Here is a 53,668-nt window from a genome sequence, read left to right as displayed (position 1 = left end):
AGCGAACCAGGACGTCGACGCCTTCGGGCGGCGATGCACGGCAGGGCGAACGCCTCATGTGGCTCACGCCGCAGCGCGTCTTCTATGCCGGCCTGCTCGGCGCCGCGGCCGAGCGCGCGATGGGCGGGCACGGCGTGTACGTGTCGCCCGCCGGTGCGCCGCCCAACCGCATCCGCATCGGCGGTGGTGCCTGGCAGAGCGGCGAGTTCATCGTGGTGCCGCCGCACGTGCCGCACCAGGTCGAGAGCGCGTGTCCGCTGATCTTCAACCTGCTGATCGAATCGGAGTCGGTCGATCCCGCGCGCATGCCGGCCTTCCTGCAGCACTGCGGCCCGGTCGATGCGCCGGCCTTCGTGCAGCGCATGCGCGAGGCCCATGCCCACTTGCTGGCGGCCTCGGCGCGCGGCATCGACTTCGACGGTTTCGATTTCGACGCGCTGTTCTTCGACGGCCCGCTCACGCCGCGTCCGCTCGACGCGCGCATCCGCAAGGTGGTCGACATGCTTGTGGCCGATCCGGCCGCGCCTGCTTCGGCGGAAGACTGCGCGGCCTCGGTGCACCTGTCGTTCTCGCGCTTCCTGCATCTGTTCAAGCAGGAGACGGGCATGGCCTTTCGCGGCTTTCGCGCGTGGAAGCGTGCGCGCAGCCTGCTGCGCTACGTGCACCAGAGCGGCACGCTCACCGACATCGCGCTGGACACCGGCTATCCCGACTCCACGCATTTCAGCCATTCGATCCGCCAGGTCTACGGGCTCAAGCCCAGCGACATCGTGGCGGGCTCGCGCCGCCTCGCGCTGCACGACGCGGCCGGCGGGTTCCGGCAGTAACGGCACGCGGGACGGCAACGCATGCAGATCCTCCAACTCCTGCTGTCGGGCATTGCGCAAGGCTGCATCTACGGCCTGATCGCGCTCGGCTTCGTGCTGATCTACAAGGCCACCGAAACGGTGAGCTTCGCGCAGGGCGACCTGATGATGCTCGGCGCGTTCGGTGCCTTCGCGGGCATGTCGCTGTTCGGCATGCCGTTCTGGCTCGCGGCGCTGCTGGCCGTGGTGGCCATGGCGGCCTTCGGCGTGCTGCTCGAGCTGGTGGTGATCCGCCCGATCCTCGGGCAGCCGCAGTTCTCCATCGTGATGCTGACCATCGGCATCGCGTATGTGGCGCGCGGCCTCATCACCATGGTGCCGGGCATCGGCACCGACACCCACACGCTGGCCGTGCCCTACAAGGACCAGATCTGGAAGCTCGGCGAGCTGGTGGTGAACCTCGAGCAGCTCGTGATCATCATTGCCACCGCCATCCTGTGCGGGCTGCTGTTCGCGATGTTCCGCTACAGCAAGCTCGGCATCGCGATGCAGGCCTCGTCGCAGAACCAGCTCGCGGCCTACTACATGGGCATTCCGGTGAAGCGGCTCAACGGGCTGGTGTGGGGGCTCGCCGCAGCCGTGGCGGCCATTGCCGGCATGCTGCTCGCGCCCATCACCTTCGTGCACGCCAACATGGGCTTCATCGGGCTCAAGGCCTTTCCGGCGGCGGTGGTGGGCGGCTTCGGCAGCCTGCCGGGCGCGATCGTCGGCGGGCTGGTGATCGGCATCGTCGAGTCGTTCGCGGGCTTCTACCTGCCCGACGGTTTCAAGGACACGGCGCCGTACATCGTGGTGCTGCTGATGCTCACGATCAAGCCCAACGGATTGTTCGGCGAGAAGCTGCGCAAGAAGGTGTAAGTCTCATATGCGCTTCATCTTCAAAACCACCTACGACCAGGACATCCGCCTTGCGCGGCACGGCGGCCATGTGCTCTGGTACAGCCTGCTCGTGGCCTTCCTGCTCGTCGCGCCGTGGGTCATCGACGAGTACTGGCTTGCGCAGCTGACCTTCGTTCTCATCTACGGCATCGTCGGCCTGGGGCTGATGCTGCTGGCGGGTTTCACGGGGCAGTTCTCCATCGGGCATGCGGCCTTCTTGGGAACGGGCGCGTACACGCAGGGCGTGCTGACCAACATGGGCGTGCCGTTCCCGCTCGCGCTGCTCGCGTCGGCCGCGTTGTCGGCGGCGGTGGGCGTGGTGGTAGCGCTGCCGGCGCTGCGCGTGAAGGGCATCTACCTGGGCATCGCGACGCTGTCGTTCGGCTTCATCGTCGAGGAAGTGTTCGCGCGCTGGGAAAGCGTGACGGGCGGCAACGCGGGCCTGCACGTGAAGTCGCCGCAGCTGTTCGGCTGGTCGCTGGGCTCGGGCGAAGGCTTCTACTTTCTGTGTCTGGTGGTCGCGGTGATCTCCACGCTGGGCATCCTGAACCTGCTGCGTTCGCCGACCGGGCGTGCCTTCGTAGCGATCCGCGATTCGGAGATTTCGGCGCAGAGCATGGGCATCCACCTGGCGCGCTACAAGACGATGTCGTTCGCGATCTCGGCCGCGCTCGCGGGGCTGGGTGGCGCGCTGTATGCGCACAAGCTGAGCTTCATCTCGCCGGACCAGTTCAACATCCTGCAGTCGATCGACCTGCTGCTGATGGTGGTGATCGGCGGCCTGGGCTCGGTGCACGGCGCGTTCCTCGGCGCGATTTTTCTCATCGCGATGCCGCAGCTGATCTCGATGGGCAAGGACTGGCTGCCGGCGGTGGTCGGCCAGGCGCCTGGCCTGCAGGGGCTGGTGTACGGCCTGGTGCTGATCGCCTTCGTGCTGTTCGAGCCGCTGGGGCTGTACGGGCGCTGGCTGAAGATCCGCACCTGGCTGCAGCTCTTTCCGTTCTACCGCAAGGGCCTGTTCAAGCGGCAGAAGTCGTTCACCAAATCGGACCGACTGAGATGAGCAACGACATTCTTTTGTCGGCCAAGGACCTGAGCGTGCGCTTCGGCGGCGTGCTCGCGGTCAACAAGGTGAGCTTCGACGTGCGGCGCGGCGAGGTGTTCACGCTCATCGGCCCGAACGGCGCCGGCAAGACGACGGTGTTCAACCTCATCAGCCGCATCTACACGCCGACCACGGGCGAGATCACCTGGCATGGCGAGGCGGGCGGGCCGCTGGCGCTCACGCAGCAGGCGCCGCATGCGATTGCCGCGCTGGGCATTGCGCGCACCTTTCAGAACATCGAGCTGTTCGAGCATGCAACCGTGCTGCACAACCTGCTGATCGGGCGCCACACGCACCGGCAGACGGGCTTCTGGAGCGAGGTGTTCTTCACGCCGGCCACGCGCCGCGCCGAGATCGCGGCGCGCGAGAAGGCGGAGCAGGTGATCGACCTGCTCGACCTGCAGCACTACCGCGACTCGATGGTGGCGGGCCTGCCGTATGGCGTGCGCAAGGTGGTGGAACTGGCGCGTGCTCTCTGCACTGAGCCGAAGCTGCTGCTGCTCGACGAGCCTTCCTCGGGGCTCAATGTCGAGGAGACGGCGGACATGGCGTTCTGGATTCAGGACATCCAGCATGAGCTGGGCGTGTCGGTGCTGATGGTCGAGCACGACATGTCGCTTGTTTCCAAGGTGTCGGATCGCGTGCTGGCGATGAATCAGGGCGAGGTGCTGGCTACCGGGTCTCCACGCGAGGTGCAGGCGGATGCGCGGGTGATCGAGGCTTATCTTGGGACTGTGGATGACGTGAGCAGCTTGCGGAGGGTGGCGTGATGTTCTTGTTCGCTGCCTCTTTGAAAGCGCCCGGTGCGCGGCACGGCGCGGTCGCCCCCACTATGCCGGCCGCTGCGCGGCTCCCCTGCGGTGCTCGCGTTTCGCGGGGTCTCGCAGAACTCGCTGCGCTCAAACAGCTGCGAGCCCTGATCCGCGAAACGCTGCGCTCCTCGGCGGCACAGAGGGGGCGCCCACGCCGCACCGCACACCGGGCTTCGTGGTGGCGTGATGGCTCTGCATGTTCCGCCTTGAATCAGGGAGCAGTGGCATGAGCGACGTCGTACTCCAACTGCTCAACGTCGAAAGCGCCTACGGCCCGATCAAGGCCATCCGGGGCGTGAGCCTGAAGGTGCGCAAGGGAGAGATCGCGACGGTGCTCGGCTCCAACGGCGCGGGCAAGACGACGATCCTCAAGACCATCTCCGGGATCATCGATCCGCGCAAGGGCAGCATCGAGTTCCAGGGCCACGACATCACGGCGAAAGACCCGGCCTTCATCGTGCAGCAGGGCCTGAGCCACGTGCCCGAAGGGCGCGAGGTGTTCCCGCTGCTGTCGGTGAAGGACAACCTGCTGATGGGCGCCTACACGCGCAAGGACCGCGACGGCGTGGCGCGGGACATCGAGACCGTCTTCACCTACTTCCCGATCCTGCGCGAGCGCGCCACGCAGGACGCCGGCCTGCTCTCGGGCGGGCAGCAGCAGATGCTGGCCATTTCGCGCGCCATCATGGCGGCGCCGCACCTCATCCTGCTCGACGAACCCAGCCTCGGACTGAGCCCCAAGCTCACGAAGGAAATCTTCGAGATCGTGGTGCGCATCAACCGCGAGCGCGGCACCACCATCCTGCTGGTGGAGCAGAACGCGAACATGGCGCTCAATGCCGCCGACCACGGCTACGTGCTGGAGAACGGGCGCATCGTGATGGAAGACTCGTGCGAGCGCCTGCGCGAGAAGGACGACATCAAGGAGTTCTACCTCGGTGTCAAGGACGACGGCGTGCGCGGCGAGCGGCGCTGGAAAAAGAAGAAGACCTGGAGGTAGCCGTCGCCATGCAAGGACTCTGGGATCTTCGAACCATCGAACCCGGCCACGACATCCTCGTGCCGGGCGACACGCTCTCGGCCATGTTCTGGAACGCCGTGCGCCAGCGCGGCGACAACATCTGGATGCGGCAGAAGGAGCTGGGCATCTGGCGCGCCTGGAGCTGGCGCCAGACCGCCGAGGCCGTGCGCGAGATCGCAGCCGGCCTGCAGGCGATCGGCTTCACGCGCGGCGAGTGCGCGTCCATTCTTTCCAACACCGTCATCGAGTGGGTGCTGGCCGACCTGGCCGTGCTGAGCTGCGGCGGTGTCTCCAACGGCATCTACCCGACCGACGCCGCCTCGCAGGTCGAGTACCTGTGCGAAGACTCGCGCACGACGGTGCTCTTCGTGGAAGACGACGAGCAGCTCGACAAGGCGCTCGAGGTGCGCGCCCGCCTGCCCGGCCTGCGCCGCGTGGTCGTGTTCGACATGGAAGGCTTGCGTGAGCTCGACGACCCGGCCGTGATGAGTTTGGATGCGCTGCGCGCCCTCGGTCGCACGCACCTGGCGGGTGACCCGCAGGCAGTGGAGCGCAGCGTGGCCGCCTGCCGGCCCGAAGACCTCGCCATTCTTGTCTACACCTCGGGCACCACCGGCAAGCCCAAGGGCGCCATGCACAGCCACGCGGGGCTGGTGTACACGGCGCGCGGCTACAACACGCTCATCGCGCAGGACGAGAAAGACGAGCGCATGTGCTTCCTGCCGCTGTGCCACATCGCCGAGCGCATGGGTGGCGAGTACTTCGCGATGTACACCGGCTCGATCCTCAACTTCGTCGAGAACCCCGAGACGGTGCCCGAGAACGTGCGCGAGATCGCGCCCACGGTGTTCACCGGCGTGCCGCGCGTGTGGGAGAAGTTCTATTCGGGCGTGATGATCGCGCTGAAAGAAGCCAGCCCGCTGCAGCAGGCCGCCTACAAGTGGAGCATCGGCGTGGGCGAGACCATCGCCAACAAGGTGCTGGCCGGCCAGGAGATCGGCACGGGGCTGCGCCTGAAGTTCCGGCTGGCGCGGCTGCTGGCGCTGGACAACGCGCGCAAGCTCATCGGCATCCACCGCGCGCGCTTTCTCGTGACCGGTGCGGCGCCCATTTCGCCCGAGCTGGTCAAGTGGTACCTCGCGCTGGGCGTGCCCATGCTCGAGGTGTGGGGCATGACGGAGTCGTGCGGCGCCTCCACGGCCGTGCCCGTCACGCGCATCAAGCCCGGCTCCATCGGCCCGGCCACGGGCTACAACGAGGTGCGCATCGATCCGGCCACCAGCGAAATTCTCGTGCGCGGCCCCAATGTTTTCATGGGCTATTTGAATCTGCCGGAGAAGACCGCCGAGACCATCGACGCCGACGGCTGGCTGCACACGGGCGACGTGGGCGTGATGGACGAGGACGGGTATTTCCGCATCACCGACCGGATGAAAGACATCATCATCACGGCAGGCGGCAAGAACGTGACCCCGAGCGAGCTGGAGAACGAGCTCAAGTTCAGCCTCTACATCACCGATGCCGTGGTGATCGGCGACAAGAGGCCCTACCTCACGGTGATCGTCATGATCGACCAGGAGAACGTCGAAAAGTTTGCGCAGGACCACGACGTGCCGTTCAGCAACTACGAGAGCCTGACACGCACGCAGGAAGTGCAGGACCTGATCCAGGGCGAGATCGATCGCGTCAACGCCAAGTTCGCGCGCGTCGAGCAGATCAAGAAGTTCTTCTTGCTCGAGACGCAACTGAGCGCCGAGGACGAGGAGCTCACGCCGACGATGAAGCTCAAGCGCAAGCTGGTGCAGACCAAATACGCGGCGCGCATTGACGCCATGTACAGATAGGGCTCGCCCCCAGGCTTCGCGCACTTCGTGTCGCTACGCCAACCCCCTACCGGGGGCAACACCAGCGGCCCGGCAAAGCCGGTTCCGCGGTGTTTCTGGAAGAGGCCAGGCAGTGTGTTTTTTCAACAGGCAAGGAGACAAGGCAATGACGAAGCTCAAGACATTGACGACGCTGGCCGTGCTGGGCCTGATCGCGACGCTCGCGTCGGCGCAGCAGGGCGTCAGCAAGGACGAGATCCGCATCGGCACCATCCAGGACCTGTCGGGTCCGCTCGCGGGCTTCGGCAAGCAGGCGCGCAACGGCATGCAGCTGCGCGTGGACGAACTCAACGAGCAGGGCACGCTCAACGGACGCAAGCTCAAGCTCTTCGTCGAAGACTCGGGCTACGACCCGAAGAAGGCGGTGCTGGCGGCGCAGAAGCTGGTCAACCAGGAAAAGATCTTCATCATGGCCGGCCACATCGGCACGGCGCAGAACATGGCGGCGATGCCGGTGCAGTTCGACAAGAACGTCGTCAACTTCATGCCCATTACCGCGGCGCGCGAAATGTACGAGCCGCTGAACCGGCTGAAGTACTCGTTCGCGGCCACCTACTACGACCAGATCCGGCTGGCGCTGCCCAAGATGATCAAGGACAAGGGTGCCAAGAAGGTCTGCACGATCTACCAGGACGACGAGTTCGGCCTCGAGGTGCAGCGCGGCGCCGAGGCCGGCCTGAAGGCCGCGGGCATGGAGCTGGCCGAAAAGACCTCGTTCAAGCGCGGCGCCACCGACTTCAGCTCGCAGGTCGCGAAAATGAAGGCCGCCAACTGCGACCTCGTGGTGCTCGGCACCATCATCCGCGAGACCATCGGCACCGTGGGCGAGTCGCGCAAGACGGGCTTCAACCCGACCTTCCTGGGTTCGAGCGCGGCCTACACCGACCTGATCCACAAGCTCGGCGGCAAGGCCATGGACGGCGTGTACGCCACCATGACGGTGCAGAACCCCTATACCGACGAGCAGTCGCAGCCGCTGCGCTTCTGGGCCAACAAGTACAAGACCAAGTTCAACGAAGACCCGACCGTGTTCTCGGTGTACGGCTACGTGATCATCGACTCGTTCATCAAGGCCGCGACCAAGGCCGGCCCGAACCTGACGACCGACAGCTTCATCAAGGCGATGGACAGCATCACCTTCGAGCCCGACATGTTCGGCAGCCCGAAGAGCACCTACACCGCCACCAAGCGCCTGGGCAACGACCAGTCGCGGCTGTCGCAGATCAAGGACGGCAAGTGGGTCGTCGTCTCCGACTACGTGACACCGTAAGCGAGGGTCGCCCCCGTACCGTACGGGGGCGAGCGGCTATATTCCGCGAAATCCCCTTCGCGAGACTGCCGCCATGCCCCAGTACTGGTTGATGAAATCCGAGCCCGACGAGGTCTCGATCGACGATGCCCTCGCCGCGCCCGGTGCCACCGTGGCGTGGACCGGGGTGCGCAACTACCAGGCACGCAACTTCATGCGCGACGGCATGAAGGTCGGTGACGGCGTGCTGTTCTATCACTCGAGCTGCCCCGAGCCCGGCATTGCCGGCATCGCGCGCGTGGCCTCGGGCATCAAGCCCGATCCGACGCAGTTCGATGCGAAGTCGCCGTACTACGACGCGGCCTCGAAGAAGGACGATCCGCGCTGGCTGCTGGTCGACGTGCAGGCGCTGCGCAAGACGCGGCTGCTGTCGCTGCCCGAGCTGCGCGCCAAGCCCGAGCTGGCCGATCTGGTCGTGCTGCGCAAGGGCAACCGGCTGTCGATCACGCCGGTGGAGCCGGCGCACTGGAAGGTCATCGAGAAGATGCTGGCCTGAATGAAGCTGTTCAGGCGACTTTCGACAGGATCGGGAACAGCTTGCCAAGCCCGTCGGCCATCACCTCGACCGCGAGCGCCGCGAGGATCAGGCCCATCAGCCGCGTCATGATGTTGATGCCGGTCTTGCCGAGCACCCGCGCGATCGGCTGCGCGAGCGAAAACGCCAGCGCGGTCGCCAGCGCCACCACCACGCCGTAGCCGACCAGCAGCCCCAGCTCCCACAGGTGCTGTGTCTTGTCGGCGTAGATCACCACGGTGGAGATCGCGGCCGGGCCGGTGAGCAGCGGGATGGTGAGCGGCACCACCGCGATGGAGGCGCCCATCGACGCCTTCACTTCGGTGGCGCGCAACTCATCGACGTTGGTCTTGCTCTCGGCCGGTTGCGCGTTGAGCATCGAGATCGAGCTCATGAGCAGCAGCAGCCCGCCGCCGACCTGGAAGCTCGCGATCGAGATGCCGAAGAAGGACAGCAGCTGCAGCCCGATGAGCGCGCTGACGGCAATTACCACGAAGGCGCTGAAGGCCGACATGCGCACCGTGCGCTTGCGCTGGGCGTCGGAGTAGTCCTGCGTGTAGTGGATGAAGAAGGGCACGATGGCCAGCGGGTTGACGATGGCCACCAGCGTGACCAGCGGCTTGATGAGGTCCATGGAAGTGCTCATCGCTTACCTTCCGCCGGTCACGTCGAGCAGAGCCATGGTGGTGTAGCTGGCCTCGGCCGACAGCAGCCACAGGATGGCGCCCGCGATTTCTTCGGGGCTGCCGGTGCGCTGCATCGGCACGGTCGGCGCGAGTTCGGTGGCGCGGTCGGGCATGCCGCCCGACGCGTGGATCTCGGTGTCGATGAGGCCGGGGCGCACCGCGTTGACGCGGATGCCTTCCATGGCCACTTCCTTGGCCAGCCCGATGGTCAGGGTGTCGATGGCGGCCTTGCTGGCCGCGTAGTCGACGTACTGGCCCGGCGAGCCCAGGCGCGCGGCGCCGCTGGAGATATTGACGATGGCGCCGCCCGCGCCGCCGTACGTCGTGCTCATGCGCTTCACGGCCTCGCGCGCGCAGACGAAGCTGCCGATCACGTTGATGCGGAACATGCGCTCCATGCGCGCCACGCTCATCTCGTCGACGCGCGCCTGCACGTCGACCACGCCGGCGTTGTTCACGAGTGCCGTGAGCCGACCGAGCTTGGCGTCGATCTTCGCGAACATCGCGAGCACCTGGGCTTCGTCGCCCACGTCGGCCTGCACCGCCATGGCGGTGCCGCCGCCCGCGCGGATGGTGCGCACCACCTCGTCGGCGGCCAGCGAGTTGCTGGCGTAGTTCACGGCCACGGCGTAGCCGCGCGTCGCGGCGAGCAAGGCCGTGGCGGCACCGATGCCGCGCCCACCGCCGGTGATCAAGAGCACCTGGTCCAAATCCCACCTCCTGCAGAGAAACTGTGTGTCAGTTAAAACCGTTCGTCCGGATTACATCATCGAGGGCCAGCGCATGAGCGTGAGCGCCGCGCCGGACCGCCCCAACCAAGCTCGCACCGCAGTGCGAAGCACGGAGGTTATTGAATGCACAAGACCATCGACTATTACTTTGCGCCACAGAGCCCGTGGACCTATCTGGGGCATACCCGCTTTGCCGCCCTCGCAGCGGCCGCCGGCGCCACGGTGCGCGTGCGGCCCATCGACATGGGCAGCGTGTTCCCGGTGTCGGGCGGGCTGCCATTGGGCAAGCGCGCGCCCCAGCGCCAGGCCTACCGGCTGCTCGAGCTGGCGCGCTTCTCCCGGCACCTGGGCCTGCCGCTGAACCCGAAGCCGAAGTTCTTCCCGGTGGCCGGCGACGACGCGGCGCGGCTGATCATCGCGGTCGACATGCACGACGGCACCGAGGCCGCGATGCGCATCAGCGCCGCGGTGTTCGCGGCCGTGTGGGTGCAAGAGCGGAACATCGGCGACCCGAACCTGCTCGAAGCCCTGGTCGCGGAATGCGGCCTGCCGGCCAAGCGCGCCGAGCAATCGCAGAGCCAGGCGGTGCAGGAGCGTTACGAGGCTTACACGCAGGAAGCGATCGACATCCAGGTGTTCGGCGCGCCGAGCTACGTGATCGACGGCGAAATCTTCTGGGGCCAGGACCGCCTCGATTTCGTCGAACGCGCATTGCGCGCGTAACGAACGGCGCGCGCGCAAGCCAAACCACTTTCTTTCCATTCCATCGTTTCAGGAGAACCCCATGGGCCAATTCATCGATCTCACCGCCAAGGATGGCTTCACCTTTCCCGCCTACGTGGCCGAGCCCGCAGGTACGCCGCGCGGCGCCGTGGTGGTGGTGCCGGAAATCTTCGGCGTGAACTCGCACATCCGCTCGGTGGCCGACGGCTATGCGGCCGACGGCTACCTGGCCGTGGCGCCGTCGACCTTCCACCGCGTCAAGCCCGACGTCGAGCTGGGCTACAGCGACGACGACATGAAGATCGGCTTCGGCTACAAGACGGCGGTCGAGGCGCTGCCCGCGCCCGGCGTGCTGCAGGACCTCGAAGCCGCGATTGCCTACGCCTCGAAGGCGGGCAAGGTCGGCATCGTCGGCTACTGCTGGGGCGGCCTGCTGGTCTGGCGCGCCGCGGCCCTGCTGCCGGGCCTGGCCGCTGCCGCGCCTTATTACGGTGGCGGCATGACGACGCCCGAAGAAAGCGCGCGCCAGCCGAAGGTGCCGGTGCTCGCGCAGTTCGGCAACCGCGACCACTGGATTCCGCTGGACACCATCGAGGCCTTCAAGAAGGCGCACCCCGAGGTGGAAGTACATGTGTACGAGGCCGACCACGGCTTCAACTGCGACCAGCGCGGTTCGTACAACGCCGAAGCGGCAAAGCCGGCGCGTGAACGCGTGCTGGCGTTCTTTGCCAAGCACGTCGGCTGATCCGACCGCCACGCTCCAGGCAAAAGCCCGGCAGTGCCGGGCTTTTTCATTGCTTCTATTTCTTGGCGCCGACCCGGGTCTGCAGGAAGTCGAGCAGCGCGCGCAGCGCCGCGCTGTTGTGGCGCCGCTGCAGGTAGGCGGCCGACAGCCACATGTCCTTGCGCGCATAGCCTTCGAGCACGGGCACCAGCTCGCCGCTGTCGATGTGGGACTGCACGAGCAGCGAGGGCAGGTAGATCACGCCGAAGCCGCGCATCGCGACGCGGATCAGCGGCGCGCCTTCGGTGCAGTCCATGCGGCTCTTGACCTGCACGTCCAGCGGCTGGCCGTTGTCATCGAAACGCCACACGGGCTGCGTGCCCAGCAATGAATGGGTCAGCGCGTCGTGGTTGGCGAGGTCTTGCGGGTGCGCGGGCTTGCCGTGCTTCTTCCAGTAGACCGGCGAGGCACAGACCACCATGGGAATGAGCCGCAGCTTGCGCACGATGAGGTTGGCGTCTTCCACCGGGCCGCTGCGGATGTCGACGTCGATGCCTTCTTCGGCGAGGTCGACGGTGCGGTTGGTCAGCTGCAGGCTGATGCTCACGTCGGGGTAGTGGCGCATGAAGTCGGCCAGCAGGTCGGGGAATTCGCCGTTGCCCATGCCGTGCGGCGCCGAGATGCGCAGCCGGCCGCCGGGCTGGCTGGCGCGCTCCTGCAGTTCGGCCTGGGTGAGCTCGACCATTTCGAGCATCGGCGTGCTGCGTTCGAGCAGCAGCTGGCCGGCGTCGGTGAGGCTCACGGAACGCGTGGAGCGGTTGAGCAGGCGCACGCCGAAACGGGTTTCGAGTTCGGCGACGTATTTGCTGACCGTGGCCTTCGACATGTCGAGCCGCTTGGCGGCCTGGGAGAAGCTGCCGTGCGAGGCGACTTCCCGGAAGGTTTTGATCAGATCGAGACTGTCCATGTCAGTGAGCCCGTTGTTTTTCGCGAGGGAGCGCGGTGCGCCGATTTTCAGGGGGTTTTGCCGAACAGCTCCGGCGCGCGCTCCTGGTGTACGCCGGAAGCAGTCAAGCGGTGAATACCCGGCTTTTTGCGTGCACAACTTTGTTGACTGATTGTTTCGCTACAGGAAACACCGTGTCTCTGAACCGAGTGTTTTCCCGAAGGAATTCCGGCTGACACTCGCCGCACAGGCGAGCCAACGTGCAAGCCTGGTGGACATCCCATCTAGCCGAACACAAGGAACAGACATGAAGACCTCGCACATTTTCGCAGCCGCCGCCCTGACCCTCCTGGCCGCCACCGGCGTCCAAGCCGAGACGTACCAAGGCGTGACCCAAGTGATCTCGTCCAAGAGCCGCGACGAAGTCAACGCCGAAGCCCAGCGCACCGCCGCAGCCCCGAACCAGAACGTCGTGCGCGGTTCGCGCGGCGCGGAAACCGTGGCCGTGTCGAAGGACCGTTCGATCGTCGAAGCCGAAGCCATCCGCACCGCCTACGCTCCGGACCAGAACGTGACCTCGGGCTCGCGCGTCAACAGCAAGGTCGTCTCGACCATGGTGAACCCGATGGACGCACGCGTTCAAGCCCAGCAAGGTTCGGGCGCCGTCGCCAAGTAATTGGCCGCAAAGCCAGCCGCCTTCCGGGGCGGCCCGGGCTGACACAAGAAAGCCACGCATCCGCGTGGCTTTTTTCATGGGCGCTCGAAATGGAGGAGGGGGTCAGCGCGTGCGCGCCAGGTAGCGCTTGCGCCAGAAGACCACGACCAGCACCACCGCGATGACCAGCATGGCCGACATCGCGATCCAGAAGCCGTCGGCCTTGTGCACGAGCGGAATGAACTCGAAGTTCATGCCGAAGATGCCCGCGATGAGGTTCAGCGGCAGGAAGATGGCGGTGAGCGCGGTCAGCACCCGCATGATGTCGTTGGCCCGGTGGCCCTGGACGCTGAAGTGCATCTGCACGGCGGTCTCGGCGTTCTGCTCGAGCCGGTGCACGTGGTGCACCACGCGCTGGATGTGCTCCAGCACGTCGCGGCTGCGCACCATGATCAGTTCGCGCTCGCGCTGCGCCACCTCACCTTGCGGGGTGGGCAGTGTTTCGAGCGAATCGATCCAGTCCTGCATGGCGGCGCGCTGGTCTTCGCAGATCTCGTCGAGGCGGTGCAGCGACTGGCGTGCCTCCATGAGCGCGCTCCAGTTGGTGAAGCGGCTGCGCGGGTCGATGAGTTCGGTCTGCCAGTGGTCGAGCTGCTTCGTGAGTTCGCGGCGCATGTCGAGGTAGCCGTCGACGATCAGGTTGACGATGCGCAGCATCAGGTCGGCCGGGCTGGTCGGCAGGCGGGCCGAGGTGGCGCGCACGTCGAGCGCGGGCGTACCGCGGTCGTCAGGCGAAGCGGCCGCCAGCAGCCGGGCGGCGAAAGCGTCGCGCACGGTGCCGTCTTCGGGGTGCACCGAGAGCAGCACGCGGTCGAACACCGCGAAGCCGACCGGGCGGGTGTCGATGCGGCGCAGCACTGGCGGGCCGCCGCGCGACGGGCGCTGCGGCACCGACGGCTCGCTGGTGTTTGGGGTTTCAGCGCCGTTGCCCGTGGCCAGGCGGCGGAACACCAGCACGTCGTACTGCGAGGTGTAGTCGTAGTGCGAGGGCAGCTGGTCATTGAGCAGGTCGGCCACGTGCAGGTCGACGAGCTGGGTCTGGCACAGCGTCTGCAGGATCTGCTGCACCTCGGGCTGGGCGGCGCGGAATTCGTCGCGCGTCAGCGAAATCCAGAGGTAGCTGGCGGCGCTGCAGGCGCCCGGCACGGCCAGCGGCGCCAGCGAGGCGTGCTCGCTGACCTGCGAGCGGCTGATTTCGAAGATGCGCATGGACACTCGCCCCTGGTGGTTCTTCTTCCATGCCGAAAATGCAGTGGAAGCGCGACGGATATGTCGCGACAGCTATTATTTTTGTAGCAGTCGGGCGGCGTCAAGCGCGAAGTAGGTCAGCACGCCATCGGCGCCCGCGCGCTTGAAGGCCAGCAGGCTTTCGAGCACCACGGCGTCGTGGTCGAGCCAGCCGTTCTGGGCGGCGGCCTTGAGCATGGCGTACTCGCCGCTCACCTGGTAGGCGAAAGTGGGCACGTGGAACTCGTCCTTCACGCGGCGCACGATGTCCAGGTAGGGCATGCCGGGCTTCACCATGACCATGTCGGCGCCTTCGGCGATGTCGATGGCAACCTCGCGCAGGGCCTCGTCGCTGTTGCCAGGGTCCATCTGGTAGACCTTCTTGTTGCTCTTGCCGAGCGTGGCGGACGAGCCAACGGCATCGCGGAAGGGGCCGTAGAAGGCGCTGGCGTACTTGGCGCTGTAGGCCATGATGCGCGTGTGCACGTCGCCGCGGGCTTCGAGCGCAGTGCGGATCGCGCCGATGCGGCCGTCCATCATGTCGCTCGGGGCCACAATATCGACGCCGGCTTGCGATTGTGTGAGTGCCTGCTTCACCAGCACTTCCACGGTGGCGTCGTTGAGGATGTAGCCGGTGTCGTCGAGCAGGCCGTCCTGGCCGTGGCTGGTGTAGGGGTCGAGCGCAACGTCGGTCATGATGCCCAGCTCGGGGAAGCGCGCCTTGAGCGCAGCCACCACGCGGGGAATCAGTCCGGCGGGGTTGAAGGCCTCGTCGCCGGCGGGCGTCTTGAGGCTGGCGTCGATCACCGGGAACAGCGCCATCACCGGAATGCCGGCCTGCACGCACTGCTCGGCCACGGGCAGCAGCAGATCGAGGCTCAGGCGCTCCACGCCGGGCATCGAGGCCACGGCGTCGCGGCGCTTTTCGCCTTCCTGCACGAACACCGGGTAGATCAGGTCGTTCGTCGTCAGCGCATGCTCGCGCACCAGGTTGCGGGTGAAGGCGTCGCGGCGCAGCCGTCGCGGGCGGCCGGCGGGGAACATGGCGAGCGGGGAAAATGATGACGTCATATATCTAAAATTGTGCCTGAAGCCTCGGACGGCGCCTCAGGAGGGTTAGAAGCAAGTTGTCTGACAACTACGGAAATTAATAGAACTTAAGTTCTAGATTTTTGTTGTAAAAGTCAAAGAAACTGCCTCAATCGCTTGAAACCTTGTTTCGTCTTTGTTAGATTCTGAAGCGGGCGGCTTGCCGCTCCCCGCTTTTCCTCCCTGAGCGGGTGCCTTGATGTGTGACAGCAAAAGGGCTTCCCAGCCCGACGTGAAGACGTCGGGCTTTTTTTTGCCCGAAACCTTGGCAAAGGGCCCCGAAAGGGGTCAGTGTGCAGCCACCACTAAACTGCCGCCATGCTCTGGGTCAAATCTCTTCACATTGTTTTCATTGCCAGCTGGTTTGCCGGACTGTTCTATCTTCCGCGGATCTTCGTCAACCTGGCGATGGTGCCGCCCGAGTCGGTTGCGGAACGCGAACGCCTGCTGCTGATGGCGCGCAAGCTGCTGCGGTTCACCACCTTCCTGGCGGTGCCGGCGCTGGTGTTCGGTGCCTGGCTCTGGCTGGGTTACGGCATCGGACGCGGCCCGGGCAACGGCTGGATGCACGCCAAGCTGGCGCTGGTGCTGGTGGCCATCGGCTATCACCACGGCTGCGGCGTGCTGTTGCGCCGCTTCGTGGCTGGCGGCAATCGCCGCAGCGACCGCTGGTACCGCTGGTTCAACGAACTGCCCGTGCTGCTGCTGCTGGGCATCGTGATCCTGGTGGTGGTAAAGCCTTTCTGATGCCGTGTCGACGGTAGACATGCCGCACAAGTCTGCCGCGCTCCCCCTGGCGCTGGCGTATGCGGCGCTGATCGTCTATGCCAGCCTGTACCCGTTTGCCGACTGGCGTGACCAGGGGATCGCGCCCTGGGCCTACCTGTCGGCGCCCTGGCCCAAGTACTGGACGGGTTTCGACTTCGGGGTGAACGTGGCGGGCTACGTGCCCTTCGGATTCCTGTGCGCGCTGAGCGTGCTGCGCACGGGCAGCAGTCCCAGTGTGTGGCGTGGGTTGTTGCGCGCCACCGTGGCGGGCGCGGCGATCGCCTTTGCCATGGAGACGCTGCAGAGCTATCTGCCGGCGCGCATTCCTTCCAATGTCGACCTGGGGCTGAACACCGCCGGGACGGTGCTCGGCGCCGTGCTGGCCGCGGCGCTGGAGCGGCTAGGCGCGGTCGCCCACTGGGGCCGCGCGCGCTCGCAGTGGTTCGTCGAGGACGCGCGCGGCGGGCTCGTGCTGCTGGCGCTCTGGCCCTTTGCCCTGCTGTTTCCTGCAGCCGTCACCTTCGGCCTCGGCCAGGTCTTCGAGCGGCTGGAGGCGACGATTTCCGAGTGGCTGCTCGACACGCCCTTCATCGACTGGCTGCCCGTGCGCCAGTTCGAACTGGAGCCGCTGGTGCCGGCCGTGGAGTTGCTGTGCGTGATGCTCGGGGCGCTGGTGCCGTGCCTGCTGGGCTATCTGGTGGCACGCACCGTGGTGCAGCGCGCGGTGTTGCTGCCGCTGATCCTGCTTGCAGGCATGGCGGCCTCGGCCTTGTCGGCGGCGATGAGCTACGGTCCCGAGCATGCGTGGGCGTGGCTCGAGCTGCCGGCGCAGATCGGGCTGGCCGCGGCGGTGTTCGCAGGCGTGCTGCTGCTGTTCGCGCCGCGCCGCTTGTGTGGCGCGCTGCTGCTCATGGGGCTCGTGCTTCAGCTGAGCCTTCTGAACCAGGCGCCCGAGAGCGCCTACTTTGCGCAGACCCTGGCCACCTGGGAGCAGGGCCGCTTCATCCGTTTCCATGGCCTGGCCCAGTGGCTGGGCTGGTGCTGGCCCTTCGCGGTGCTGGTGTATGTGCTGGCCGCGCTGTCGCGCCGCCGCCGTCCTGCATCGCCTGCGTCCTGAGCACGCTCATAAAATCGATCGATGCCCAGCACCACTCCTGCCGCGCCGCCCGGCTACTACGGCCGCCACATCTTCTTCTGCCTGAACGAACGCAAGAACGGCGAAGACTCCTGCGCCCTGCACAACGCGCAGGAGGGCTTCGACCGCTGCAAGGCCAAGGTGAAAGAACAGGGGCTCGCCGGGCCCGGCAAGGTGCGCGTCAACAAGGCCGGCTGTCTCGACCGCTGCGCGGGCGGGCCCGTGGCTGTGGTCTACCCCGAGGCCGTCTGGTACACCTTCGTGGACGCGGAAGACATCGACGAGATCGTCGAGTCGCACCTGAAGAACGGCCAGGTCGTCGAGCGGCTGGTGTTGCCGCCCGACGTCGGCCGCTGAACTTTCCTGCGGGCCCCGTGCTCGTACCGTGCACGTTGCCGGCATCGCCGGCCCAGCCAACCCCAGCGCCATGAACTCCCAGACCGAAAAAATCAGCCTCCAGGGCGCCGCAGGCGTGATCGAGGTGCAGCGCGATTTGCCGGCCGGCGAAGCGCGTGGCATCGCGGTGATCGCCCATCCGCACCCGCTGTTCGGCGGCACGATGGACAACAAGGTCGTGCAGACCCTGGCACGCGCGTTCGTGTCCTGCGGATGGACGGCCGTGCGCTTCAACTTCCGCGGCGTCGGCGCCAGCGAAGGCGCTCACGATGAAGGGCGCGGCGAGCTTGAGGACATGCTGCATGTCGTCGGCCAGCTCGCCCCCGAAGGCCCGCTGGCGATTGCCGGCTTTTCCTTCGGTGCCTTCGTGGCCAGCTGTGCGGCCGAGAAACTCTGGGCCGCACGCGACGTGCGGCAACTGGTGCTGGTGGGCACGGCCGCCTCGCGCTTCTCGGTGGCCACGCTGCCGGCCGACGCGCACGAGCGCGCGCTGGTGGTCCATGGCGAAGCCGACGACACCGTGCCTCTCGCCGCCGTGATGGACTGGGCGCGTCCCCAGTCACTCCCTGTCACGGTAATTCCCGGGGGTGGCCATTTCTTTCACGGACAATTGCCGCTGCTCAAAAGCCTGGTCGCCCGCCATCTGCGCGCGGGCACCGCATGAAAGCCTTCCGGGCTTGTTTTCGCCTCTTCCCACACTCTCCATGAATCGTTTTTTCACTGCGCTTCGCGCATTGGTGCTGACCGCTGCTGCCTCGGTCGGCGTGATCGCCGCCGCCCAGATGCCGGCCCCGCCTGAAATCGCCGCGCGAAGCTATCTGCTGCTCGACGTGACCGCGAACCAGATCCTCGCGCAGAAGGACATCGACAGCCCCATCGAGCCGGCCTCGCTCACCAAGCTGATGACCGCGTACGTCGCGTTCGACGCGCTGCGCGCCAAGAAGATCACGCTGACCCAGACCCTGCCGGTGAGCCCGCGCGCCTGGAAGATGCCCGGCTCGCGCATGTTCATCGACCCCAAGATGCAGGTGCCGGTGGAAGACCTCATCAAGGGCGTGATCGTGCAGTCGGGCAACGACGCCACGGTGGCGCTGGCCGAAGGCGTGGGCGGCACGGTGGAGCACTTCGTCGAGATGATGAACGCCCAGGCCAAGGTGCTGGGCATGAAGAACACCACCTACAAGAACCCCGAAGGCCTCACTGCGCCCGGCCACACGACCACGGCGCGCGACCTGAGCATCCTGGCCACGCGCCTGGTGCGCGACTTCCCCGAAGAAGCCAAGTACTACGCCATCAAGAAGTACCGTTACCCGGGCACGCCGTCGACCAACGACACCAACCGCAACCTGCTGCTGTTCCGCGACCCGACCGTCGACGGCTTGAAGACCGGCCACACCGACGCCGCCGGCTACTGCATGATCGCGACCGCCAAGCGCGACTTCCCGAACCTGACCGGCGGCCGCCGCCTGCTGTCGATCGTGCTGGGCGCCAGCAGCGAGGCTGTGCGCGCCAACGAGTCGCAGAAGCTGCTGAACTGGGGCTACACGGCTTACGACGCCGTGCGCCTGTTCGAAGCCGGCCAGCCCGCCGCCACGCCCGCCGTCTGGAAGGGCAAGGCCAACGTGCTGAAGCTGGGTCGCCCCGAGGCCATCGTGGTCGCGGTGCCGACCGGTTCCGCCAGCAAGATCAAGACGCAGGTGTCGCGCCCCGATCCGCTGGTCGCGCCCTTCACCAAGTACCAGGCCGTCGGCTCGCTCAAGGTCACGCTGGACGACCAGCCCCTGGCCGACGTGCCGCTGGTGGCCCTGGAGCCGGTCGAGCAGGCCGGTGTCTTCGGCCGCGCCTGGGACGCCGTGCGTCTCTGGATCAAGTAAGAGGCGGGGAAAAGAGGCCTTGAAACAGGCGGTGGCGGGCGCTCCAGGCGCCTGACATTGCCATTTCAGACCTGCCTGCTATACTCGTGGGCTTTTCGGAATTTTCCGAAGGGTTTCACGTTTTCGTTATTCCCGGCTTCCCTGAGTCACGACCAGGGGCGGTTTCACCACCAGGGCCGGGTTGTTTTGGGACTAATTCATTCATGCCAACCATCAATCAACTGGTGCGTCAGGGTCGAACGGTCGAAAAGATCAATTCGAAGAGCCCTGCCATGCAGAACTCGCCGCAACGTCGCGGTGTCTGCACCCGCGTCTACACCACGACGCCCAAGAAGCCCAACTCGGCGCTTCGTAAAGTTGCCAAGGTCCGTCTGACCAATGGCTTCGAAGTCATCTCCTACATCGGCGGCGAAGGCCACAACCTGCAGGAACACAGCGTCGTGCTGGTTCGCGGCGGTCGTGTCAAGGACTTGCCCGGTGTGCGTTACCACATCGTGCGCGGTTCGCTCGACCTGCAAGGCGTGAAAGACCGCAAGCAGTCGCGTTCCAAGTACGGCGCGAAGCGTCCCAAGAAGGCTTAAGCCTTCCTGTCGTCAAAAAACAAGCGGTGTTCGATGGCCTTGGCGGGCTTGTCGAACGAAGTGACCCAATGTCGGGTCGAGTAAGTGAGAGTCCTGACTGGCTCTCGCGGTATCGGAAACGATGCCAACTGAAGCAAAGAGGTTAGAAAAATGCCACGTCGTCGCGAAGTCCCCAAACGTGAAATCCTGCCGGATCCCAAGTACGGCAATGTCGAGCTGTCCAAATTCATGAACGTGATCATGGAAGGCGGCAAGAAGGCTGTTGCCGAGCGCATCATTTACGGTGCCCTCGACTTCATCGAGAAGAAGAACCCGGACAAGGACCCCCTCGAAGCGTTCACCGTTGCCATCAACAACGTGAAGCCGATGGTCGAAGTGAAGTCGCGCCGCGTCGGTGGTGCGAACTACCAGGTGCCGGTCGAAGTCCGTCCTGTCCGTCGCCTCGCTCTGTCGATGCGCTGGATCAAGGAAGCTGCCCGCAAGCGCGGTGAGAAGTCGATGGCCCTGCGTCTGGCCAACGAACTGATGGAAGCCACGGAAGGCCGTGGCGGCGCCATGAAGAAGCGCGACGAAGTGCACCGCATGGCAGAAGCCAACCGCGCATTCAGCCACTTCCGCTTCTAAAAATCACACGTCTCTTGAGCGTTGGGGGTCGAGTGCCAGGCGAAATCGCCCGTGCTCGACGCCCAGCGCTCAACGCATTTAAACCCGAAAGTACACCATGTCCCGCAAGACCCCCATCGAGCGCTACCGCAACATCGGTATCTCCGCGCACATCGACGCTGGCAAGACCACGACGACCGAACGTATCCTGTTCTACACCGGTGTGAATCACAAGATCGGTGAAGTGCACGACGGTGCCGCCACGATGGACTGGATGGAGCAAGAGCAAGAGCGCGGCATCACGATCACCTCGGCTGCCACCACCTGCTTCTGGAAGGGCATGGCTGGCAAGTTCGAAGAACACCGCATCAACATCATCGACACCCCCGGCCACGTGGACTTCACCATTGAAGTCGAGCGCTCGATGCGCGTGCTGGACGGCGCTGTCATGGTGTATGACGCCGTCGGCGGCGTGCAACCCCAGTCGGAAACCGTCTGGCGCCAGGCCAACAAGTACAAGGTTCCGCGTCTTGCGTTCGTCAACAAGATGGACCGCACCGGCGCCGACTTCCTGCGTGTGCGTCAGATGATGGTGGACCGCCTGAAGGCCAACCCCGTCGTGATCCAGATCCCGATCGGTGCCGAAGAGCACTTCCAAGGCATCGTCGACCTCGTGAAGATGAAGGCGATCATCTGGGATGAAGACAAGGGCATCACGTTCACCTACGGCGACATCCCGGCCAACCTGGCCGATGTGTGCGCCGAGTACCGCGAAAAGCTCGTCGAAGCCGCTGCCGAAGCGAGCGAAGAGCTCATGAACAAGTACCTCGAAGGCAACGAGCTGACCGAAGAGGAAATCAAGGCTGCCATCCGCCAGCGCACCATCGCCGGCGAGATCCAGCCGATGCTGTGCGGCTCGGCCTTCAAGAACAAGGGCGTGCAGGCCATGCTCGACGCCGTCGTCGAATACATGCCCGCTCCGACCGACATTCCCCCGGTCACCGGCACCGACGAAGACGAGGCGCCCGTCACCCGCAAGGCTGACGACGGCGAGAAGTTCTCGGCGCTCGCATTCAAGCTGATGACCGACCCGTTCGTGGGTCAGCTGACCTTCGTGCGCGTCTACTCGGGCGTGCTGAGCAAGGGCGACAGCGTCTACAACCCGGTGCGCGGCAAGAAGGAGCGCATCGGCCGTATCGTGCAGATGCATGCGAACAACCGCGAAGAAGTCAGCGAAATCCGCGCCGGCGACATCGCCGCCTGCGTGGGCCTGAAGGAAGTCACCACGGGCGAAACCCTGTGCGACCCGGCAGCCGTCGTGACGCTCGAGCGCATGGTGTTCCCGGAATCGGTGATCTCGCAGGCCGTCGAGCCCAAGACCAAGGCCGACCAGGAAAAGATGGGCATCGCCCTGCAGCGTCTTGCGCAGGAAGATCCGTCGTTCCGCGTGAAGACCGACGAAGAATCGGGCCAGACCATCATCGCCGGCATGGGCGAGCTCCACCTTGAAATCATCGTGGACCGCATGAAGCGCGAATTCGGCGTGGAAGCCAACGTGGGCAAGCCGCAAGTGGCCTACCGCGAAACGATCCGCAAGACCGTCGAAGATGCCGAAGGCAAGTTCGTTCGCCAGTCGGGCGGCAAGGGCCAGTACGGCCACGTGATCCTGAAGATCGAGCCGCAGGAAGCAGGCAAGGGCTTCGAGTTCGTCGACGCCATCAAGGGCGGTGTGGTTCCTCGCGAATACATCCCTGCGGTGGAAAAGGGCGTCGTGGAAGCGCTGACGCAAGGCGTGCTGGCGGGCTACCCCGTCGTGGACGTCAAGGTCACGCTGCACTTCGGTTCGTACCACGATGTGGACTCGAACGAAATGGCGTTCAAGATGGCCGCGATCTTCGGTTTCAAGGAAGGCGCCCGCAAGGCCAACCCCGTGATCCTGGAGCCGATGATGGCCGTGGAAGTCGAAACGCCTGAAGACTACGCCGGCAACGTGATGGGCGACCTGTCCTCGCGTCGCGGCATGGTGCAGGGCATGGACGACATGATCGGTGGCGGCAAGTCAATCAAGGCCGAAGTGCCGCTGTCGGAAATGTTCGGCTACTCGACCACGCTGCGCTCGATGTCGCAAGGCCGCGCCACGTACACGATGGAGTTCAAGCACTACGCTGAAGCTCCGCGTAACGTTGCCGAAGCCATCGTGGCCGCTCGCGCCAAGTAAATTCAAGAATGCAGGGCCATGCAGTGCATGGCCCTTCTTGTCTGCGATCCGGTGCCGCCCTGTTCCCGTGCGGGGCGAACCAGCAATCGGATGCAGACATAAAACCAACACACGGGACATGCTCTTTCAAGGATTGAAAAATGGCAAAAGGTAAATTCACCCGCACCAAGCCGCACGTGAACGTGGGCACGATCGGTCACGTTGACCACGGCAAGACCACGCTGACGGCTGCGATCGCAACCGTTCTGTCGTCCAAGTTCGGCGGCGAAGCCAAGGCTTACGACCAGATCGACGCAGCGCCCGAAGAAAAGGCTCGCGGCATCACGATCAACACCGCGCACGTCGAGTACGAAACGGCCAACCGCCACTACGCACACGTCGACTGCCCCGGTCACGCCGACTATGTGAAGAACATGATCACGGGCGCCGCTCAGATGGACGGCGCCATCCTGGTGTGCTCGGCCGCTGACGGCCCGATGCCCCAGACCCGTGAGCACATCCTGCTGGCTCGCCAGGTGGGCGTGGGCTACATCATCGTTTTCCTGAACAAGTGCGACATGGTCGACGACGCCGAGCTGCTCGAGCTGGTCGAAATGGAAGTGCGCGAGCTGCTCGACAAGTACGAGTTCCCTGGCGACGACACCCCCATCATCCACGGCTCGGCCAAGCTCGCCCTCGAAGGCGACAAGGGCAAGCTGGGCGAAGAAGCCATCCTGAAGCTGGCCGAAGCGCTGGACACGTACATCCCCACGCCTGAGCGCGCTGTGGACGGCACGTTCCTGATGCCCGTCGAAGACGTGTTCTCGATCTCGGGTCGCGGCACCGTGGTGACCGGCGCTGTCGAGCGCGGCGTGATCAAGGTCGGCGAAGAAATCGAAATCGTCGGCATCCGCCCGACCGTCAAGACCACCTGCACCGGCGTGGAAATGTTCCGCAAGCTGCTGGACCAAGGTCAGGCTGGCGACAACGTCGGCGTGCTGCTGCGCGGCACGAAGCGCGAAGAAGTCGAGCGCGGCCAAGTGCTGTGCAAGCCCGGCTCGATCAAGCCGCACGTGCACTTCACCGCCGAGGTGTATGTCCTGTCCAAGGACGAAGGCGGCCGTCACACGCCGTTCTTCAACAACTACCGTCCGCAGTTCTACTTCCGCACGACGGACGTGACCGGCGCGATCGAGCTGCCCGCGGACAAGGAAATGGTCATGCCCGGCGACAACGTCAGCATCACCGTCAAGCTGATCAACCCGATCGCGATGGAAGAAGGCCTGCGCTTCGCCATCCGTGAAGGCGGCCGTACCGTGGGTTCGGGCGTCGTGGCCAAGATCCTCGACATCTAAGCTGGAAGCAAAGGAATCACCATGGCTACCAAGCAAAAGATCCGCATCCGCCTGAAGGCATTCGACTACAAGCTGATCGACCAGTCGGCCGCTGAAATCGTGGACACCGCCAAGCGCACCGGCGCGATCGTCAAGGGCCCCGTGCCTCTGCCGACCCGCATGAAGCGTTTCGACATCCTGCGTTCGCCGCACGTCAACAAGACGTCGCGCGACCAGCTGGAAATCCGCACGCACCAGCGCCTGATGGACATCGTTGATCCCACCGACAAGACCGTGGACGCGCTGATGAAGCTCGACCTGCCGGCCGGCGTCGACGTCGAGATCAAGCTGCAGTAATTCGACCTCGCGTCGCATTCCGAGCACAGCCCGCCTGCAGAAATGCAGGCGGGCTTTTTTGTGCTTCACGTTTGTTTATCAACTGTGGCATCCTCGCGCACCGGCCTGCAGGACGCAGTGCGCCGGGGCTGAAGCGAGGGCAGCACACGTGATGAGCCAAAAGTTCTCTTTTGCATTCGGTGCGGCGTGCATCGCCGCGGTGTTGCTGGCAGGTTGCGGTGGGGGAGGCGGTGGCGGAGGAGGCGGCGGCGCCGGATTTCCCATCGGTCTGCCGATCGTGCTGAACCCGGTCGCCCTGAGCGGGAAGGCCACCTACGATTCGGTACCGAACAACGACGGCCCCCTCCTGTACGCGAGCACCACGGCCAAGCCGGTGCGCGGCGCCACGGTGGAAGTGCTCGATGCCAACACATCGGTGCAGCTCGCGGTGACCACCACGGATGACAGTGGCAATTACACAGTCTCGGTGCCGGCCAATACCAGCATCAGCGTGCGCGTCCGGGCCCAGCTGACCCGGACCGGTCCGGGTGCCACCTGGGATGTGACGGTGCGGGACAACACCCGCGGCGACGCGCTGTACTCGATGCAGTCGGCGAGCTTCTCGTCGGGCAATACAGCATTGACGCGCGACCTGCGCGCGGACAGCGGCTGGGGCGGTTCGGGATACACCGGGACGCGGGTCGCGGCGCCGTTCGCCGTGCTCGACACGGTCTATACCTCCATGCAGAAGGTGCTGTCGGTGGCGCCGGCTTCGGCGTTTCCTTCGCTGAAGGTTTTCTGGAGCACGGACAACGCGCCGTCCACGTCCATCGACCTCGCAGCAGGGCAGATCGGCACGACCTTCTTTTTCAACAACGGAAGCAGTGGTCGGCAGATCTATGTGCTGGGCAAGGAGAACGTCGACACCGACGAATTCGACGCGCCGGTGATCGCGCACGAATGGGGTCACTACTACCAATCGGCCTTCAGTCGGGACGATTCGATGGGCGGCGCGCATGACGGGGACGACCGCCTCGACCGGCGGCTCGCTTTTTCCGAAGGCTGGGGCAATGCGTGGTCGGGCATCGCGCTGAACCGGAGCAACTACGTGGACTCGACGGGTGCGCAGCAGGGCGATGGCGGGCGACTGGATCTGTCTGTCGGGCCGCCGAGCGGCACGACCCCGGGCTGGTTCCGCGAACTGTCGGTCCAGGCCATCCTGTGGAACCTCAACCGGCAGGCCGGCTTCAAGCCCATCCACGACACCTTGACCGGTTTCCAGTTCCGCGGCGGGGCGCCGGTCACGTCGATCCATGCCTTTGCCGCAGCGTTCAAGGTGGCGTCGCCCGGCAGCACGTCGGCGCTGACGGGCCTGTTGAGCGCGCAGAACATCAGCTCCAGCGACGCGTACGGCGCGGGCGAATCGAACGATGGCGGGGTGCCCAGCGCGCTGCCGATGTACGGAGCCCTGACGGTGGGCCCGGCGCCAAGCAACGCCTGCGTCTCCAATGCGGCGGGCACAGGCAACAAGCACGGCAACATCGCCTATCTGCGCTTCATCGCGCCGGCGGACCGGGAGTACCGGGTCTCGATCGGGGGCGCCACGGTGCCGGACTTCGATCTCTTCAGGGGCGGGGAGATCGCCCGGTCGGGAAATACGGTCAGCCTGGGCGCGGGTGAGTACGTTCTGGCGGTGAGGGATGCTGCAATGGCCTCGACCCCCATCTCGCAGAAATGCCTCACCGTTCTCGTCCAGCAACAGTAGGAGGCCCAGTCATGACCCTGAATACTCGCTTCCCCTCGGCTGCGGCATTGACCTGGCTTGCCGTGTCCATGTTTCCGGTGTTGGCCCTGGCTGACGGGATGCCGTCGGCGCGCACCACTGCGAAGCTGTCGACTTCGGCCCAGAAGGGCGCAGCCACCCCTTGGGTGACCGCGTCGAGAAAACCCAACGACTCCGGCGTCAAGCTGCAGTACCGGCTGGATGGCGCGCCGCAGGCGGGCAAGCCGACCGTGGTCGTTCTGCAGTTCGACGGCGTCAGTGACCCGGCGGGCGCCGGCGTCACGCTGACGGTCGATGCGGGCCTGACGCTGTCCGGCAACGCGTCGCTGAGCCTGCCGCCGGGGCAACGCTCCGACGCCTCCGTCACGGTGGTCAGCGAGGGCGACGGCCTGGCCTACCTGAACGTGTTCATCAAGCAGGGCGGGCGGACCAGTGCCATTTCCATCCCGATCCAGACCGGCTCGGCAGCCCCCGCCATGAAGGGCAATGGCGAGATCAAGTCGCTGCCCAGCGGCGACCACATCATTTCGCTGCCTGCGAAATAGGCCCGAAGGCCGCTCCCAGGCGGGCCGGAAGCCCCTGAATCCGGTCCCAACAGGGCCACTTGCGCCCCGGTTCGACTGCGGGCTATAATCTCTGGCTCTGCCCTTGTTGCGTCCGTTCGGGCGTCGTTCTGGCAGAGATTTATCAACCTTCTCTCGCAGGCCGGGAAACCAGCCAAACGCTGTCGCCAATTGAAGTGGCAGCGGCGAAGGAAGTCTTCCATTTTTGGAGAAAACAAATGAGTCTGAGCAACTCCCTCGGGTTGCTGGGCCGCAAGGTGGGGATGATGCGTCTCTTCACCGATGACGGGGACGCAGTTCCTGTCACGGTGGTGGATGTGTCCAACAACCGTGTGACCCAGATCAAGTCCCAAGAGACCGACGGCTACGTCGCCCTGCAGGTGACGTTCGGTTCGCGCAAAGCATCGCGCGTGACCAAGCCCCAAGCCGGCCACCTTGCCAAGGCAGGTGTCGAAGCTGGTGAAATCATCCAGGAATTCCGCGTCACCGCCGATACCGCAGGTCAGCACAAGGCTGGCGGCGTCATCGCGGCAAGCAGCGTGTTCTCCGTGGGCCAGAAGGTGGACGTGCAAGGCACGACCATCGGCAAGGGCTTCGCCGGCACGATCAAGCGTCACAACATGAGCTCGCAGCGCGCGTCGCACGGTAACAGCCGTTCGCACAACGTGCCGGGCTCGATCGGCATGGCACAAGACCCCGGTCGCGTGTTCCCCGGCAAGCGCATGACGGGCCACCTCGGCGACGTCACCCGCACGACGCAAAACCTCGACGTGTTCCGCATCGACGAAGCACGTCAGCTGCTGCTCATCAAGGGCGCGATCCCGGGTTCGAAGGGTGGCTTCGTCACCGTGCGTCCCGCCATCAAGGCCAAGCCGCAAGCGGCTGAAGGAGCGAAGTAATGCAACTCGAACTCCTGAACGAACAAGGCCAGGCCGCGTCGAAGTACGACGCCCCCGAGACCGTGTTCGGCCGTGACTACAACGAAGACCTGGTCCACCAGATCGTCGTTGCATTCCAGGCCAACGCCCGCCAAGGCACGCGCGCCCAGAAGGACCGCGAACAGGTCAAGCACTCGACCAAGAAGCCTTTCAAGCAAAAGGGAACGGGCCGCGCCCGTGCCGGTATGACGTCCTCGCCCCTGTGGCGCGGAGGCGGCCGCATTTTCCCGAACATGCCTGACGAAAACTTCTCGCAGAAGATCAACAAGAAGATGTACCGCGCCGGCATGGCCGCCATCTTCTCGCAGCTCGCTCGCGAAGGCCGTCTGGCCGTGGTCGATTCGCTGACCGTGGATTCGCCCAAGACGAAGCCGCTGGCAGCCCGTTTCAAGGCAATGAATCTCGAGTCCGTGCTCGTGATCGCCGAAGAAGTCGACGAAAACCTGTACCTTGCCTCGCGCAATCTGGTCAACATCCTCGTGGTCGAACCCCGTTACGCCGATCCGGTGTCGCTGGTTCACTACAAGAAGGTGCTGGTCACCAAGGGTGCCGTCGACAAGCTCAAGGAGATGTTCGCATGAGCCGCGTGAACCCCACCCCTGCACAACGTAAGTTCGACGAAGGCCGTCTCATGAACGTGCTGGTCGCACCGATCGTGTCCGAAAAGGCCACGATGGTCGGCGAGAAGTCGAACGCTGTCACTTTCAAGGTGCTGCAAGACGCCACCAAGCCCGAGATCAAGGCCGCTGTTGAACTGATGTTCAAGGTCGAAGTCCAGGGCGTGTCGGTGCTCAACACCAAGGGCAAGACCAAGCGCTTTGGCAAGTCCATCGGCCGCCGCGACAACGTTCGCAAGGCTTATGTGACGCTGAAGGCCGGTCAAGAGCTCAACCTCGTCGGGGAAGGCGCTTAATCATGGCCGTCATCAAGATGAAACCCACTTCGCCGGGCCAACGCGGCGCGGTGAAGATTTCGCGTGACCACCTGCACAAGGGTGCGCCTCACGCAGCCCTGCTGGAACCCCAGTTCCAGAAGGCCGGCCGTAACAACAACGGTCACATCACGATCCGCCATCGTGGCGGTGGTGCCAAGCACCACTACCGCATTGTCGACTTCGTGCGCAACAAGGACGGCATCCCGGCCAAGGTCGAACGCATCGAGTACGACCCGAACCGCACCGCCCACATCGCTCTGGTCTGCTACGCCGACGGCGAGCGCCGCTACATCATCGCCCCGCGCGGTCTGGAAGCTGGTGCAACCCTGATGTCGGGCGCCGAAGCTCCGATCCGCGCCGGCAACACCCTGCCGATCCGCAACATCCCCGTGGGTTCGACGATCCATTGCATCGAACTGCAACCCGGCAAGGGTGCGCAGATCGCTCGTTCGGCCGGTACCTCGGCCACGCTGCTGGCCCGTGAAGGCGTCTACGCCCAGGTCCGCATGCGTTCGGGCGAAGTCCGCCGCATTCACATCGAATGCCGCGCGACCATCGGTGAAGTGGCGAACGAAGAACACAGCCTGCGCCAGCTCGGCAAGGCCGGTGTGAAGCGTCACATGGGTATCCGCCCGACCGTTCGCGGCGTGGTGATGAACCCGGTCGACCACCCGCACGGTGGTGGCGAAGGCAAGACTGGCGAAGGCCGCCATCCTGTCGACCCGTGGGGCAATCTGACCAAGGGCTATCGCACCCGTAACAACAAGCGCACGCAGGTCTTCATCGTGTCGCGTCGCAAGAAGTAAGGGATAGCCAATGACTCGCTCTCTCAAAAAGGGTCCTTTCGTCGACCACCACCTGGTGGCCAAGGCCGACAAGGCCGTGACGAACAAGGACAAGAAGCCGATCAAGACCTGGTCGCGCCGCTCGATGGTTCTGCCCGAGTTCATCGGTCTGACCATCGCTGTGCACAACGGCAAGCAACACGTGCCCGTGTACATCACCGACCAGATGGTCGGTCACAAGCTCGGCGAATTTGCGCTCACGCGCACATTCAAGGGGCACCCCGCGGACAAAAAAGTCCAGAAGAAGTAAGGAACGACCATGTCTGAAACACGTGCAGTCCTCCGCGGTGTCCGCCTGTCGGTCGACAAGGGCCGTCTGGTCGCGGACCTGATCCGCGGCAAGAAGGTCGATCAAGCGCTCAACGTTCTGCAATTCACGCAGAAGAAGGCCGCTGTGATCATCAAGAAGGTGCTCGAGTCGGCCATCGCCAACGCCGAGCACAACGACGGTGCCGACATCGACGAGCTGAAGGTCAAGACCATCTACGTCGAGCAAGGTGCAACGCTCAAGCGCTTCACGGCGCGCGCCAAGGGTCGCGGCAATCGCATCAGCAAGCCCACGTGCCATGTGTACGTGACGGTCGGCAACTAAGAAGGCCTGGAAGAAATATGGGACAGAAAATCCACCCAACCGGGTTCCGCCTTGCGGTCACCCGTAACTGGTCCAGCCGTTGGTACGCAAGCGACCGCGATTTCGCGGGCATGCTGGCCGAAGACATCAAGGTTCGCGAATACCTGAAGAAGAAGCTGAAGAACGCTTCGGTGTCGCGCGTCATGATCGAGCGTCCCGCCAAGAACGCACGCATCACGATCTACTCGGCTCGTCCGGGCGTCGTGATCGGCAAGAAGGGCGAAGACATCGAAAACCTCAAGCGCGAACTGGGCAAGCAGCTCGGCGTGCCGGTGGCAGTGAACATCGAAGAAGTGCGCAAGCCTGAAATCGATGCGCAGCTGATCGCCGACAGCATCACGCAGCAGCTCGAAAAGCGGATCATGTTCCGCCGTGCCATGAAGCGCGCCATGCAAAACGCCATGCGTCTGGGTGCCCTGGGCATCAAGATCATGTCGTCGGGCCGCCTCAACGGCATCGAAATCGCTCGTTGCGAGTGGTACCGCGAAGGTCGCGTGCCCCTCCACACGCTGCGCGCCGACATCGACTACGGCACCTCGGAAGCCAAGACCACGTACGGCGTCATCGGCGTCAAGGTCTGGGTCTACAAGGGCGACACGCTGGGTCGTAACGACCTGCCGGCCGTCGAAACGCCGCGTCCGGACGAAGAGCGCCGCCCGCGTGGTCCCCGCCGTGATGGTCGCCCTGGCGACCGTCCGGGTGGCGACCGTCGTGGTCCCGGCCCCCGTGCCGGTGCCCGTGGTCCGATCGGTGGCAACACCGCTCCGGCCGATGGCAGCGACAAGCCCGCAGAAGCAACCGGCGGTGCCGGTGCAGACTCGAAACCCGCCGTTAAGCGCGTCCGCAAAGCCGCGCCCGCTGCAGCAGCGGACGGTGCCAAGACCGAGTAATCGGTCGCTCCCGGGCACGCAAGTGCCTGGGGCCCTCACGGAGTAACAAAACATGCTGCAACCTGCACGAAGAAAGTTCCGCAAGGAACAAAAGGGCCGCAACACCGGCATCGCAACCACGGGTAACTCGGTTGCGTTCGGTGATTTCGGTCTCAAATGCACCGACCGCGGCCGCCTCACGGCGCGCCAGATCGAAGCCGCTCGTCGCGCGATTTCGCGTCACGTGAAGCGCGGTGGCCGTATCTGGATCCGCGTGTTCCCGGACAAGCCAATCTCTACCAAGCCCGCTGAAGTGCGGATGGGTAACGGTAAGGGCAACCCCGAGTACTACGTCGCTGAAATTCAGCCTGGCAAGATCGTGTTCGAGATCGTCGGCGTGCCCGAAGAACTCGCCCGCGAAGCGTTCCGCCTGGCCGCCGCCAAGCTTCCGCTGCGTACGACGTTCGTCGCTCGCCAGCTCGGCGCCTGAGAGGAGAACACCCATGGCAACCCGTAAGAAGAAAGAAACCGCGGCTTCGGCCAAGGTGACGAAGGCTGCAACCCTGCGCACGAAGGACGTCGCAGGCCTGCAAGCTGAAATCAAAGATCTGCAGAAGGCCCACTTCGGCCTGCGCATGCAGAAAGCCACGCAACAGCTGTCGAACACCACGACGCTGCGCGTGACGCGTCGCGACATCGCTCGCGCCAAGACCATTCTTGCTCAGAAAGAGCAAGAGACCCAAGCCGCCAAGTAAGGAGTGAACATGACGGAAGCTAAAAAATCCCTCAAGCGCACCTTGATCGGCAAGGTGGTCAGCGACAAGCGTGCCAAGACCGTGACCGTGCTGGTCGAGCGCCGTGTGAAGCACGAGCTCTACGGCAAGATCGTGGCCAAGACGAGCAAGTACCACGCCCACGACGAAAAGGGCGAGTACAAGCTGGGCGACACCATCGAGATCACGGAAAGCCGTCCAATCTCGAAGACCAAGAACTGGGTTGTGACCCGTCTGGTCGAGAAGGCCGCCCTGGTCTGATCAAGCACTCGGTCGCCCTCGAGGCAACCCATCCGAAAACGGCCCACAATGTGGGCCGTTTTTCTTTTTCAGGAGCAAATTACATGATCAAAGTCGGCGACACCCTTCCTTCGGCCACCCTGCAGGAATATTCCGAAGTCGAGGGCGAAGGCTGCAGCATCGGCCCGAACGCGGTTGACGTGACCAAGGCCACGGCTGGCAAGACCATCGCGCTGTTCGCACTGCCGGGCGCCTTCACGCCCACCTGCTCGGCCAAGCATGTGCCGGGCTACGTGCAGCACTTCGACGACTTCAAGGCCGCCGGCGTGGACGAGATCTGGTGCGTGAGCGTGAACGACGCGTTCGTGATGGGCGCCTGGGCGCGCGACCAGAAGACCGGTGCCAAGGTGCGCATGCTGGCCGACGGCAGCGCCGACTTCGCGAAGGCCACCGGCCTCACGCTCGACCTGACCGGCCGCGGCATGGGCCTGCGCAGCAACCGCTACTCGATGCTCGTGAAGGACGGCAAGGTCGCGACGCTGAACGTCGAAGGCCCGGGCAAGTTCGAAGTGAGCGACGCCGACACGCTGCTGGCGCAAGCCCGCGGCTGAGCCCGGTCTACAGCTCTACCTTGAGGTAATGAGCCCCGGCGACGGGGTTGTGATAGTAGGGCGGCACCTCTGCGAAGCCCAGGTCTTCGTAGAGGGCGCGCGCCGACTCCATGTCGTCGAGGGTGTCGAGCAGCACGCAGGCATAGCCTGCGCTGCGTGCCGCATCCAGGATGGCTTCGGCCAGCTGCCGGCCGAGCCCGAGCCCCCGGAACCCAGGGCGCACATACAGACGTTTCATTTCCGCCGCGTTCGCGTAGTCCGTGCTGTCGATCGGACGCAGCGCGCAGCAGCCGGCCACGTGGGCGAGCGTGCCGTCGGCGCGCTTCAGTGTGGGCGCGGCGCGGCCGGCGTCCTCGTTCACATGGGCGGGATCGACCAGCGCCAGCAGCAAGGTGCCGCGCGGCTCGGCGTACTCGCCGGGCAGGCCGGCCAGTTCGCCGTCGAAATCCTGGAACGCGAGGTCGATGGTCAGCGAGCCCGCGTAGTCGCGGAAGATCGCGCGCACGGCATCGACTTCATGCGGTTCGTCGGGCGTGAGGAGCACCACGGCCGGCACGTCCGACAGGGGCAGCGGGCGGGAGACGGAAAAGCCACTCATACGCGCAACGACGCCACCCAGAACGCCACGCCCGCGCACAGCGCGAACAGCAGCAGCGCCAGCGTGCGCGATGCCGCATCGTCGCGGCTCGGTGGTACGCCATTGCCATTGCCATTGCCATTCCCGTCGGAGGCCGCACCTGCGATCACCAGCTTGTCGCCCGACAGCATCGGCCCGACCAGCCGGTGCCGCTTCACCAGCACATAGAACAGCACCGCCAGCACATGCAGGCTCACGAGGCCGATCACGATCCATTTGCCCTGCGCCTTGTGCCAGCCGGTCGCCAGGCTCACCATGGCGCCTGACACAAAGCGGGTCAGCGGGCCGGAGGCGGAAATCTCGTCGTCGGCCATCAGGCCGGTGGCGACCTGCAGGATCAGCAGCGCCAGCACCGCGAACACCGACAGCGCGCCCAGCGGCGTGTGGCCGATCAGGTGGTCGGGGTGCGATTTGCCGCGCAGGTAGGCGATGACCGAGCCCGGGGCGTAGATGAAGGCCGCGAACCGCGACCAGCGTCCGCCCACGAAGCCCCAGACCAGGCGGAACAGCAGCAGCGCCAGCACGGTGTAGCCGAGGCGGAAATGCCATTCCATGATGCCGTTCAGGCCGGTCACGATCAGGCCGATCACGGCGAAGGCGAGTGCCCAGTGAAAGAGGCGGGTCGGCAGGTCCCAGACGCGTGTGCGGGCCACCGAGAGGGTGTCGGTCATCGAAAAAGGCGCCGGGGCGCGAGGCTGCGGAAGGCGCAGATTAGCAAAGTCCGGCCCGGTCGTTCCACCGGGTTGTTGCTATGCGCCCGACACAGGCAGCCCCTACACTGCCCACAGCACTGCGTTCGACGGTGCCAAACCCCACACAAGGAAGGTCCCCCGATGATCCGTTTTGCTTCGTTCGCCCTTGCAGCCGCCTGCGCTGCCATGTCCCTGCCGGCGGCGGCACAGTTCGCTAAGCCCGAAGACGCCATCAAGTACCGCCAGAGCGCGCTGTTCGTGATGGGCCAGCACTTCGGCCGCCTGGGCGCCATGGCCAACGGCCGCGTGCCCTACGACGCAGCCGCTGCCGCCGCCAACGCCGAGGTCGTGGCCGACATGGCCAAGCTGCCCTGGGCCGCCTTCGGCGCCAGCACCGAGGGCGGCAAGGCCAAGCCCGAGGTCTGGAAGGAAGCCGCGAAGTTCAAGGAGCACCAGGACAAGGCGATCGCCGAGACCGGCAAGCTGGTGGTTGCCGCCAAGGCCGGCAACATCGACGCCCTCAAGGCCCAGTTCGGCGCGACCGGCGCGAGCTGCAAGGCCTGCCACGACAGCTTCCGCAACCAGTAAGCCGCGGGCTTCCGCAATGAAAAAGGCGCTCCGCAAGGAGCGCCTTTTTCGTTCCAGGGATACCGCGGAACCGGCTTTGCCGGGCCGCCGGTATCGCCCCCGGCAGGGGGGGCGAAGCGACACGAAGTGCGCGCAGCCTGGGGGCGGGTCAAGCTTCCGCCAGCAGCTTTTCGATCAGCTTGTGCAGCTCGGCAAAGTCGGGCTCGCCCACGTAGCGCTTCACGATCTCGCCTTTCTTGTTGACGATGAAGGTGGTGGGCGTGAGCTTCACGTCGCCCCAGGCCTGCGCCACGCTGCCGGTGTTGTCGATCGCCACCTTGAATGGCAGCTTGCGGGTTTCGGCAAAGTTGACGACGTAGCTCGGCGGGTCGTAGCTCATGGCGATCGCCAGCGTGTCGTAGCCCTTGGCCTTGTACTTGTCGTAGGTCGAGATCACCTGGGGCATCTCGGCCACGCAGGTCACGCAGCTCGTGGCCCAGAAGTTGACCAGCGTGACCTTGCCCTTCAGGTCGGCCGTGCTCTTGGTGGTGCCATCGAGCAGCACGAAGGTCGAGGCCGGGGCGGCCGTGCTGCCCGAACCGAGGTACACGCCCACGCCGGCGGCCAGGGCGATCACGACGGCGGCGGCAGCGAGGTATTTTTTCATGGGCACCTGAAGGAGAGAGGCGCGGCGATTTTAGTTCCGCGTGCCGGATCGCGTCGGCACACGGCCTTCATCCTCCCGAAGGCCGTTCGATAATCGCCCTCCGATGCCATCGCTTCCTTCCCCTTCCTGGCCCGTGCTGGCCCTGGCCGCCGCGCTGGGCGCGTGCAGCCCGACCTTCAACTGGCGCGAGGTGCCGATCGCCGACGCCGGCCTCGTCGCGCTGCTGCCCTGCAAGGCCGACCGCGCCCAGCGCGCGCTGCCGCTGGGCGCCGAGTCGGTGCAGGTCGACATGACCGGCTGCGAAGCCGGCGGCGCGACCTTCGCCGTGGCCCATGCCGCCGCCACCAGCCCGGCGCAGGCCGAGGCCTGGCTCACGGCCTGGCGCACGGCCACGCACGGCCAGCTGGGCGTGGCGCAGGTGATCCAGGGACCGGCCACATTGCCGCGCGCCACGGCCGTTCCCGCACCGTGGCGGCTCGACGGGCAATCGGCGCAGCAGGGCGTGGCGCCGGTCGAGGTGCTCTGGTTCGCGCAGTCGCAGAAAGACGGCAGCGTGTCGCTCTACCAGGCCACCGTGCTGGGCCGTCCGTCGTCGCCCGAAGCGACAAAGACCTTCTTCGAGGGCCTGCGCCTGCCCTGAGTTCGGGCCCCGAGGCGCAGCTATCGTTTTTGTAGCTGTTGCCACGGCGCCAATGGCCGCCTTCCCCGGCTGGCGCGTTGTGTCCTCCATGTCTCTACTTCCTTTGGGCGCCCCCGCATAATCGACGCGTCGTCCTCCGAGCCGCATGAACAGCATCCTCATCATTGCCCACTCTCCGTTCGCACAGGCGCTGCGGCAGTGCGCGCTGCATGTGTTCCCCGACTGCGAACAGGCGGTCGTGGCGCTCGACGTGCTGCCCAACGTGTCCCCCGAAGAAACGCTGGCCGCCGCGCGCATCACGCTCGCGCAGCAACTCCATGCGCCGCGCTCGCAGGTGCTGGTGCTGGCCGACGTGTTCGGCGCCACGCCCTGCAACGTCGCGCAGAAGCTGGTGGACGGCGTGCGCTCGCGGCTCGTGGCCGGTGTCAACCTGCCGATGCTGCTGCGCGCCGTCACCTACCGCCACGAACCGCTCGACACGCTGGTGCAGCGCGCCCTCGCGGGCGGCACCGCCGGCGTCATGCAGGTGGCGGTGGCGGCTCCCCAGAACCAGGCGAAAAGAAAGCACAGTGATCAAGAAATCCGTGACCATCAGCAATAAGCTGGGCCTGCACGCACGCGCGTCGGCCAAGCTGACCAAGCTCGCGGGCAGCTACCCCTGCGAGGTGTGGCTGTCGCGCGGCGACCGCCGCATCAATGCCAAGAGCATCATGGGCGTCATGATGCTGGCCGCCGGCCTCGGCGTGACCGTCGAGCTCGAGACCAACGGCCCGCAGGAAGAAGAAGCCATGAACGCGATAGTCCATTTGATGGACGACAAGTTCGGCGAAGGCGAATGAATGTGACCCCCACGCTCCGCACTGCGTGTCGTCGCTGCCCCCCGAGGGGGCTCGGCCGCCTTGGGGCGGCCCGGCGGCGGCCGATGACCTTCGGTCCACGCACATGACCTTCGCAGTCCACGGCCTTCCTGTCGCCCGTGGCATTGCCATCGGCCGCGCGGTGCTGGTGGTGTCCAGCCGCATCGACGTGGCGCACTACTTCATCAAGCCCGAAGAGATCGAAAGCGAGATCGACCGTGTGCGCACCGCGCGCAACGCGGTGGCCGACGAGCTCACCAAGCTGCAGGCCAGCGTGGCGCAGATGGGCCCCAACGACGCGCCGCACGAACTCGCGGCGCTGCTCGAGGTGCACCAGATGCTGCTGCAGGACGACGTGCTCAGCGGCGGCGTGAAGCACTGGATCAGCGAGCGCCTGTACAACGCCGAATGGGCGCTGACCACGCAGCTCGAGGTCATCGCGCGCCAGTTCGACGAAATGGAGGACCCGTACCTGCGCGAGCGCAAGGCCGACCTCGAACAGGTGGTCGAGCGGATGCTGCATCGCATGAAGGGCACGGCCGCCGTGCTCGCGCCCAGCCCGCCGCGGCGCAAGCGCGCCGCGGCCCATCACGACCATGACGACGAAGACGACGACCCCACCGCGGGCGACGGCTTCGACGTGCCGCTGGTGCTCATCGCGCACGACCTCTCGCCGGCCGACATGCTGCAGTTCAAGAAGAGCGTGTTCGCGGGCTTCGTCACCGACGTGGGCGGGCGCACCTCGCACACCGCCATCGTGGCGCGCAGCATGGACATCCCGGCCATCGTCGGTGCGCGCTCCGCGAGCCAGCTGGTGCGCCAGGACGACTGGGTGATCATCGACGGCGAAGCCGGCGTGATGATCGTCGACCCGTCGCCGATCATCCTGGCCGAGTACGGCTTCAAGCAGCGCCAGGGCGACCTCGAACGCGGCCGGCTCGCGCGGCTGCGTCACAAGCCCGCCGTCACGCTCGACGGCCAGCGCGTCGACCTGCTCGCCAACATCGAGATGCCCGAAGACACGGCCGGCGCCGTCAAGGCCGGCGCCGTGGGCGTGGGCCTGTTCCGCTCCGAATTCCTTTTCATGGGCCGTGAGAACTCGGCGCGCCAGACGCGCCTGCCCGACGAAGAAGAGCAGTACCAGGCCTACAAGCGCGCGGTCGAGGGCATGCAGGGCATGCCCGTCACCATCCGCACCATCGACGTGGGCGCCGACAAGCCGCTCGACGGCAAGTCGGCCAGCAAGCAGGAGCACCTGAACCCCGCGCTTGGGCTGCGCGCCATCCGCTGGAGCCTGGCCGATCCGGCGATGTTCCTCACGCAGCTGCGCGCCATCCTGCGCGCGGCGGCGCACGGCGAGATCCACCTGCTCATTCCGATGCTCGCGCATGCCAGCGAGATCCGTCAGACGCTGTCGCTCATCGACTTCGCGCGGGCCGAACTCGACAACCGCGGCGTGGTGTACGGCCCGGTCAAGCTCGGCGCGATGATCGAGATCCCGGCCGCCGCGCTCACGCTCAAGACCTTCCTGAAGCACTTCGACTTCCTGTCGATCGGCACCAACGACCTGATCCAGTACACGCTGGCCATCGACCGCGCCGACGAGGCCGTCGCCCACCTCTACGACCCCGCGCACCCCGCGGTGCTCAAGCTCGTGGCAGACACCATCGCCGAGTGCCGCCGTCAGGGCAAGGGTGTGTCGGTGTGCGGTGAGATGGCCGGCGACGTCGCCTTCACGCGCCTGCTGCTGGGCCTGGGCCTGCGCAGCTTCTCGATGCACCCGTCGCGCATCCTCGCCGTGAAGCAGGAAGTGCTGCGTGCCGACACGGGCAAGCTCGAGCCCTGGGCGCGGGGCGTGCTCGACGCGGACGATCCTGCGGCGGCTCTCGCGGGCTGAGCCCGCGCTTTCGCATACCTTTGTCTTCGTGATGCACCGTGAGAACGGTGGGTTGCGGGGCGAGTGAAACAAACCGAAATACGGCGATACCGAGGTGAAAGGACTCGCCGCGCCCTGACGCGCACCATCAGGTCTCCTCTTCCAACCCCTGAAAGAAAGGCCTGCATCATGATCGTCAAGTCGTCTCTGCCCCTCGCCCAGCTCATCGCTGTCGGTTCCTTCGCCATGCTCGCCGCTGCCGGCGCCAAGGCCGAAACCTACCAAGGCGTTCACGCCTCCGTGTCGGCCATGAGCCGCGCCGACGTCGCCGCCGAAGCCGTGCGCACGGCCGCCGCCCCCGACCAGAACGTCGTGCGGGGTTCGCGCGGTCCCGAGACCATGGCCGTGTCGACCGACCGCGCCCGCGTCGTCGCCGAAGCCGTGCGCACCGCCGCGGCACCCGACCAGAACGTGACCTCCGGCTCGCGCGTGAACAGCAAGGTCATCTCGACGATGCAGAACCCCGTCGACGCGCGTGCCGCTGCCGCGCGCGACAGCGGCAACCGCCTCTGAGAAGGTGTGAACGAACCCGCCATGTCCGCTCATCCCGCCCAGACACGCCCCCTCTGCGTTGCAAATGCTCGCCATAGCCCGAGCTATGGCTGCGCTTTGCGCCTTGAGGGGCCGCGCCTGGGCGGGCTGCTCGGCCACGCCGGATTCATTCGCACCTTCTGAGCCACTGCGGCGCACGCGTCGCCACCGTCGCCTCGTCCATCACCGAAGCCGCCCCGCGCAGGGGCGCATGAAGGAGCACCCCTATGAAGCACTGGATCAAACGAACCCTGTTCGGATTCGCGGGCCTGGCCGTTGTGGCCGGCAGCATCGCCGGCTGTGCCGGTCACCGCCACGGCTGGGGCGGCGACAGCGCCGAGTTCCGCACCAAGATGGTCGAGCGTGTCGGCAGCAAGCTCGAGCTCGACGCCTCACAGAAACAGAAGCTCACCGTGCTCGCCGAGAAGCTGCAGGCGCAGCGCCAGGCGATGCGTGGTGCGGGCGGCGCGGGCGATCCGCGCTCGCAGTTCAAGGCGCTGTTCGCGGGCAACACGCTCGACCAGTCCGGCGCCGCACGTCTCATCGAAGAGAAGACCGCCGTGGTGCGCACCGGCAGCCCTGAGGTCATCGCCGCCGCGGCTGATTTCTTCGATCACCTGAATCCGGCGCAACAGCAGAAGGTGCGCGACTTCATGGAGCGCGGCGGTCGCCGCTGGAACCGTCATGGCTGACATCGGGTCGCCTCCCGGCTTCGCGCACTTCGTGTCGCTGCACCGACCCGCCCTGCGGGAGCCGCAGCACCACGCCGCCTCCGTGGTGCCGCGCGAACCGGCCGCGCCGGCCGTGGACGGTGTGCGCACCGTGCTGCGCTTCGAAGGCGCGGTGGTGCTCGCGGTCGCACTGGTCGGCTACGCCCAGTTCGGCATGGGCTGGGGCGTGTTCGCGCTCTGGCTGCTCGCACCCGACCTCTCGCTGCTGGGTTACCTCGCCGGCCCGCGCGTTGGTGCGGCGCTGTACAACGCGGCGCACGCGCTGATCGGGCCGGTGCTGCTGCTGGCGTTCGGCGTGTTCGCGGCGCAGCCGTGGGCGGTGGCCGGCGGCCTGATCTGGCTGGCCCGCGTCGGGCTCGACCATGCGCTGGGCTTCGGCCTCAAGTACGCGACCGGTTTTGCGTCCACCCACCTCGGCCGCATCGGCCGCGCCGATCCATGGTGATCGCGACCGTGTGGCTTTTTCAGACGGCGGGCACGCCCCGGGCGGTGCCATGCCGTCTGGACTGATTGCCAGCTTTGCCATTCGCGCTCTCTTTGCCAGGAGGCACAATCCCGCCATGCCGCGCATCCTGCTGATCGACGACGACGAACACCTCGCCGCGCCGCTGACCACCTACTTCGCACGCTTCGGCTGCACGCTCGACAGCGCCACGCGCCCGAGCGAAGGCATTGCCAAGCTGCGTGCGGGGCACTACGACGCGGCCATCCTCGACGTCATGCTGCCCGAGATGGACGGCTTCGAACTGTGCCGCGAGATCCGCAAGGAAAGCGACATCCCCATCGTGATGCTCACCGCGCGCGGCGAGGTGATGGACCGCGTGGTCGGTCTCGAACTCGGCGCCGACGACTACGTGCCCAAGCCCTTCGAGCCGCGCGAACTCGTGGCGCGCGTGCAGACCATCCTGCGCCGCCAGCGCAGCGCGCCGGCCGCCACCGCTGCCAACGCGCAGCTGCGCGTGTTCGACGGGCTCTCCATCGACCTCGACCGGCGCCAGGTCATGCGCCATGGCGAGCGCGTCGAGCTCACCGGCACCGAGTTCGACCTGCTCGCACTGCTGGCCGGCGAGCCCGGCAAGGTGTTCAGTCGCGACGACATCCTCAACCGGCTGCGCGGCCACGAGGCCGAGCTCTTCACGCGCGCGGTCGACATCGTGGTGAGCCGGCTGCGCAAGAAGCTCGAGCCGCTCGATTGCATCAAGACGCTGCGCAACGCCGGCTATGCGCTGGCCGTGGCACCGGGCGAGCCCGCTTCATGAGATTTTCCCGAGGGCGCGAAGGCGCCGTGCCCGCCGACGGCGAGGGCCGTTGTCCCGGCGCGGAACGGCGCCGGCACTGGCACGCGCGCATGCATGCACAGATGCAGCAGCGCTGGCGCAGCTCGGTGCGCGTGCGGATCGTGATGATGTTCGTCGTGCTCGCACTCGTGATGGCCGCGGTGTTCGTGGGCGGCATGAAGCGCTCGTTCTCCAGCACCTGGGCCGAGGCCGCGCAGCCCATGCTCATGGACTACGCCGACCGCCTCGTCGCCGAGCTCGGCACGCCGCCCGACACGGCGCGCGCGCAGGCGCTGGTCGACCGGCTGCCGATCACCATCCGAATCACCGGCCCGGCCGTGAACTGGGCGTCGAATCCTGGCGACGACATGCACGCGCGCGGCGGCTGGTTCCACGACCGCGACCGCGAGGAGTCGATGTTCTCCACCGAGCGCTGGTTCGTGCGCCCCACGGCCGACGGGCACAAGGTCATCTTCGGCTGGGCGCCCCGGCTGTGGCAGTTCGCGCCGCGCGCGGCCGGCTGGACCACCCTCGGCGTGCTGCTGCTGCTCGTGGTGGTGGCCTACGGGCTGGTGAGCCGGCTGCTGCGCCCGCTGATCGACATCCGCGAGGGCGCACAGCGCTTCGGCCGCGGCGAGTTCACGCAGCCCATTCCGATCCGCCGCAACGACGACCTGGGCGACCTCGCGAAGCGCGTCAACACCATGGCCAGCGACATCCAGGCCATGCTCGACGCCAAGCGCGGCCTGTTGCTGGCGCTGAGCCACGAGCTGCGCTCGCCGCTCACGCGCGCCCGCCTCAACGCCGAGCTGCTGCCCGCCACGCCCGAAGGCGAGGCAGAGCGCGAGGCGCTGCTGCGCGACCTCAACGAGATGCGCGACCTGATCAGCGACCTGCTCGAAAGCGAACGCCTTGCGAGCCCGCATGCCGCATTGCAGCGCGAGCCGGTCGACCTCGCGGCACTGGTGCGCGAGTTCGTGGCCGAGATGCCCGGCGCGCAGGCGGTGCAGCTCGACCTGGCAGGCGGCCTGCCGCCCCAGGCCATCGACCGCATGCGCGTGCGCCTGATGGTGCGCAACCTGCTGGACAACGCGCTGCGCTACAGCGCCGGCGCGCCGCAGCCGCCCACCGTGACCTTGCGTGCGTCCGCAGACGGCGGCGCCGAGCTGGAGGTGCGCGACTTCGGTCCCGGCGTCGACGAGGCGCAGCTCGAACGCCTGACCGAGCCCTTCTATCGCACCGACGGCGCGCGGGCGCGCGCCACGGGCGGTGTCGGCCTCGGCATGTACCTGTGCCGGCTCATCGCCGAAGCCCACGGCGGCCGGCTCACGGTGCGCAACGCGCACCCCGGGCTGCAGATCAGCGTGCGCTTCGGCTGAGGCGCGTGGTCGGCGTGGCCGTCGAAGGGCAGGGCGGGCTGTCGCCTGCGCTACGCGCGGGGCCTTGACCCGCGACTACGATGCGCCTGCATCGCCGACGCCCGGCACATCCACGTCAAGGAGACAGACACCATGAGCAGCCCCCTCACCAACCACCAGGTCCGTCTTGCCAAGCGCCCCGAGGGGACGGCCACGCGCGAGCACTGGCGCTTCAGCACCGAGCCCGTGGCCCAGCCCGACGAGGGCGGCGTGCTCGTCAAGACGCTGTCGCTGTCGCTCGACCCCGCCATGCGCGGCTGGCTCAACGACGCCAAGAGCTACATCCCGCCCGTGGCCATCGACGAAGTGATGCGCGCCGGCGGCATCGGCCGCGTGATCGCGTCGAAGAACCCGCAGTTCGCCGTGGGTGACACCGTGTACGGCACGCTCGGCGTGCAGGAATACATGCTCGTGCCGCAAGACCAGGTCAAGCGCAACGGCCTCGTGAAGGTCGACCTGCGCGTGGGCACCATCACCCAGTGGCTCAACGTGCTGGGCATGCCCGGCATGACCGGCTACTTCGGCCTGATGGACGTGGGCATGCCCCAGGCAGGCGAAACCGTCGTCGTCTCGGGCGCGGCCGGCGCCGTGGGCCAGACCGTGGGCCAGCTGGCCAAGATCAAGGGCTGCCGCGTGGTCGGCATCGCCGGCGGCGCCGCCAAGTGCGACTGGGTGGTGAAGGAGCTGGGCTTCGACGCCTGCATCGACTACAAGGCCGGCGCGGGCGCCGTGCGCGAAGGCCTCAAGGCCCACTGCCCGAAGGGCGTGGACATCTACTTCGACAACGTCGGCGGCGACATCCTGGACGCGGTGCTGGCGCGCCTGGCACGCAAGGCCCGCGTGATCATCTGCGGCGCCATCAGCCAGTACAACAACGCCAACAGCATGCCGGCCGCCGGCCCGAAGAACTACCTGAGCCTGCTCGTGAACCGCGCGCGCATGGAAGGCATCGTGGTGTTCGACTACGCCGACCGTTACCCGATTGCCATCGCCGAGATGGCCGGCTACCTGAAGGACGGGCGCATGAAGAGCAAGGAAGACATCGTGAAGGGGCTCGACACCTTCCCCGAGTCGCTGAACAAGCTGTTCGCGGGGGAGAACTTCGGCAAGCTCGTACTTCAGGTCGCCGAAGACTGACGCAGGGGGTGCTGAAGCGCCCCGAATCTCAATCGTCGATGGGCCGCATCGGAATGTCGCCCATCGCATCGTCCTCCCGCAGCCCGCGCGCGGCCTTCAGCAGTTCGATCGAGAGGCCGTCGCCGCGGCCGGCGAAGCCCTTGGCGATGCCTTCGAGCACCGTCGACAGGCTGGCTTCGCCGTCGGCGCGGGCGTCCATGCTGATGTTCAGGACGCGCGCCGCCATCTGCCGGTAGGTGACGGCGCCGGCGCCCTCCAGCGCGGCCACCAGGTCGAGGTACAGCGCCAGGTTCATGTCGAACACCAGCTTGGGCGTGATCTCGAAATCCTCGGTCTTGTTGTTCTTCTGATCCATGGGGGTGACTCCTTTTTCCTGAGCCTCCACTCTAGCCACAAAAAACGACAAGCTCTGTCGGGCATCGCCCTGATTTGTCTCATTTCGCACGCGTGCCCATCACGGCGGCCGAGATGATGAGCGCTGCCGCCAGCGTGATGCTGGCCGTGAGCGCGCGGCCGGTCACGGCCAGCAGCAGCGCGGTGGAGGCGAGCGGCGTGAGGTAGCTGAGGATGCCGATCTGCCGCGCGTCGCCGCGCTTGAGCGCCATGTCCCACACGAAGAACGCCGCGCCCAAGGGGCCCAGGCCGCACAGCGCGACCAGCAGCCAGTCTTTGGCCGACAGCGGCACCGACGGCTCCAGCAGCGCATGGCAGGCCAGCGAGAGCATGCCCGACACCAGCCCGAACAGGCCGATGGCCGAGGTGGGGAAGGGCGTGACGCGCTTCGTCCACAGCGAATAGCTGGCCCAGATGAAGGCCGAGCCGGCCGCGGGCAGGAAGCCCCAGTACGTAGCGGGCGCACCGGGCAGTACGGCACTGCCGCCGCGCGCACCGAGGATCGCGATGGCCGCGCCAGCAAAGCCCAGCAGCGCCGCCACCACGTGCAGCGGGCGCAGCGACACGCCCGGCAGCAGCACCGGCGCCAACACCACCATCAGGAGCGGCCAGAGGTAGTTGACGAGGTTGGCCTCGACCGGTGGCGCGTGCCGCAGCGCGATGAACAGCAGGAAGTGAAAACCGAAGAGCCCGTACACCCCGAGCGCCAGCGTGCGCGGCGGCACGCGCCAGGCGCGGCGGTCGCGCAGCACCAGCGGCCAGCTCGGCACGCTGCCGATGATCAGCGCCAGCCCGGTCAGCAAGAACGGCGGCAGGTGCGACAGCGCGGTGCCGAGGGTGGCGAGCGTGGCCCAGAGCGCGATGGCGAGCAGGGCGTAGAAGGTGGCGGACATGGAAGTCGAGGCTACGTGAGGCAGTCGTCGCGCGATGGCGGTGCATCGTCGCGCAACGGCGGTCTTGCTCCTTCCCCCGCTGGGGGAAGGTGGGGATGGGGGCAGGCCTTTGATGAGGCGCCGCGCTTTTTGGGAGGCCGTCGTGCCCCCACCCCGGCCCTCCCCAGCGGGGGAGGGAGACATACAAATACAAAGTCAGCGACGCAGTGCGGCCGTGAGCGCCGACGGCGACCGGTAGCCCGTGCGGCGCGCCGTCTCGGCCACGCTCAGGCCTTCGAGCCGCAGTTCACGCGCATGGGCCAGTCGCAGCGTGCGCAGCCAGAGCATCACGCTCTGACCCTGCTCTTCACGGCAGCGCTGCGCGAACTGGCTGGGGCTCAGGCAGGCGACCTCGGCCAGGTCGGCCACGCCCAGCGGTCGGTGCCAGTTCGCCTGCGCCCAGGCCGCGAGGGCCGGCCAGTCGATGCGTCTGCGGCGCGTGTCCGCCGCAGCCGGCGAAACGCCCCAGGCCTCGAGCAGCAGGGCCGGGCCGTGCTGCAGCGCGAGGGCCGCGTGCTGCGGCTGCTGCAGGCAGTGCGCGAGGTAGCGAGCCAGCGCATGCAGCCGGGGCGCATCCACAGGCGGCTGTTCGACGCAGCGCGCCCACGGCGCGTGCGGCGTGTCGAGCACCAGGCAGACGCTGCCGCCGCGCCGGGCTTCGAAGTCGTGACGGTCGCCTGGCGCGACCACCTGGGCCTGGCCCGTGCCGATGCCCGATCCGCGGCCTTCGACTTCGATCTCGAGCACGCCGTCGAGCCCGAGCAGCACCTGGAAGTGGTCGTGCGCGTGGCTGCCGCGCGATGGGGTGTAGTCGCGCAGCGAGAGGACGGGGGCGGAGGTGTTCATGACGCGGAACCGATTGTCCGCGCCGCCCCGCCGCCTGTCATCACCCCAGCCGCAGCAGCAGCGCCGAGGCCGCGCACACCAGCAAGAAGGGAATGCTGATGCGATGGAACTCGCGCAGCCCGTGCGGCAGCTTGGCCAGCCGCAGCGCGATGAGGTTGGCCAGCGAGCCCAGCACGCAGCCGAAGCCGCCCACGCTCACGCCGGCCGCCAGCGCGGGCAGGTCGTGCACGTAGCGGTCGAGCAAAATCGCCGCCGGCACGTTGCTGATGACCTGCGAGGTGGCAATGGCCGCAAGGTAGGCGCGCCAGCCCTCGCCGATGGGCCAGTGGCCCAGCAGCGCCGCCACGGCGGGCAGCTCGGCGGCCTGGCGCAGGTCGACGAACATCAGCGCAATGATCGCCAGCAGCGCCCAGTCGATGCCGCGCAGCACGCGCGGGTAGGTGAGCAGCAGCACGCCGAACACCACGCCCAGGCCGGGCAACAGCCAGTGGCGGTCGAGCGCGACCACGAAGCCGACGAACAGCACGCCGGCCAGCGCCAGCAGGCGCGGTTGCACGGGCGCGGCCTCGGGCTCTTCGCGCAGCGCGATCGGCGTGCGCGGCACCAGCCACCACACGGCCACGAACAGCCAGAACAACATGATCGCCACGGTCGGGCCCATCATGGCCATGAAGCCGAAGAAGCTCTCGCCCGAGCGATGCCACAGGTACAGGTTCTGCGGGTTGCCGATGGGCGTGAGCGCCGAGCCCGCGTTGACGGCCAGCGCCTGCAGCACCACCAGCCGCGCCAGCGGCAGGTGCGCCTGCACGGCCAGCACGCGCGTGAGCGGCACCAGCAGGAACAGGCTCACGTCGTTGGTGACCAGCGCCGACAGCAGCGCGGCCGTGGCCGTGAGTGCCATGGCCAGCCCGCGCTCGCTGTGCGTGTGCGCCAGCAGGCGCCGCGCGGCGGCCTGCAGCATGCCGCTCTTCTCGACGCCCTGCGTGATGGCCAGCAGGCCCGCGAGCGCGCCCACCGTCTGCCAGTCGACCAGCTGCAGCCAGTCCATCGGCGCGCGCGGGCGCACGAAGGCGAACACGACCGCGACGGCCACGAGCACCCACAGCAGGCCGTTACCGCCGCCTTGTTCCGGCGGCGCGGTGTGGGGGCTCGCGGCGCTCACTCAGGCACTCAGGTCGCGCAGCTCGCGCTTGAGCACCTTGCCGATCGCGCTGCGCGGCAGCTCGTCGATGAAGCGCAGGCGCGCCAGCCGCTGGGTCTTGCCGACCTGCGCGTTGGCCCACTGCAGCAGCGCGTCTTCGGTGGTGGCGTCGCCTTCCCGGCGCACCACGAAGGCCACGGGCGTCTCGCCCCATTGCTCGGACGGCACGCCGACCACCGCCACGTCGGCCACCGCCGCGTGGCCGCGCAGCACGCCTTCGAGGTCGCTCGGGTAGATGTTGAAACCGCCGCTGATGATCATGTCCTTCTTGCGGTCGAACAGCGTGAGGAAGCCGTCGGCATCGAAGCGGCCCACGTCGCCGGTGCGGATGAAGCGCTTGCCAGTGGCGTCGAACCATTCGGCCTCGCGTGTCTTCCCGGGCTGGCGGTGGTAGCCGGTCATCATGCCGGCCGAGTGGCCCACCACCTCGCCGGCCACGTCGGTGTCGCCGCGCGGCAGCTCGTTGCCTTCTTCGTCGATCAGGCGGATGTCGCTGCCCGGCGCGGGCTGGCCCACGGTGTGCAGCTTGGTCGGGTTCAGGTGCGCCTCGAGGATGCAGGTGCCGCCGCCTTCGGTCATGCCGTAGAACTCGACCAGCCCGCCGGGCCAGCGCTTGAGCACGTCGGCCTTGAGCGCCGCGTTGAACGGCGCGCTGGTGCTGAACTTGTGGCGGAAGCTCGAGAGGTCGTGCGCGTCGAAGCGCGGGTGCGCCATCAGACGCTGGTACTGCACCGGCACGAGCATGGTGTGCGTCACGCGGTGTTTTTCGGCCAGCTGCAGGTAGCCCAGCGCGTCGAACTTGGGCATCAGCACCACGCAGCCGCCGAAGGCGATCGTGGGGAAGAACACCACCAGCGTGGTGTTGGAGTACAGCGGCGTCGACAGCAGCGTGACCGTCTCGGGGCCGTACTCGTACTTGGCGCCGCGCTGGATGTGCGACCAGCGCATGCCGTGGCCCTGCACGATGCCCTTGGGCTCGCCGGTGGTGCCCGACGAATAGATGATGTTGAAGGCCCAGCCGGGCTGCGCGTCGACGGGCTCCGGCTTCGCGCCGGGCGCCGCAAGCCAGTCATCGAGGGCGCGGCCGACATCGGCGCCATCGAGCGCGATGTGCGGCAGTCCGGTGGCCTGCGCGGCGCCCACCACCTCGGCGGCCGAGGCGTCGGTGAACAGCAGGCGCGCGTCGGCGTCGCTGATCATGCGCGCCAGGCTGGCAGGCGCCGAGCCGGGGGCCAGCGGGGCCACCGCGACGCCCGCGCGCAGCGCGCCGAGGAACACGGCGGCATAAGGCACCGACGAGGCGGCGCAGACCGCGATGGCGTCGCCGGCGCGCAGGCCGTCGCGCTGAAGGGCGGCGGCGATGCGGTCCATGAGCGCGTCGAGCGCGCGGTAGTCGAGCGTCTGTTGGGCATCGGCCAGCGCGGGGCGATCGGGCGTGTGTTGGGCGTGGAGGCGGACCAGGTCGGCAAGGGTGCCGAAATCGCGCGCGGCGGCGTCCTGGAGGGCGGGGTGCAAGTTCAAGGTCGATCCTTCGTCTGGGGCCAGACGGCAGGATAGCGAAGAAGCCCGCCGCGGGGTGTGCCGCCCGCGACGAAACCCCGCTCAATCCCCTGTGTCGTCGCCCTGCTGCGCCACGTCGAACAGCGCGCGGATCAGCGGCCGGTCCTTGCGCACCGCCAGGCAGCACAGCGAGTAGCTGATCGAGAGCTCGTCGTCGTCGATCTCCACCACCTTCAGGCCGGGCAGCGGAATGCATTCGATCTGCGTCACGAAGCCCACGCCCATGCCGTTGGCCACGGCGTGCAGGATGGCCTCGCGGCTGTTGATCTCCATCACGCAGTTCATCTGCACGCCCTGCTGCGCGCAGGCGCGCTCGACGCGGTGGCGCGTCTTGGAGCCGGGCTCGCGCAGGATCACCGGCTCGCCCGCGATGTCGCGCGTGGCGATGGTGCGCTTCTTCGCCCACGGGTGCTTCGCGGGCACCACGGCGACGATGCGCTCCACGCGGTACGGCACCTGGTGCAGGCCTTCGATCTCGGGCGGCTCGACGAGGATGCCCACGTCGATGTCGAAGTCCTGCAGCCCGCTGAGCGTGGAGGCTTCGGAGCCGATCGACACCGTCAGGTCGAGCCCGGCGTGGCTGCGCTTGAAGCTGCGCGCCAGCTCCAGCGCAATGGGCGGCGACACCGCGCCCACGCGCACCAGCCCCGTGCGCAGCTTGTGGGCGCGCTGCAGGAACTGCATCGCTTCTTCCTCCTGCCCGAACAGGCCCTGCGTGATCGCATACAGCTGCTCGCCCGCGGCCGTGAGCCGCACGGCGCGCCCGCTGCGCAGGAACAGCTCGACGTTGAAGCGCTCCTCGAGCGCCTTGACCTGGTCGGTCACGGTGGGCTGGCCGATGTGCAGGTAGCGCGCGGCCGTGGTGAAGCCGCCGGTCTTGGCGACGGCGTGGAAGCAGCGGATCCACTTGTAGTACTGGTGAAACATGGGGCGGTCGTGAGGGGCGTCGGTGCCGGGGCGTGCACCGAGCCTCTCTCAGATTCGGCGCCTGCGCCTATGCAGGCTTACCCCAAGGCATCCATCGGTTTTGGACCGGTTGCACGCGCGAAATGCGATTGGACGCCCTGTCGCGCCGCTTCGACACTGCGGCCAAGACAGAAACCGGAGACAAAAAACATGCCCCACGCCTACCGCAACCCCGTGTCCATTCATTCCGGGCGAGGCAGCCTCGCGCGGCTGCCCTCGCTCCTGGCGGGCCGCCGCGTCGCGCTCGTCACCTTCCCCGAAGCCCGCGGGCTCGGCCTGGTCGACCGCCTGCAGGCGCTGCTGGGCGATGCCCTCGTCACCGTCATCGACGACGTGCGCCCCAACCCCGATGTCGCCCACCTGCGCGATCTGTACAACCGCTTCTGGCAATCGGACGCGCCCTGCGACGCCATCGTGGCGGTCGGCGGCGGCAGCGCCATCGACACGGCCAAGGCCCTGATGGTGGGCACGGCCAACGGGCAGTTCGACGAGCTCGTCGCGCTGCTGGCCACAGGCAAGCCCTTCGTGCCCGCCAGCGTCAAGCCGCTGATCGCCGTGCCGACCACGGCCGGCACCGGCAGCGAGGTGACGCCCTGGGCCACCATCTGGGACGCCGGCAACCAGAAGAAGTATTCGCTGCACCTGGACGCCACCTGGCCCGAGGCCGCCATCGTCGACCCCGAGCTCATGCTCTCGGTACCGGCGGGCACCACGGTGTCGACGGGGCTCGACGCGCTCTCGCATGCGCTCGAAGCCATCTGGAACGTCAACGCCAACCCGGTCTCCGACACCTTCGCCGTCTCGGCCGTGCGCGACATCTTCGACTGCCTGCCGGCGCTGCTCCAAGACCTGGGCAACCTCGACCTGCGCGAGCGCATGGCGCTGGCCGCGCTGAAGGCCGGCATGGCGTTCTCCAACACCAAGACGGCGCTGGCGCATTCCATCTCGTACGAGATGACGCTGCGCCACGGCCTGGCCCACGGCATCGCGTGCTCGTTCACGCTGCCGATCGTGCTGGAGAAAGCCTGGGCCCGTTCGCCCGACCGCGACCAGACGCTGCAGCTGATCTTCGGACCCGACCTGGCCACCGCCACGCAGCGACTGCGGGCATTCCTCCAGGGGCTTGGCGTGAAGACCGAGTTTGCCGACTATGGCGTGGCGGACAGCGAAGCGGCAGCCATGATCGCGCGCGCCATGGACGGGGCGCGCGGCAAGAACTTCATCGGCGCGGCGGCGTTGGCCTGACAGGCAGGGACTGCGCAGCGAGAGAAGACAGAGTCAGCAAGACAAGCAAGCAGACAAGCGATGCCGGCCCTTTCGAGCCGGCCCCACGGGCCCCACGCCCGTCAAGACAAGGAGACATACCATGCAAGCGGCCAATCCCATCCTGCAGGCGGGCACCTACGCGTCCCCCCTCGACAATTCGTTCCGCAAGGCGCAGTGGCGGATGCTGCTCGCGGCCATGTTCTGCTACTTCTTCTTCTACACGGGGCGGCAGACCTTCGGCTTCGCGATCCCCGGCATCCAGAAGGAGTTCGGCCTCTCCAAGGAAATGCTCGGCTGGGCCTCGACCTCGCTGCTGTGGTGCTATGCCATCGGGCAGGCCATCAATGGCAACCTGGGCGACAAGTTCGGCGGACGCCGCGTGATGACGGCCGGCGCCATCCTCTCGTGCGCCGCCAACTGGGTCGTGAGCTTCGCGGTCGGCTTCAAGAGCCTGGCGATTCCGTGGGGCATCAACGGCTACTTCCAGGCCCTGGGCTGGGCGCCCGGCAGCCGGCTGCTGTCGAACTGGTGGGGCGCGGGCGAGCGCGGCAAGGTCTACGGCTTCTACGTGTTCGCCGCCGGCTGCGCCTCGGTGCTGTCGTTCGTCACGTCGATCATCGTCGTCAACGTGCTGCACCTCGATTGGCGCTGGATCTTCCGGCTCCCCGTGCTGCTGATGCTGGTGGGCGGCATCGCCTTCTACCTGATTGCCCGTGAACGGCCCGAAGACATGGGCTTCAAGTCGCCCGACACCGGCGTGGCCGGCAACAACCCGCAGGAAGCCAAGGCCGCGGTGGCCGATGGCGAACCGGAAGAAAGCTCCTGGTCGCGCTACAAGGCCGTGCTCAGCAACCCCAAGCTGATGATCGCCGCGCTGGCCATCGGCTTCCAGAACGCCGCACGCTACGGCCTCATCGTCTGGGTGCCGGTGCACTTCCTGGGCAAGGACTGGGCCAAGGCCGCCGACGGCATGATCGACCCGGCCTGGATCTCGGTGGCGCTGCCTGTGGGCATGGCCTTCGGCGCGCTCACCAACGGCTGGATCTCCGACAAGGTGTTCGGCTCCAAGCGCTACAAGGCCATCGTGCTGTACATGCTGCTGGGCGCCGTCGCCTCGATCGGCATGTACCTGCTGCCCACCAGCATCCTCGGCCTGGGGTTGCTGTTCCTCGCGGGCTTCTTCGTCTACGGCCCGGCCTCGTCTTTCTGGGCCCTGTGCCCCGACCTCGTGGGCGCCAAGCGCGCCGGCACCGCCACCGGTGTCATGAACTTCTTCTCCTACCTGCTGGCCGGCCTGGGCGAACCGCTGATCGGCCGGATGCTGGACGTCTCGGGTACGACCTCGGTGGTGTTCCCCATCGTCGCGGCCAGCTGCCTCATCAGCGCCTTCATCGCGCTGTTCATCCGCCGCTGAAGCCGCCGCACCCCTACACACAACTTGCCAAGGAGTACCCCTTCATGAAATCCGATTCCCTCGAAGTGAACGGCCGCAGCTACCGCTGGATGGTCCGCCCGGTCGTCGTCGTCTGCGTCGACGGCTGCGAGCCGGCCTACCTCGACGCGGCCATTGCCGCCGGCGTCGCGCCCTACCTCGACACCATGCGCAAGGACGGCGCCGACCTGCTCGCCGACTGCGTCGTGCCCTCGTTCACCAACCCCAACAACCTGTCGATCGTGACCGGCGCGCCGCCCGCGGTGCACGGCATCTGCGGCAACTACTTCTTCGACCGCGAGCTGGGTCAGGAAGTGATGATGAACGACCCCAAGTACCTGCGCGCCGGCACGGTGCTCGCGGCCTTTGCTGATGCCGGCGCCAAGCTCGCGGTGGTCACCGCCAAGGACAAGCTGCGCAAGCTGCTGGGTCACAAGATGAAGGGCATCTGCTTCTCGTCCGAGAAGTCGGACCAGGTGACGATGGAAGAGAACGGCATCGACAACGTGCTCGACATGGTCGGCATGCCCGTGCCTTCGGTGTACAGCGCGGAGCTGTCGGAGTTCGTGTTCGCCGCCGGTGTGAAGCTCATGGAATCGCAGCGCCCCGACCTGATGTACCTGTCGACCACCGACTACGTGCAGCACAAGGCCGCGCCGGGCAGCCCCGCCGCCAACGCGTTCTATCAAATGATGGACGGCTACCTCGCGCAACTCGACGCACTGGGCGCCACCATCGTGCTCACGGCCGACCACGGCATGAACGACAAGCACGGTGCCGATGGTTCGCCCAACGTGATCTATCTGCAGGACGTGCTCGACGACTGGTACGGCCCGGGCCGCGCGCGCGTGATCTTGCCGATCACCGACCCCTACGTCGTGCACCACGGCGCGCTCGGCTCCTTCGCGACCGTGTACGTGCCCGATGAGAACCAGGTGCCCGGCTGGATCGACCGCATCCAGCGCATCCCCGGCATGCAGTTCGTGCTCTCGCGCAAGGAGGCCGCGCAGCGCTTCGAGCTGCCGCCGGACCGCATCGGCGACATCGTGGTGGTGAGCGAGCAGAGCACCGTCATCGGCACCTCGGCCACGCGCCACGATCTCTCGGCGCTCGAAGTGCCGCTGCGCTCGCACGGTGGTGTCTCGGAGCAGAAGGTGCCCTTGATCTGCAACCGCCCGGTCGCCGGCATCGCGAGCACGCGCCGGCTGCGCAACTTCGACGCACTTGACCTCGCACTGAACCACGCCCAAGGCCCGCTGGCCGCCTGACCCTTTTGACGGAGCATTCCATGAGCAAGTCTGACCATTCCGCCCTGAAGCCCGGCACCGTGTACCGCGAAGC

63 protein-coding genes (2 of these 63 only partly in view) are annotated in these 53,668 nt (G+C 66.6%); 49 read left to right on the top strand and 14 right to left on the bottom strand.

Annotation, left to right across the window (positions count from 1 at the left end):
- The 8 genes from RZE79_RS28285 to RZE79_RS28250 form a co-directional block, all read left to right on the top strand.
- Nucleotides 1-827, top strand: the 3' portion of a protein-coding gene (locus RZE79_RS28285; protein WP_153281759.1) for an AraC family transcriptional regulator. It extends 4 nt beyond the left edge of the window; 827 of the gene's 831 nt are visible here — the last part of the coding sequence; the start codon falls outside the window, past its left edge; it ends in the stop codon at nucleotides 825-827.
- Between the two features lie 21 nt (nucleotides 828-848).
- A complete protein-coding gene (locus RZE79_RS28280; RefSeq protein ID WP_319357776.1) occupies nucleotides 849-1,724 on the top strand; it encodes a branched-chain amino acid ABC transporter permease in 876 nt (291 codons plus the stop codon).
- A gap of 7 nt (nucleotides 1,725-1,731) precedes the next feature.
- Nucleotides 1,732-2,808, top strand: a complete 1,077-nt coding sequence (locus RZE79_RS28275; protein WP_153281761.1) for a branched-chain amino acid ABC transporter permease — start codon at nucleotides 1,732-1,734, stop codon at nucleotides 2,806-2,808.
- Entirely contained in the window at nucleotides 2,805-3,620 is an 816-nt protein-coding gene (locus RZE79_RS28270; protein ID WP_319357775.1) for an ABC transporter ATP-binding protein, read from the top strand. Before RZE79_RS28275 ends, RZE79_RS28270 begins: the two co-directional genes overlap by 4 nt.
- A gap of 268 nt (nucleotides 3,621-3,888) precedes the next feature.
- On the top strand, nucleotides 3,889-4,662 hold the full coding sequence (locus RZE79_RS28265; RefSeq protein ID WP_153281762.1) for an ABC transporter ATP-binding protein: 774 nt from the start codon (nucleotides 3,889-3,891) through the stop codon (nucleotides 4,660-4,662).
- 8 nt (nucleotides 4,663-4,670) lie between these two features.
- A complete protein-coding gene (locus tag RZE79_RS28260; RefSeq protein ID WP_319357774.1) occupies nucleotides 4,671-6,527 on the top strand; it encodes a long-chain fatty acid--CoA ligase in 1,857 nt (618 codons plus the stop codon).
- Between the two features lie 145 nt (nucleotides 6,528-6,672).
- The gene (locus RZE79_RS28255; RefSeq protein WP_319357773.1) at nucleotides 6,673-7,836 is read left to right on the top strand and encodes an ABC transporter substrate-binding protein; all 1,164 of its coding nucleotides are present in this window, start codon (nucleotides 6,673-6,675) and stop codon (nucleotides 7,834-7,836) included.
- Between the two features lie 73 nt (nucleotides 7,837-7,909).
- Complete coding sequence (locus RZE79_RS28250) at nucleotides 7,910-8,371, top strand: EVE domain-containing protein (RefSeq protein ID WP_319357772.1); 462 nt, start codon at nucleotides 7,910-7,912, stop codon at nucleotides 8,369-8,371.
- Between the two features lie 10 nt (nucleotides 8,372-8,381).
- Here the strand turns inward: RZE79_RS28250 and RZE79_RS28245 are convergent, their stop codons facing one another.
- Nucleotides 8,382-9,035 (bottom strand): MarC family protein, encoded by a 654-nt coding sequence (locus RZE79_RS28245; RefSeq protein WP_099793548.1) that lies wholly within the window; start codon nucleotides 9,033-9,035, stop codon nucleotides 8,382-8,384.
- A 3-nt stretch (nucleotides 9,036-9,038) separates the two neighbouring features.
- On the bottom strand, nucleotides 9,039-9,785 hold the full coding sequence (locus RZE79_RS28240; protein ID WP_319357771.1) for an SDR family oxidoreductase: 747 nt from the start codon (nucleotides 9,783-9,785) through the stop codon (nucleotides 9,039-9,041).
- Nucleotides 9,786-9,929: 144 nt separating this feature from the next.
- Here RZE79_RS28240 and RZE79_RS28235 point away from each other — a divergent pair, with 144 nt between their 5' ends.
- Together RZE79_RS28235 and RZE79_RS28230 are read left to right on the top strand one after the other, a co-directional pair.
- Nucleotides 9,930-10,529: a 2-hydroxychromene-2-carboxylate isomerase gene (locus RZE79_RS28235; RefSeq protein WP_319357770.1), complete on the top strand. Its 600-nt coding sequence runs from the start codon at nucleotides 9,930-9,932 to the stop codon at nucleotides 10,527-10,529.
- A 61-nt stretch (nucleotides 10,530-10,590) separates the two neighbouring features.
- Entirely contained in the window at nucleotides 10,591-11,274 is a 684-nt protein-coding gene (locus RZE79_RS28230; RefSeq protein WP_319357769.1) for a dienelactone hydrolase family protein, read from the top strand.
- 55 nt (nucleotides 11,275-11,329) lie between these two features.
- Here the strand turns inward: RZE79_RS28230 and RZE79_RS28225 are convergent, their stop codons facing one another.
- Nucleotides 11,330-12,220, bottom strand: coding sequence for a LysR family transcriptional regulator (locus RZE79_RS28225; RefSeq protein WP_153281768.1), 891 nt, complete (start codon nucleotides 12,218-12,220; stop codon nucleotides 11,330-11,332).
- 286 nt (nucleotides 12,221-12,506) lie between these two features.
- Here RZE79_RS28225 and RZE79_RS28220 point away from each other — a divergent pair, with 286 nt between their 5' ends.
- Entirely contained in the window at nucleotides 12,507-12,875 is a 369-nt protein-coding gene (locus tag RZE79_RS28220; RefSeq protein ID WP_101491334.1) for a DUF4148 domain-containing protein, read from the top strand.
- Between the two features lie 102 nt (nucleotides 12,876-12,977).
- On the opposite strand, the gene RZE79_RS28215 is transcribed toward RZE79_RS28220, so the two are convergent.
- Nucleotides 12,978-14,123 (bottom strand): magnesium transporter CorA family protein, encoded by a 1,146-nt coding sequence (locus RZE79_RS28215; protein WP_153281769.1) that lies wholly within the window; start codon nucleotides 14,121-14,123, stop codon nucleotides 12,978-12,980.
- A 75-nt stretch (nucleotides 14,124-14,198) separates the two neighbouring features.
- A complete protein-coding gene (gene hemB / locus RZE79_RS28210; protein WP_319357768.1) occupies nucleotides 14,199-15,185 on the bottom strand; it encodes a porphobilinogen synthase in 987 nt (328 codons plus the stop codon).
- Between the two features lie 363 nt (nucleotides 15,186-15,548).
- On the opposite strand from hemB, the gene RZE79_RS28205 reads away from it, so the two are divergent.
- The 23 genes from RZE79_RS28205 to RZE79_RS28095 all read left to right on the top strand — a co-directional run bounded on the left by RZE79_RS28205 (nucleotide 15,549) and on the right by RZE79_RS28095 (nucleotide 32,641).
- On the top strand, nucleotides 15,549-15,977 hold the full coding sequence (locus RZE79_RS28205; RefSeq protein WP_319357767.1) for a CopD family protein: 429 nt from the start codon (nucleotides 15,549-15,551) through the stop codon (nucleotides 15,975-15,977).
- A gap of 19 nt (nucleotides 15,978-15,996) precedes the next feature.
- Nucleotides 15,997-17,115, top strand: coding sequence for a VanZ family protein (locus RZE79_RS28200; protein WP_319357766.1), 1,119 nt, complete (start codon nucleotides 15,997-15,999; stop codon nucleotides 17,113-17,115).
- A gap of 21 nt (nucleotides 17,116-17,136) precedes the next feature.
- Complete coding sequence (locus tag RZE79_RS28195) at nucleotides 17,137-17,490, top strand: ferredoxin (protein ID WP_153281771.1); 354 nt, start codon at nucleotides 17,137-17,139, stop codon at nucleotides 17,488-17,490.
- Nucleotides 17,491-17,560: 70 nt separating this feature from the next.
- Nucleotides 17,561-18,193: an alpha/beta fold hydrolase gene (locus tag RZE79_RS28190; protein WP_319357765.1), complete on the top strand. Its 633-nt coding sequence runs from the start codon at nucleotides 17,561-17,563 to the stop codon at nucleotides 18,191-18,193.
- A 40-nt stretch (nucleotides 18,194-18,233) separates the two neighbouring features.
- On the top strand, nucleotides 18,234-19,403 hold the full coding sequence (locus RZE79_RS28185; RefSeq protein WP_153281773.1) for a D-alanyl-D-alanine carboxypeptidase family protein: 1,170 nt from the start codon (nucleotides 18,234-18,236) through the stop codon (nucleotides 19,401-19,403).
- A gap of 203 nt (nucleotides 19,404-19,606) precedes the next feature.
- A complete protein-coding gene (gene rpsL, locus RZE79_RS28180; protein WP_013543948.1) occupies nucleotides 19,607-19,984 on the top strand; it encodes a 30S ribosomal protein S12 in 378 nt (125 codons plus the stop codon).
- A 150-nt stretch (nucleotides 19,985-20,134) separates the two neighbouring features.
- Complete coding sequence (rpsG, locus tag RZE79_RS28175) at nucleotides 20,135-20,608, top strand: 30S ribosomal protein S7 (protein ID WP_007829591.1); 474 nt, start codon at nucleotides 20,135-20,137, stop codon at nucleotides 20,606-20,608.
- A gap of 97 nt (nucleotides 20,609-20,705) precedes the next feature.
- Nucleotides 20,706-22,805, top strand: coding sequence for an elongation factor G (gene fusA, locus RZE79_RS28170; RefSeq protein WP_153281774.1), 2,100 nt, complete (start codon nucleotides 20,706-20,708; stop codon nucleotides 22,803-22,805).
- Nucleotides 22,806-22,945: 140 nt separating this feature from the next.
- Nucleotides 22,946-24,139 (top strand): elongation factor Tu, encoded by a 1,194-nt coding sequence (gene tuf, locus RZE79_RS28165; RefSeq protein ID WP_099793527.1) that lies wholly within the window; start codon nucleotides 22,946-22,948, stop codon nucleotides 24,137-24,139.
- Between the two features lie 21 nt (nucleotides 24,140-24,160).
- Nucleotides 24,161-24,475 (top strand): 30S ribosomal protein S10, encoded by a 315-nt coding sequence (rpsJ, locus tag RZE79_RS28160; RefSeq protein WP_007838118.1) that lies wholly within the window; start codon nucleotides 24,161-24,163, stop codon nucleotides 24,473-24,475.
- 151 nt (nucleotides 24,476-24,626) lie between these two features.
- The gene (locus RZE79_RS28155) at nucleotides 24,627-26,219 is read left to right on the top strand and encodes a carboxypeptidase-like regulatory domain-containing protein (protein ID WP_319357764.1); all 1,593 of its coding nucleotides are present in this window, start codon (nucleotides 24,627-24,629) and stop codon (nucleotides 26,217-26,219) included.
- Nucleotides 26,220-26,230: 11 nt separating this feature from the next.
- Nucleotides 26,231-26,782, top strand: a complete 552-nt coding sequence (locus tag RZE79_RS28150) for a hypothetical protein (protein ID WP_319357763.1) — start codon at nucleotides 26,231-26,233, stop codon at nucleotides 26,780-26,782.
- A 236-nt stretch (nucleotides 26,783-27,018) separates the two neighbouring features.
- On the top strand, nucleotides 27,019-27,699 hold the full coding sequence (gene rplC, locus RZE79_RS28145) for a 50S ribosomal protein L3 (RefSeq protein ID WP_153281776.1): 681 nt from the start codon (nucleotides 27,019-27,021) through the stop codon (nucleotides 27,697-27,699).
- Nucleotides 27,699-28,319, top strand: a complete 621-nt coding sequence (gene rplD, locus RZE79_RS28140; RefSeq protein WP_013543942.1) for a 50S ribosomal protein L4 — start codon at nucleotides 27,699-27,701, stop codon at nucleotides 28,317-28,319. Before rplC ends, rplD begins: the two co-directional genes overlap by 1 nt.
- Complete coding sequence (rplW, locus tag RZE79_RS28135; protein WP_056576559.1) at nucleotides 28,316-28,651, top strand: 50S ribosomal protein L23; 336 nt, start codon at nucleotides 28,316-28,318, stop codon at nucleotides 28,649-28,651. The genes rplD and rplW overlap by 4 nt, the downstream gene beginning before the upstream one ends.
- Before the next feature lie 2 nt (nucleotides 28,652-28,653).
- Entirely contained in the window at nucleotides 28,654-29,478 is an 825-nt protein-coding gene (gene rplB, locus RZE79_RS28130) for a 50S ribosomal protein L2 (RefSeq protein WP_056576555.1), read from the top strand.
- A 10-nt stretch (nucleotides 29,479-29,488) separates the two neighbouring features.
- The gene (gene rpsS / locus RZE79_RS28125; RefSeq protein ID WP_062478874.1) at nucleotides 29,489-29,767 is read left to right on the top strand and encodes a 30S ribosomal protein S19; all 279 of its coding nucleotides are present in this window, start codon (nucleotides 29,489-29,491) and stop codon (nucleotides 29,765-29,767) included.
- Between the two features lie 9 nt (nucleotides 29,768-29,776).
- Complete coding sequence (gene rplV / locus RZE79_RS28120; protein WP_007838134.1) at nucleotides 29,777-30,109, top strand: 50S ribosomal protein L22; 333 nt, start codon at nucleotides 29,777-29,779, stop codon at nucleotides 30,107-30,109.
- 17 nt (nucleotides 30,110-30,126) lie between these two features.
- The gene (gene rpsC, locus RZE79_RS28115; RefSeq protein ID WP_056576551.1) at nucleotides 30,127-31,038 is read left to right on the top strand and encodes a 30S ribosomal protein S3; all 912 of its coding nucleotides are present in this window, start codon (nucleotides 30,127-30,129) and stop codon (nucleotides 31,036-31,038) included.
- A 52-nt stretch (nucleotides 31,039-31,090) separates the two neighbouring features.
- Complete coding sequence (gene rplP / locus RZE79_RS28110) at nucleotides 31,091-31,507, top strand: 50S ribosomal protein L16 (protein ID WP_007838137.1); 417 nt, start codon at nucleotides 31,091-31,093, stop codon at nucleotides 31,505-31,507.
- Between the two features lie 55 nt (nucleotides 31,508-31,562).
- The gene (gene rpmC / locus RZE79_RS28105) at nucleotides 31,563-31,772 is read left to right on the top strand and encodes a 50S ribosomal protein L29 (protein ID WP_056577224.1); all 210 of its coding nucleotides are present in this window, start codon (nucleotides 31,563-31,565) and stop codon (nucleotides 31,770-31,772) included.
- A 9-nt stretch (nucleotides 31,773-31,781) separates the two neighbouring features.
- Nucleotides 31,782-32,051 carry a 30S ribosomal protein S17 gene (rpsQ, locus tag RZE79_RS28100; protein ID WP_056576548.1) on the top strand — a complete coding sequence of 90 codons (270 nt, stop codon included), beginning with the start codon at nucleotides 31,782-31,784 and terminating at the stop codon, nucleotides 32,049-32,051.
- Nucleotides 32,052-32,134: 83 nt separating this feature from the next.
- Nucleotides 32,135-32,641, top strand: a complete 507-nt coding sequence (locus RZE79_RS28095) for a peroxiredoxin (protein WP_153281777.1) — start codon at nucleotides 32,135-32,137, stop codon at nucleotides 32,639-32,641.
- A gap of 7 nt (nucleotides 32,642-32,648) precedes the next feature.
- Here the strand turns inward: RZE79_RS28095 and RZE79_RS28090 are convergent, their stop codons facing one another.
- Nucleotides 32,649-33,239, bottom strand: coding sequence for a GNAT family N-acetyltransferase (locus RZE79_RS28090; protein ID WP_319357762.1), 591 nt, complete (start codon nucleotides 33,237-33,239; stop codon nucleotides 32,649-32,651).
- On the bottom strand, nucleotides 33,236-33,949 hold the full coding sequence (locus tag RZE79_RS28085; RefSeq protein ID WP_319357761.1) for a cytochrome b/b6 domain-containing protein: 714 nt from the start codon (nucleotides 33,947-33,949) through the stop codon (nucleotides 33,236-33,238). Before RZE79_RS28085 ends, RZE79_RS28090 begins: the two co-directional genes overlap by 4 nt.
- A 162-nt stretch (nucleotides 33,950-34,111) precedes the next feature.
- On the opposite strand from RZE79_RS28085, the gene RZE79_RS28080 reads away from it, so the two are divergent.
- Complete coding sequence (locus tag RZE79_RS28080) at nucleotides 34,112-34,558, top strand: cytochrome c (protein WP_319357760.1); 447 nt, start codon at nucleotides 34,112-34,114, stop codon at nucleotides 34,556-34,558.
- Nucleotides 34,559-34,706: 148 nt separating this feature from the next.
- Here RZE79_RS28080 and RZE79_RS28075 read toward each other — a convergent pair whose 3' ends face one another.
- Nucleotides 34,707-35,204 (bottom strand): TlpA disulfide reductase family protein, encoded by a 498-nt coding sequence (locus RZE79_RS28075; RefSeq protein ID WP_319357759.1) that lies wholly within the window; start codon nucleotides 35,202-35,204, stop codon nucleotides 34,707-34,709.
- A gap of 103 nt (nucleotides 35,205-35,307) precedes the next feature.
- Between RZE79_RS28075 and RZE79_RS28070 the strand changes: the two genes are divergently transcribed.
- The 10 genes from RZE79_RS28070 to RZE79_RS28025 all read left to right on the top strand — a co-directional run bounded on the left by RZE79_RS28070 (nucleotide 35,308) and on the right by RZE79_RS28025 (nucleotide 43,731).
- Nucleotides 35,308-35,844, top strand: a complete 537-nt coding sequence (locus RZE79_RS28070; RefSeq protein ID WP_319357758.1) for a hypothetical protein — start codon at nucleotides 35,308-35,310, stop codon at nucleotides 35,842-35,844.
- Between the two features lie 145 nt (nucleotides 35,845-35,989).
- Nucleotides 35,990-36,445, top strand: a complete 456-nt coding sequence (locus tag RZE79_RS28065; protein WP_062478898.1) for a PTS sugar transporter subunit IIA — start codon at nucleotides 35,990-35,992, stop codon at nucleotides 36,443-36,445.
- Nucleotides 36,414-36,683 (top strand): HPr family phosphocarrier protein, encoded by a 270-nt coding sequence (locus tag RZE79_RS28060; protein WP_153281783.1) that lies wholly within the window; start codon nucleotides 36,414-36,416, stop codon nucleotides 36,681-36,683. Before RZE79_RS28065 ends, RZE79_RS28060 begins: the two co-directional genes overlap by 32 nt.
- A 103-nt stretch (nucleotides 36,684-36,786) precedes the next feature.
- Nucleotides 36,787-38,598, top strand: coding sequence for a phosphoenolpyruvate--protein phosphotransferase (gene ptsP / locus RZE79_RS28055; RefSeq protein ID WP_153281784.1), 1,812 nt, complete (start codon nucleotides 36,787-36,789; stop codon nucleotides 38,596-38,598).
- Between the two features lie 168 nt (nucleotides 38,599-38,766).
- Complete coding sequence (locus RZE79_RS28050; protein WP_319357757.1) at nucleotides 38,767-39,150, top strand: DUF4148 domain-containing protein; 384 nt, start codon at nucleotides 38,767-38,769, stop codon at nucleotides 39,148-39,150.
- A gap of 245 nt (nucleotides 39,151-39,395) precedes the next feature.
- A complete protein-coding gene (locus RZE79_RS28045; protein ID WP_319357756.1) occupies nucleotides 39,396-39,860 on the top strand; it encodes a Spy/CpxP family protein refolding chaperone in 465 nt (154 codons plus the stop codon).
- On the top strand, nucleotides 39,853-40,344 hold the full coding sequence (locus RZE79_RS28040) for a DUF4260 domain-containing protein (protein ID WP_319357755.1): 492 nt from the start codon (nucleotides 39,853-39,855) through the stop codon (nucleotides 40,342-40,344). Before RZE79_RS28045 ends, RZE79_RS28040 begins: the two co-directional genes overlap by 8 nt.
- A 115-nt stretch (nucleotides 40,345-40,459) precedes the next feature.
- Nucleotides 40,460-41,158, top strand: a complete 699-nt coding sequence (locus RZE79_RS28035; RefSeq protein ID WP_319357754.1) for a response regulator transcription factor — start codon at nucleotides 40,460-40,462, stop codon at nucleotides 41,156-41,158.
- Nucleotides 41,155-42,555, top strand: coding sequence for a HAMP domain-containing sensor histidine kinase (locus RZE79_RS28030; RefSeq protein ID WP_319357753.1), 1,401 nt, complete (start codon nucleotides 41,155-41,157; stop codon nucleotides 42,553-42,555). The genes RZE79_RS28035 and RZE79_RS28030 overlap by 4 nt, the downstream gene beginning before the upstream one ends.
- Before the next feature lie 132 nt (nucleotides 42,556-42,687).
- The gene (locus tag RZE79_RS28025; RefSeq protein ID WP_319357752.1) at nucleotides 42,688-43,731 is read left to right on the top strand and encodes an NADP-dependent oxidoreductase; all 1,044 of its coding nucleotides are present in this window, start codon (nucleotides 42,688-42,690) and stop codon (nucleotides 43,729-43,731) included.
- A 28-nt stretch (nucleotides 43,732-43,759) separates the two neighbouring features.
- Here RZE79_RS28025 and RZE79_RS28020 read toward each other — a convergent pair whose 3' ends face one another.
- From RZE79_RS28020 to RZE79_RS27995, 6 genes are all read right to left on the bottom strand, one after another.
- On the bottom strand, nucleotides 43,760-44,086 hold the full coding sequence (locus RZE79_RS28020; protein WP_153281790.1) for a hypothetical protein: 327 nt from the start codon (nucleotides 44,084-44,086) through the stop codon (nucleotides 43,760-43,762).
- A gap of 79 nt (nucleotides 44,087-44,165) precedes the next feature.
- A complete protein-coding gene (locus RZE79_RS28015) occupies nucleotides 44,166-45,017 on the bottom strand; it encodes a DMT family transporter (protein WP_319357751.1) in 852 nt (283 codons plus the stop codon).
- 195 nt (nucleotides 45,018-45,212) lie between these two features.
- On the bottom strand, nucleotides 45,213-45,902 hold the full coding sequence (locus RZE79_RS28010; RefSeq protein WP_319357750.1) for an AraC family transcriptional regulator: 690 nt from the start codon (nucleotides 45,900-45,902) through the stop codon (nucleotides 45,213-45,215).
- Between the two features lie 40 nt (nucleotides 45,903-45,942).
- Nucleotides 45,943-47,064 (bottom strand): SLC13 family permease, encoded by a 1,122-nt coding sequence (locus tag RZE79_RS28005; RefSeq protein ID WP_319357749.1) that lies wholly within the window; start codon nucleotides 47,062-47,064, stop codon nucleotides 45,943-45,945.
- Nucleotides 47,065-48,618 carry a class I adenylate-forming enzyme family protein gene (locus RZE79_RS28000; RefSeq protein WP_319361316.1) on the bottom strand — a complete coding sequence of 518 codons (1,554 nt, stop codon included), beginning with the start codon at nucleotides 48,616-48,618 and terminating at the stop codon, nucleotides 47,065-47,067. It abuts the gene before it with no gap.
- Between the two features lie 87 nt (nucleotides 48,619-48,705).
- Nucleotides 48,706-49,590: a LysR substrate-binding domain-containing protein gene (locus RZE79_RS27995; RefSeq protein ID WP_319357748.1), complete on the bottom strand. Its 885-nt coding sequence runs from the start codon at nucleotides 49,588-49,590 to the stop codon at nucleotides 48,706-48,708.
- A gap of 189 nt (nucleotides 49,591-49,779) precedes the next feature.
- On the opposite strand from RZE79_RS27995, the gene psrA reads away from it, so the two are divergent.
- The 4 genes from psrA to phnY all read left to right on the top strand — a co-directional run.
- Nucleotides 49,780-50,874: an iron-containing alcohol dehydrogenase PsrA gene (psrA, locus tag RZE79_RS27990; protein WP_319357747.1), complete on the top strand. Its 1,095-nt coding sequence runs from the start codon at nucleotides 49,780-49,782 to the stop codon at nucleotides 50,872-50,874.
- Nucleotides 50,875-50,995: 121 nt separating this feature from the next.
- Nucleotides 50,996-52,309 (top strand): MFS transporter, encoded by a 1,314-nt coding sequence (locus tag RZE79_RS27985; RefSeq protein WP_319357746.1) that lies wholly within the window; start codon nucleotides 50,996-50,998, stop codon nucleotides 52,307-52,309.
- 44 nt (nucleotides 52,310-52,353) lie between these two features.
- The gene (phnA, locus tag RZE79_RS27980) at nucleotides 52,354-53,595 is read left to right on the top strand and encodes a phosphonoacetate hydrolase (protein WP_319357745.1); all 1,242 of its coding nucleotides are present in this window, start codon (nucleotides 52,354-52,356) and stop codon (nucleotides 53,593-53,595) included.
- 20 nt (nucleotides 53,596-53,615) lie between these two features.
- Nucleotides 53,616-53,668, top strand: the beginning of a protein-coding gene (gene phnY / locus RZE79_RS27975) for a phosphonoacetaldehyde dehydrogenase (protein WP_319357744.1). Its footprint extends 1,405 nt past the window's final position; the window shows 53 of its 1,458 coding nt (coding positions 1-53); its start codon is at nucleotides 53,616-53,618; its stop codon lies beyond the right edge, outside the window.

It is taken from the genome of Variovorax sp. EBFNA2 (genome assembly GCF_033802765.1).
Classification (GTDB): domain Bacteria; phylum Pseudomonadota; class Gammaproteobacteria; order Burkholderiales; family Burkholderiaceae_C; genus Variovorax; species Variovorax paradoxus_H.
This window is presented reverse-complemented; position numbering and strand designations above follow the sequence as displayed.

Bases quoted from the DNA above. Each gene is read 5' to 3' on its own strand.
- RZE79_RS28255 (WP_319357773.1), top strand. From the start codon at position 6,673: ATGACGAAGCTCAAGACATTGACGACGCTGGCCGTGCTGGGCCTGATC.
- RZE79_RS28225 (WP_153281768.1), bottom strand. From the start codon at position 12,220: ATGGACAGTCTCGATCTGATCAAAACCTTCCGGGAAGTCGCCTCGCAC.
- RZE79_RS28280 (WP_319357776.1), top strand. From the start codon at position 849: ATGCAGATCCTCCAACTCCTGCTGTCGGGCATTGCGCAAGGCTGCATC.
- RZE79_RS28050 (WP_319357757.1), top strand. From the start codon at position 38,767: ATGATCGTCAAGTCGTCTCTGCCCCTCGCCCAGCTCATCGCTGTCGGT.
- RZE79_RS28200 (WP_319357766.1), top strand. From the start codon at position 15,997: ATGCCGCACAAGTCTGCCGCGCTCCCCCTGGCGCTGGCGTATGCGGCG.
- RZE79_RS28030 (WP_319357753.1), top strand. From the start codon at position 41,155: ATGAGATTTTCCCGAGGGCGCGAAGGCGCCGTGCCCGCCGACGGCGAG.
- RZE79_RS28150 (WP_319357763.1), top strand. From the start codon at position 26,231: ATGACCCTGAATACTCGCTTCCCCTCGGCTGCGGCATTGACCTGGCTT.
- RZE79_RS28085 (WP_319357761.1), bottom strand. From the start codon at position 33,949: ATGACCGACACCCTCTCGGTGGCCCGCACACGCGTCTGGGACCTGCCG.
- rplV (WP_007838134.1), top strand. From the start codon at position 29,777: ATGTCTGAAACACGTGCAGTCCTCCGCGGTGTCCGCCTGTCGGTCGAC.
- RZE79_RS28265 (WP_153281762.1), top strand. From the start codon at position 3,889: ATGAGCGACGTCGTACTCCAACTGCTCAACGTCGAAAGCGCCTACGGC.
- RZE79_RS28015 (WP_319357751.1), bottom strand. From the start codon at position 45,017: ATGTCCGCCACCTTCTACGCCCTGCTCGCCATCGCGCTCTGGGCCACG.
- RZE79_RS28035 (WP_319357754.1), top strand. From the start codon at position 40,460: ATGCCGCGCATCCTGCTGATCGACGACGACGAACACCTCGCCGCGCCG.
- RZE79_RS28190 (WP_319357765.1), top strand. From the start codon at position 17,561: ATGAACTCCCAGACCGAAAAAATCAGCCTCCAGGGCGCCGCAGGCGTG.
- RZE79_RS28070 (WP_319357758.1), top strand. From the start codon at position 35,308: ATGCCATCGCTTCCTTCCCCTTCCTGGCCCGTGCTGGCCCTGGCCGCC.
- RZE79_RS28250 (WP_319357772.1), top strand. From the start codon at position 7,910: ATGCCCCAGTACTGGTTGATGAAATCCGAGCCCGACGAGGTCTCGATC.
- rplP (WP_007838137.1), top strand. From the start codon at position 31,091: ATGCTGCAACCTGCACGAAGAAAGTTCCGCAAGGAACAAAAGGGCCGC.
- RZE79_RS28235 (WP_319357770.1), top strand. From the start codon at position 9,930: ATGCACAAGACCATCGACTATTACTTTGCGCCACAGAGCCCGTGGACC.
- ptsP (WP_153281784.1), top strand. From the start codon at position 36,787: ATGACCTTCGCAGTCCACGGCCTTCCTGTCGCCCGTGGCATTGCCATC.
- rpsS (WP_062478874.1), top strand. From the start codon at position 29,489: ATGACTCGCTCTCTCAAAAAGGGTCCTTTCGTCGACCACCACCTGGTG.
- RZE79_RS28010 (WP_319357750.1), bottom strand. From the start codon at position 45,902: ATGAACACCTCCGCCCCCGTCCTCTCGCTGCGCGACTACACCCCATCG.
- RZE79_RS28025 (WP_319357752.1), top strand. From the start codon at position 42,688: ATGAGCAGCCCCCTCACCAACCACCAGGTCCGTCTTGCCAAGCGCCCC.
- RZE79_RS28260 (WP_319357774.1), top strand. From the start codon at position 4,671: ATGCAAGGACTCTGGGATCTTCGAACCATCGAACCCGGCCACGACATC.
- RZE79_RS28095 (WP_153281777.1), top strand. From the start codon at position 32,135: ATGATCAAAGTCGGCGACACCCTTCCTTCGGCCACCCTGCAGGAATAT.
- RZE79_RS28040 (WP_319357755.1), top strand. From the start codon at position 39,853: ATGGCTGACATCGGGTCGCCTCCCGGCTTCGCGCACTTCGTGTCGCTG.
- RZE79_RS28045 (WP_319357756.1), top strand. From the start codon at position 39,396: ATGAAGCACTGGATCAAACGAACCCTGTTCGGATTCGCGGGCCTGGCC.
- phnA (WP_319357745.1), top strand. From the start codon at position 52,354: ATGAAATCCGATTCCCTCGAAGTGAACGGCCGCAGCTACCGCTGGATG.
- rpsQ (WP_056576548.1), top strand. From the start codon at position 31,782: ATGACGGAAGCTAAAAAATCCCTCAAGCGCACCTTGATCGGCAAGGTG.
- fusA (WP_153281774.1), top strand. From the start codon at position 20,706: ATGTCCCGCAAGACCCCCATCGAGCGCTACCGCAACATCGGTATCTCC.
- psrA (WP_319357747.1), top strand. From the start codon at position 49,780: ATGCCCCACGCCTACCGCAACCCCGTGTCCATTCATTCCGGGCGAGGC.
- RZE79_RS28080 (WP_319357760.1), top strand. From the start codon at position 34,112: ATGATCCGTTTTGCTTCGTTCGCCCTTGCAGCCGCCTGCGCTGCCATG.
- RZE79_RS28230 (WP_319357769.1), top strand. From the start codon at position 10,591: ATGGGCCAATTCATCGATCTCACCGCCAAGGATGGCTTCACCTTTCCC.
- RZE79_RS27995 (WP_319357748.1), bottom strand. From the start codon at position 49,590: ATGTTTCACCAGTACTACAAGTGGATCCGCTGCTTCCACGCCGTCGCC.
- RZE79_RS28065 (WP_062478898.1), top strand. From the start codon at position 35,990: ATGAACAGCATCCTCATCATTGCCCACTCTCCGTTCGCACAGGCGCTG.
- RZE79_RS28155 (WP_319357764.1), top strand. From the start codon at position 24,627: ATGAGCCAAAAGTTCTCTTTTGCATTCGGTGCGGCGTGCATCGCCGCG.
- rpsG (WP_007829591.1), top strand. From the start codon at position 20,135: ATGCCACGTCGTCGCGAAGTCCCCAAACGTGAAATCCTGCCGGATCCC.
- RZE79_RS28020 (WP_153281790.1), bottom strand. From the start codon at position 44,086: ATGGATCAGAAGAACAACAAGACCGAGGATTTCGAGATCACGCCCAAG.
- rpsL (WP_013543948.1), top strand. From the start codon at position 19,607: ATGCCAACCATCAATCAACTGGTGCGTCAGGGTCGAACGGTCGAAAAG.
- rpsJ (WP_007838118.1), top strand. From the start codon at position 24,161: ATGGCTACCAAGCAAAAGATCCGCATCCGCCTGAAGGCATTCGACTAC.
- RZE79_RS28245 (WP_099793548.1), bottom strand. From the start codon at position 9,035: ATGAGCACTTCCATGGACCTCATCAAGCCGCTGGTCACGCTGGTGGCC.
- tuf (WP_099793527.1), top strand. From the start codon at position 22,946: ATGGCAAAAGGTAAATTCACCCGCACCAAGCCGCACGTGAACGTGGGC.
- RZE79_RS28215 (WP_153281769.1), bottom strand. From the start codon at position 14,123: ATGCGCATCTTCGAAATCAGCCGCTCGCAGGTCAGCGAGCACGCCTCG.
- rplD (WP_013543942.1), top strand. From the start codon at position 27,699: ATGCAACTCGAACTCCTGAACGAACAAGGCCAGGCCGCGTCGAAGTAC.
- RZE79_RS27985 (WP_319357746.1), top strand. From the start codon at position 50,996: ATGCAAGCGGCCAATCCCATCCTGCAGGCGGGCACCTACGCGTCCCCC.
- rplB (WP_056576555.1), top strand. From the start codon at position 28,654: ATGGCCGTCATCAAGATGAAACCCACTTCGCCGGGCCAACGCGGCGCG.
- rplC (WP_153281776.1), top strand. From the start codon at position 27,019: ATGAGTCTGAGCAACTCCCTCGGGTTGCTGGGCCGCAAGGTGGGGATG.
- RZE79_RS28220 (WP_101491334.1), top strand. From the start codon at position 12,507: ATGAAGACCTCGCACATTTTCGCAGCCGCCGCCCTGACCCTCCTGGCC.
- RZE79_RS28270 (WP_319357775.1), top strand. From the start codon at position 2,805: ATGAGCAACGACATTCTTTTGTCGGCCAAGGACCTGAGCGTGCGCTTC.
- RZE79_RS28090 (WP_319357762.1), bottom strand. From the start codon at position 33,239: ATGAGTGGCTTTTCCGTCTCCCGCCCGCTGCCCCTGTCGGACGTGCCG.
- RZE79_RS28075 (WP_319357759.1), bottom strand. From the start codon at position 35,204: ATGAAAAAATACCTCGCTGCCGCCGCCGTCGTGATCGCCCTGGCCGCC.
- RZE79_RS28205 (WP_319357767.1), top strand. From the start codon at position 15,549: ATGCTCTGGGTCAAATCTCTTCACATTGTTTTCATTGCCAGCTGGTTT.
- RZE79_RS28195 (WP_153281771.1), top strand. From the start codon at position 17,137: ATGCCCAGCACCACTCCTGCCGCGCCGCCCGGCTACTACGGCCGCCAC.
- rpsC (WP_056576551.1), top strand. From the start codon at position 30,127: ATGGGACAGAAAATCCACCCAACCGGGTTCCGCCTTGCGGTCACCCGT.
- RZE79_RS28185 (WP_153281773.1), top strand. From the start codon at position 18,234: ATGAATCGTTTTTTCACTGCGCTTCGCGCATTGGTGCTGACCGCTGCT.
- hemB (WP_319357768.1), bottom strand. From the start codon at position 15,185: ATGTTCCCCGCCGGCCGCCCGCGACGGCTGCGCCGCGACGCCTTCACC.
- rplW (WP_056576559.1), top strand. From the start codon at position 28,316: ATGAGCCGCGTGAACCCCACCCCTGCACAACGTAAGTTCGACGAAGGC.
- RZE79_RS28275 (WP_153281761.1), top strand. From the start codon at position 1,732: ATGCGCTTCATCTTCAAAACCACCTACGACCAGGACATCCGCCTTGCG.